This is a genomic window from Stenotrophomonas sp. Ste86, from assembly GCF_024519465.1.
Lineage (GTDB): Bacteria > Pseudomonadota > Gammaproteobacteria > Xanthomonadales > Xanthomonadaceae > Stenotrophomonas.
In genome coordinates, this window is the sequence record NZ_JALJRW010000029.1 from 1 (window position 1) to 41,308 (window position 41,308).

General features: G+C 66.7%; 32 protein-coding genes and 1 pseudogene. 11 read left to right on the top strand and 22 right to left on the bottom strand.

The window, feature by feature from the left end; all coding sequences use genetic code 11:
- Positions 1 to 385: 385 nt before the first annotated feature.
- The 7 genes from NR101_RS17665 to NR101_RS17695 form a co-directional block, all read right to left on the bottom strand.
- Positions 386 to 811 carry a hypothetical protein gene (locus tag NR101_RS17665; protein WP_256774576.1) on the bottom strand — a complete coding sequence of 142 codons (426 nt, stop codon included), beginning with the start codon at positions 809 to 811 and terminating at the stop codon, positions 386 to 388.
- Positions 812 to 903: 92 nt separating this feature from the next.
- Complete coding sequence (locus NR101_RS17670) at positions 904 to 1,497, bottom strand: DUF2884 family protein (protein WP_256774575.1); 594 nt, start codon at positions 1,495 to 1,497, stop codon at positions 904 to 906.
- Between the two features lie 38 nt (positions 1,498 to 1,535).
- Positions 1,536 to 2,420, bottom strand: coding sequence for a DUF2807 domain-containing protein (locus NR101_RS17675; protein WP_256774574.1), 885 nt, complete (start codon positions 2,418 to 2,420; stop codon positions 1,536 to 1,538).
- Between the two features lie 36 nt (positions 2,421 to 2,456).
- Complete coding sequence (locus NR101_RS17680; RefSeq protein ID WP_256774573.1) at positions 2,457 to 3,488, bottom strand: ABC-2 transporter permease; 1,032 nt, start codon at positions 3,486 to 3,488, stop codon at positions 2,457 to 2,459.
- Positions 3,485 to 4,360 (bottom strand): ABC transporter ATP-binding protein, encoded by an 876-nt coding sequence (locus NR101_RS17685; RefSeq protein WP_256774572.1) that lies wholly within the window; start codon positions 4,358 to 4,360, stop codon positions 3,485 to 3,487. Before NR101_RS17685 ends, NR101_RS17680 begins: the two co-directional genes overlap by 4 nt.
- Positions 4,357 to 4,719, bottom strand: a complete 363-nt coding sequence (locus NR101_RS17690) for a GntR family transcriptional regulator (protein WP_019185943.1) — start codon at positions 4,717 to 4,719, stop codon at positions 4,357 to 4,359. Before NR101_RS17690 ends, NR101_RS17685 begins: the two co-directional genes overlap by 4 nt.
- Positions 4,720 to 4,721: 2 nt before the next feature.
- Complete coding sequence (locus tag NR101_RS17695) at positions 4,722 to 4,976, bottom strand: hypothetical protein (protein WP_256774571.1); 255 nt, start codon at positions 4,974 to 4,976, stop codon at positions 4,722 to 4,724.
- A 477-nt stretch (positions 4,977 to 5,453) separates the two neighbouring features.
- Here NR101_RS17695 and NR101_RS17700 point away from each other — a divergent pair, with 477 nt between their 5' ends.
- From NR101_RS17700 to NR101_RS17725, 6 genes are all read left to right on the top strand, one after another.
- On the top strand, positions 5,454 to 6,062 hold the full coding sequence (locus tag NR101_RS17700) for a glutathione peroxidase (protein ID WP_256774570.1): 609 nt from the start codon (positions 5,454 to 5,456) through the stop codon (positions 6,060 to 6,062).
- 84 nt (positions 6,063 to 6,146) lie between these two features.
- A complete protein-coding gene (locus NR101_RS17705; protein ID WP_256774569.1) occupies positions 6,147 to 7,127 on the top strand; it encodes an FKBP-type peptidyl-prolyl cis-trans isomerase in 981 nt (326 codons plus the stop codon).
- 23 nt (positions 7,128 to 7,150) lie between these two features.
- On the top strand, positions 7,151 to 8,500 hold the full coding sequence (locus NR101_RS17710; protein WP_256774568.1) for a UDP-glucose/GDP-mannose dehydrogenase family protein: 1,350 nt from the start codon (positions 7,151 to 7,153) through the stop codon (positions 8,498 to 8,500).
- Positions 8,493 to 8,732, top strand: a complete 240-nt coding sequence (locus NR101_RS17715) for a SlyX family protein (RefSeq protein WP_256774567.1) — start codon at positions 8,493 to 8,495, stop codon at positions 8,730 to 8,732. The genes NR101_RS17710 and NR101_RS17715 overlap by 8 nt, the downstream gene beginning before the upstream one ends.
- A gap of 10 nt (positions 8,733 to 8,742) precedes the next feature.
- Positions 8,743 to 9,456, top strand: a complete 714-nt coding sequence (locus NR101_RS17720) for a DUF2058 family protein (protein ID WP_256774566.1) — start codon at positions 8,743 to 8,745, stop codon at positions 9,454 to 9,456.
- A gap of 54 nt (positions 9,457 to 9,510) precedes the next feature.
- On the top strand, positions 9,511 to 11,586 hold the full coding sequence (locus NR101_RS17725; protein ID WP_256774565.1) for an acyltransferase family protein: 2,076 nt from the start codon (positions 9,511 to 9,513) through the stop codon (positions 11,584 to 11,586).
- Positions 11,587 to 11,643: 57 nt separating this feature from the next.
- Here the strand turns inward: NR101_RS17725 and NR101_RS17730 are convergent, their stop codons facing one another.
- The 5 genes from NR101_RS17730 to NR101_RS17750 form a co-directional block, all read right to left on the bottom strand.
- Positions 11,644 to 12,978 (bottom strand): amidohydrolase family protein, encoded by a 1,335-nt coding sequence (locus NR101_RS17730; RefSeq protein WP_256774564.1) that lies wholly within the window; start codon positions 12,976 to 12,978, stop codon positions 11,644 to 11,646.
- 153 nt (positions 12,979 to 13,131) lie between these two features.
- Positions 13,132 to 14,316, bottom strand: a complete 1,185-nt coding sequence (locus NR101_RS17735; protein WP_256774563.1) for an MFS transporter — start codon at positions 14,314 to 14,316, stop codon at positions 13,132 to 13,134.
- Positions 14,317 to 14,408: 92 nt separating this feature from the next.
- Positions 14,409 to 17,093, bottom strand: a complete 2,685-nt coding sequence (gene metH, locus NR101_RS17740) for a methionine synthase (RefSeq protein WP_256774586.1) — start codon at positions 17,091 to 17,093, stop codon at positions 14,409 to 14,411.
- 26 nt (positions 17,094 to 17,119) lie between these two features.
- Positions 17,120 to 18,220, bottom strand: a complete 1,101-nt coding sequence (locus NR101_RS17745; protein ID WP_256774562.1) for a homocysteine S-methyltransferase family protein — start codon at positions 18,218 to 18,220, stop codon at positions 17,120 to 17,122.
- A gap of 9 nt (positions 18,221 to 18,229) precedes the next feature.
- On the bottom strand, positions 18,230 to 19,159 hold the full coding sequence (locus NR101_RS17750; protein ID WP_256774561.1) for a metalloregulator ArsR/SmtB family transcription factor: 930 nt from the start codon (positions 19,157 to 19,159) through the stop codon (positions 18,230 to 18,232).
- 147 nt (positions 19,160 to 19,306) lie between these two features.
- On the opposite strand from NR101_RS17750, the gene NR101_RS17755 reads away from it, so the two are divergent.
- Positions 19,307 to 20,455, top strand: coding sequence for an acyl-CoA dehydrogenase family protein (locus tag NR101_RS17755; protein ID WP_256774560.1), 1,149 nt, complete (start codon positions 19,307 to 19,309; stop codon positions 20,453 to 20,455).
- Positions 20,456 to 20,507: 52 nt separating this feature from the next.
- On the opposite strand, the gene NR101_RS17760 is transcribed toward NR101_RS17755, so the two are convergent.
- On the bottom strand, positions 20,508 to 21,410 hold the full coding sequence (locus tag NR101_RS17760) for a hypothetical protein (RefSeq protein WP_256774559.1): 903 nt from the start codon (positions 21,408 to 21,410) through the stop codon (positions 20,508 to 20,510).
- A 224-nt stretch (positions 21,411 to 21,634) separates the two neighbouring features.
- Between NR101_RS17760 and NR101_RS17765 the strand changes: the two genes are divergently transcribed.
- The gene (locus NR101_RS17765; protein WP_256774558.1) at positions 21,635 to 21,928 is read left to right on the top strand and encodes a hypothetical protein; all 294 of its coding nucleotides are present in this window, start codon (positions 21,635 to 21,637) and stop codon (positions 21,926 to 21,928) included.
- Between the two features lie 303 nt (positions 21,929 to 22,231).
- On the opposite strand, the gene NR101_RS17770 is transcribed toward NR101_RS17765, so the two are convergent.
- From NR101_RS17770 to NR101_RS17780, 3 genes are read right to left on the bottom strand one after another with little or no spacing between them, the layout of a single operon-like run.
- On the bottom strand, positions 22,232 to 25,405 hold the full coding sequence (locus NR101_RS17770; protein WP_256774557.1) for a multidrug efflux RND transporter permease subunit: 3,174 nt from the start codon (positions 25,403 to 25,405) through the stop codon (positions 22,232 to 22,234).
- A 15-nt stretch (positions 25,406 to 25,420) separates the two neighbouring features.
- Positions 25,421 to 26,695, bottom strand: coding sequence for an efflux RND transporter periplasmic adaptor subunit (locus NR101_RS17775; RefSeq protein WP_256774556.1), 1,275 nt, complete (start codon positions 26,693 to 26,695; stop codon positions 25,421 to 25,423).
- Positions 26,695 to 27,354 carry a TetR/AcrR family transcriptional regulator gene (locus NR101_RS17780; protein ID WP_256774555.1) on the bottom strand — a complete coding sequence of 220 codons (660 nt, stop codon included), beginning with the start codon at positions 27,352 to 27,354 and terminating at the stop codon, positions 26,695 to 26,697. Before NR101_RS17780 ends, NR101_RS17775 begins: the two co-directional genes overlap by 1 nt.
- A 359-nt stretch (positions 27,355 to 27,713) precedes the next feature.
- Between NR101_RS17780 and NR101_RS17785 the strand changes: the two are divergent.
- The 3 genes and pseudogenes from NR101_RS17785 to NR101_RS17795 form a co-directional block, all read left to right on the top strand.
- Positions 27,714 to 32,606: pseudogene (locus tag NR101_RS17785) on the top strand (NAD-glutamate dehydrogenase domain-containing protein); the annotation flags it as partial.
- Between the two features lie 189 nt (positions 32,607 to 32,795).
- On the top strand, positions 32,796 to 33,566 hold the full coding sequence (locus NR101_RS17790) for an NAD kinase (protein WP_256774553.1): 771 nt from the start codon (positions 32,796 to 32,798) through the stop codon (positions 33,564 to 33,566).
- A 79-nt stretch (positions 33,567 to 33,645) separates the two neighbouring features.
- Positions 33,646 to 34,593, top strand: coding sequence for a 5'-nucleotidase (locus NR101_RS17795; RefSeq protein ID WP_256774552.1), 948 nt, complete (start codon positions 33,646 to 33,648; stop codon positions 34,591 to 34,593).
- A 33-nt stretch (positions 34,594 to 34,626) separates the two neighbouring features.
- Here the strand turns inward: NR101_RS17795 and NR101_RS17800 are convergent, their stop codons facing one another.
- The 6 genes from NR101_RS17800 to kynU all read right to left on the bottom strand — a co-directional run bounded on the left by NR101_RS17800 (position 34,627) and on the right by kynU (position 41,061).
- A complete protein-coding gene (locus NR101_RS17800) occupies positions 34,627 to 35,205 on the bottom strand; it encodes a DUF2939 domain-containing protein (RefSeq protein ID WP_256774551.1) in 579 nt (192 codons plus the stop codon).
- Between the two features lie 65 nt (positions 35,206 to 35,270).
- On the bottom strand, positions 35,271 to 36,257 hold the full coding sequence (locus NR101_RS17805; protein WP_256774550.1) for an aldo/keto reductase: 987 nt from the start codon (positions 36,255 to 36,257) through the stop codon (positions 35,271 to 35,273).
- Between the two features lie 5 nt (positions 36,258 to 36,262).
- Positions 36,263 to 36,949, bottom strand: a complete 687-nt coding sequence (locus tag NR101_RS17810; RefSeq protein ID WP_256774549.1) for a DUF2461 domain-containing protein — start codon at positions 36,947 to 36,949, stop codon at positions 36,263 to 36,265.
- Positions 36,946 to 38,385 (bottom strand): exodeoxyribonuclease I, encoded by a 1,440-nt coding sequence (sbcB, locus tag NR101_RS17815; protein WP_256774548.1) that lies wholly within the window; start codon positions 38,383 to 38,385, stop codon positions 36,946 to 36,948. Before sbcB ends, NR101_RS17810 begins: the two co-directional genes overlap by 4 nt.
- Positions 38,385 to 39,752 (bottom strand): NAD(P)/FAD-dependent oxidoreductase, encoded by a 1,368-nt coding sequence (locus tag NR101_RS17820; RefSeq protein WP_256774547.1) that lies wholly within the window; start codon positions 39,750 to 39,752, stop codon positions 38,385 to 38,387. Before NR101_RS17820 ends, sbcB begins: the two co-directional genes overlap by 1 nt.
- A gap of 31 nt (positions 39,753 to 39,783) precedes the next feature.
- On the bottom strand, positions 39,784 to 41,061 hold the full coding sequence (gene kynU / locus NR101_RS17825) for a kynureninase (protein WP_256774546.1): 1,278 nt from the start codon (positions 41,059 to 41,061) through the stop codon (positions 39,784 to 39,786).
- Between the last annotated feature and the right edge of the window lie 247 nt (positions 41,062 to 41,308).

Consider the following 41,308-nt stretch of genomic DNA (forward strand, 5'->3'; position numbering starts at 1 on the left):
CCCCTGGCGCAAATGTCCCCCGGCCTGGCGGCCTCCTCCTTTATTTTGCCCAGGCACCTACCGGCCGCTACGGGGCTCGGCTTGCGGTGCGCAGGCGGAAGCCGCGCTTTTCTGACGGCAGTCGGTGGGTCGGGCGCTGAGGCCCATGCCCTCTTTAGTCTTGCCCAGGCGCCTACCGGCCGCCACGAGGCTCGGCTTGCGATACACAGGTGGAAGCCTGGCTTTTCTGGCGCTGGTCGGTGGGTCGGGCGCTGGGCCCCCATGCCCTTGGAGGCGAAATAAAGGGGGAGGGGGCGGCCGCAGGCCGACGCCGGAGGACATTCGCCGGAAAGGGTATGGGGGCCCAGCGCCCGACCCGCCGACCCCCGCGCCGATCCGCCAAATGTCAGTGCCGATCGGCCTGCAGGTTGTCGAACGTCTCGGTGTAATCCTTGAACTCCGGAATCCGCTTCACCAGGTCCGGCGGAATCGGCTGCATCCCGTCGGGGACCTGGATCTTGACCGAACGCTTGGCCGGGTCCGGCGGGGCGTCGGTGAGCGTGTTCTGACGCAGCACCTGCAGCTGACCGAACATGCCCTGCAACAGCGCCTGCTGGCTGGCGTCGAGCGGAATCTCGATCTCGTCGATCTTCATGTGCCCGTTGGGCAGCACGATGATGTTCGGGGCCGGCGCGCGGCGCACCGTCAGCATGCCGTCGCTGACCGTGATCTTCGGCTTGCTGCGCTCGGCGCGGTGGTTGCGGTATTCCTGATCGCAGCCGGTGGCGGCCAGACAGAACAGGGCGAACAGCAGCAGGCACAGCTTTTTCATGGCAGGCAGCGCACAGCAAAAAGGGGAGGACTAGTGTAGTCCTCCCCCGTGCGTGTAGACCCGGCTGCGACCGAACGTCGCAGCCCCGGCGCTTACTTGCCGCAGTCGTCGATGTCGCTCTGGTCCATCGTGGCATAGGGCTTGAAGGCCGGCAGCGCGGCCGCGAGTGCCTGCTGCTTGTTCATCATTTCCGGCAGCAGCGTGCACAGCTGCTTGGCCTTTTCCTCGATCTTGCTGGTTTCGGCATTCACGCGTTCCTCGATGCCGTTGGTATCCCCGGAGAAAATGCCCTTGAGCGCCTCGCCGGCCGCCTTCACGCCGAGGTTGGCGCCGGCCACGCCGATGTCCATGCCGGCGCCGGCAATCGCCTCGACCTGCTTGCGGTAATCCAGCAGCAGCGCGCGCTGGCTGGCGGTGGTGGGAACCGTCTTGCCATTGATCAGCAGCTCGCCCTGCGGGGTGATCTCGGCCTTGTCGGACTGATCGTTGGAAATCTTGATGTTGCCTTGGGCCATTTCCTTGCGCGCCTTGTCGGTGGCCTCCTGCACGGTCTTGCCCACCGTGGTGTCGGCGGTGGCCGAGGCGGTCTTGGTGGTGGCCGGAGTGGCCTTGCCGGCATCCTGGTTGCCGCAGGCAGCCAGCGGCAGGCACAGCAGCAGGGCGGGCAGCAGCAGTCGGGTCGTCATGCGCGCATTCCTTGGGATGAAGTAAGGGGAAGTCACAGTCACTTGCCGCGGGGCAGCTGCACGCGGCCGCCGACGCCGCTGTGGCGCACGTCGCCACTGCCGCTGTGCGACACGGTGAGGTCGCCGGCGACGTCGCGCACGGTGACATCGCCCGAACCATGGCGTTCGACCGCGACATTGCCGCCGACGCCGCGCAGGTCCACATCGCCCGAACCCACGTTGCCGATGCTTACATTGCCCTTGACCTGGCGCAGGTCGGCATCGCCGGAGCCGATCGTGCCCAGTTCGACGTTGCCCTGCACGGTGTCCATTTCAAGGTCACCCGAACCGATGGTGCCGACCTTCGCACTGCCGCGCACGTTGCGCGCCTTGAAATCGCCCGAACCCACCGACAGCACGTTGAGCGCACCGGCGCCATCGAGGATCACATCACCCGAGCCGATCGCGGCGGTGACCAGGCCCTTGATGTCCTGCAGCTTGATGTCGCCCGAGCCGACATCGGCGCTGAGCGAATGGGCGCCAGTGACGCTGGCATCGCCCGAGCCGACCTTCAACTGCACCAGCAGGGTGTCCGGCACGCTGCCGCGCAGGTCCAGGTAGGCATAGCTGTTGCCGCTCAGCGTGAAGCCGGGCCCGACCTCGCGCTTGAGCCGCACGATCAGCTTGCCGTCCACCTTCTGCTGGGTCACGGTCAGCTCGCGCAGCCAATCGGCGTTGGAGGCACACGCACGGCCGGCGAGCTGGGCCGGCCCCGGCCCGGCGGTAAGCACCAGGTCGTGCTGGTTGACCTCGAACACCACCGCCTTCGCGCCGGCCAGATCGAGCTTGAGGTCGCGCGGTTCGTTGAACTTGCACTGCGGCTCGGCAGCGAACGCAGACAGCGGCAGCAACAACAGGGAAGCGACAGCGAGGGTGCGGATCATGTGAGACTCCAGAAGGATGTCGGGAACGAACGTCGGTCAGATTTCGCCGGCGCGGCGACGCAGGCGGATGGCGAGGATGATGAACACCACGCCGACCGCAGCACCGATCCAGATGTCGGGCAGGCTCAGGGCGGCCAGCTGGTTGGACGGGGCCAGCGCGGCGACCAGGTTGTCGCGGTCACCGATCACCGCGCGCAGCTGGTCGGCGCGGTAGAACACATCGCTGCCCGGCAGGGTGCCCAGCAGCAGGCGACCGACGATGTTCTTCCAGAACCAGCCGCTGGTGCTGTCGAACGCACTCATCAGGTGGGTGGTGCTGACGATGATGCCGGCAAACAGCGGCAGCATCACCGCCCACAGGAACGGCTTGGTCTTGGCCCAGGCCGAGCACAGCAGCAGCCAGCCCACGCTCGGCAGCGCCCACAGCAGGTACACCGGAATCCAGGACAGGTGGCCGGCGACGATGCTCAACGGACTGGCCGGGCCCCAGATCAGGGTCATCGGGTCGCCGCCATGGGTGAGCACAACCACGCTGATGATCAGCAGGAAACCGAACATGGTCAGGATCGAGGCGATCACCGCGATCAACGGCGCCACCAGCAGTGCGCTCAGCGCCTTGGACAGCACGGTCTGGGTGTCCGACAGCGGCAGCGACTTCCAGAACAGGATGCTGCGGTCGCGGCGGTCGTCATACAGCGCGCCCAGGCAGTAGAAGAACACCACGAAGGCCAGCACGATGAATGGCCACAGCGAACTGAGGATGAGCGTCAGGTCCAGCCCGTTGGCCAGGTTGTGCAGGTCCTCGGCATCGAGCTTCTGGGTCAGCAGGCCGAGGTCGAGGCCGTTGATGTTGACGTTTTCATTGTCGATCACGATGCCGCCGCCCTTGGCCGCGCGGTTCATGGCCAGCAGACCGAACAGGATGCCGACAAGACTCATCACCAGCGAAATGGCACCGGCAATCAACGGCGCGTACAGGAACCCGCCGCGGTTCTCCCAGTATTCGCGCTTGAGCATCCACTTGAAGGTACTGGCCTTGCTGATGGGGTGGTAGTGGACGGTGTTCATGCGTAGGTTCCCTTCATGATGGCCACGAACAGGTCCGCCAGCCCCGGGCTGCGGATCTCGCCCAGGGGCGTGAGCTGGGCGCGTGGCACCCCGTCGAACAACAGCACGGTCTTGCCGAACGGCAGGGCGCGCTCATCGATCGGCTGCAACGCGCGCGCCGCCTCCAGTGCATCGGCCGACACCAGCACTTCGCTGTAGCGGTCGCCGATGTCTTCCATGTCGGTGGTGAGCACGATGCGGCCGTCGCGGATGAACATGACATCGGTGAGGATGTGCTCGATCTCTTCGACCTGGTGGGTGGTGACGATGATCGTCTTCTGCTCGTCGAAGTAATCTTCCAGCAGGCGCTGGTAGAACTCCTTGCGGTACAGGATGTCCAGGCCGAGGGTGGGCTCGTCGAGCACCAGCACCTTGGCGTCGATGGCCATCACCAATGCCAGGTGCAGCTGCACGATCATGCCCTTGGACAGTTCACGCACGCGCTGCCTGGGCTGCAGCTTGGTCGAGGCCAGGAAGCGTTCGCAACGGGCACGGTCGAAGCGCGGATGCACGCCGGCGACGAAATCGATCGCCTCGCGCACCTTCATCCAGCGCGGCAGCACGGCCACGTCGGCGATGAAGCACACATCGTTCATCAGTGCGTTGCGCTGCACGGCCGGGTCCAGCCCCAGCACCTGCAGCTCGCCTTCCACCGTGGTCAAGCCAAGCAGCGCCTTGAGCAGGGTGGTCTTGCCGGCGCCGTTGGGGCCGATCAGGCCGGTGATCCGGCCCGGGGCGATGGTGAAGCTGGTGTTGTCCAGCGCCACGGTCTGTTTATAGGCCTTGCGCAGGCCGCGGGCGGAGATGACGACATCACTTGCAACAGCATTCATGAGGATTTCCCCTGGGGCAGCAATTCGTCGAGGTTCAGGCCCAGGCGTTGGATGCGCTCCAGCACCAGCGGCCATTCTTCATTGAGGAACCGGTCGCGCTCGCTGCTGCGCAGCTGCGTGGCCGCTTCTTCGGTCATGAACATACCCAGCCCGCGGCGCTTCTCGACCAGGCCTTCGTCAGCCAGTTCCTGGTAAGCGCGCGATACGGTGATGGGGTTGAGCTGGTACTCGGCGGCAACCTGCCGGACCGAGGGCAGGGCGTCGCCAGGCTTGATGATGCCGTCAAGCATCATGGCGATCACGCGTTCCTTCAGCTGACGGTAGATCGGAGCGCCATCGCTCCATTGGATATCGCTCATGGTCAGCTCCGTGGGTTCAGCGACTGTGCGAATGAGAAGTAAGGCATGGACAGGGAGCTGTGCAGCCGGCGGGGAGGCGTGGGGGCGCCGTTGGCGGTCCCTGCCTCGATGACACCTGCGTCCTGCGGGCTTTCAAACGCACCGGAGGCGGCAATCGTGCCGACCTCGCTGGCAGGGGCACCCAGCCAGCCGAGCAGCAGCAGCGCGGAGGCGGCGGTGACGGCTTTGGCGGATTGGTGGCGGCGCATGCGGTTCATGGGCTTCCCCTGCATCAGGTGACTGGTGTTGTATGCAACTATAACACCGGCACGCCGAAGTGCAACAGGTTGCCGTCCCCAACTGATGGCAGGGGTGTGACAACGCGGGGTACGTCTACTCAAGGTATTGATTAGTAAAGAATTCAAGGGGGAGTGGATGGCGGGGTGGGGTGCGCCTTCATTCAGCCAGGTCAATGGTAGGTCAGCCCATGTGGCTATTCAGGTGAACATCGGGGGGGCGGGGGACGTGTCGACCAACACCGCCAAGGTCGGCAAGGCCGGCACCATGTTCCTGTCGAAACCACGACGCTTACTCCTATGCGGCCCGGCCTTGGGCGCCGTCGCGCGTCTGGGCGCGCAAGGTCGCCCAGACGCAAAAGTGCCGGTGATATAGTGCGAAACGGCCCGTTGACGGCGTTTTCCGCCGCCCTGTCAGGCACCTTTTCTCCCTGTTCGCCCTTTTCGTGGAGTGTTGCAATGCGCCAGATCCGTTCCGTGCCATCCCCGCGCCGCGCCAGCTTTGTTCGCGCCCGCCGCTGGGGCGCAACGCTGCTGCTGGGCGGGCTGCTGGCCACTGCCGGTGCCCACGCCGCCGACCTGCTGGACCTGAGCTACCGGCCGCTGGCGGGCAAGGCCGAGGTCAACCTGCAGAAGCAGTACGGCGGCAAGGTGCTGCTGGTGGTCAATACCGCCAGCAAGTGCGGTTTCACCCCGCAGTACGAAGGCCTGGAGGCGCTGCAGCAGAAGTATGCGGCGCGCGGTTTCTCGGTGCTGGGCTTCCCGTCCAACGACTTCAAGGGGCAGGAGCCGGGTAGCGAGGCGCAGATCCAGGAATTCTGCACGCTGACCTACGGGGTCAAGTTCCCGATGTTCCAGAAGGTGCAGGTCACCGGGCCGGACGCTACGCCGCTGTACCAGCGCCTGGCCGCCGCTACCGGTGTCGAGCCGGGCTGGAATTTCCACAAATATCTGGTGTCGCGCGATGGTCGCGTAGTCGGGCAATTCCCCAGCAAGGTCAAGCCGGACGACAAGGCGCTGGTCGCGGCGATCGAACGTGAGCTGTCCGTCACGGCTGCAAAGCGCTGACGTCCTCGACATCTCGCATGTGCGTGCGACAATGATCGCTTTCGCGCCGACGTCGGCGTCCAGTCACTTCCAGGAAAGCAGCGAATGAAGATGGGAATGCGCGGCGCCGCGGCGTCGGTTCTGATTCTGGCGATGGGTGCCACCGGTACCGTGATGTCGCAACAACCGGCCGCGCGTGCGGCCGTCAAGGAGACCTCCGCTTTGAACTCCCAACGGGAAAAGCTCGGCTACGCCATCGGCATCGATGTGGCCAACTCGTTCGCCCCGATCTCCAGCGAGATCGATCTGGTGGCACTGCGTCGCGCCATCACCAATGCCTTCGAAGGCAAGCAGCCGCTGATCAGCCAGGAAGAAGCGCAGAAGACCGACGGCGCGCTGCGCCAGGCGATGGCCGCCAAAAGTGGCCAGCCGGTGCCGGGCGTGGCCCCGGGTACCCCGGCGCCGAAGGTGGACCGTGAAAAGGTCGGCCTGATGCTGGGCAGCTACGCCGTTGGCCCGTCGCTGGCGCCGCTGAAGGACGATCTGGACCTGGATGCGCTGTTCGACGCGATCGGTACCACCTTCAACAAGGGCACCGCCAAGATGACCCCGGAGCAGGCCAAGGCCACGCTGGAAGGGTTCATGGCCGGCAAGCAGGCTGAAATGCAGGCCCAGGCGTCGGCCAAGGCCGGTACCAACCGGACCGAGGGCAATGCCTTCCTGGCCAAAAACAAGACCGTGCCGGGCGTGGTCACCACCCCGTCGGGCCTGCAGTACCAGGTGCTGCGTCCGGGTTCGGGCGAGCGTCCGATGCCGACCAGCAAGGTCCGCGTGAACTACGAAGGCAAGCTGCTGGACGGCACCGTCTTCGACAGCAGCTACGAGCGCGGCCAGCCGATCGAGTTCGGCCTGGACCAGGTCATCAAGGGCTGGTCCGAAGGCGTTTCGCTGATGCCGACCGGGTCCAAGTACCGCTTCTGGATCCCGGGCGAGCTGGCCTACGGCGAACAGGGCACGCCGGGCGGTCCGATCGGTCCGAACGCGACGCTGACCTTCGACGTCGAACTGCTCAACGTCCTGCCGTAAGCGAAACTGGAGTCACCACGGACATGCGTGTAGCGATTTTCGGTACCGGTTACGTCGGTCTGGTCACGGGTACCTGCCTGGCCGATGTCGGCCACCAGGTGGTCTGCGTCGATATCGACCAGGCCAAGGTCGATGGCCTGAACCGTGGCGTCATCCCGATCTACGAACCGGGCCTGGAGCCGATGGTCAAGGCCAATCACGCCGCATCGCGGCTGGCCTTCACCACCGATGCCGCCAGCGCGATCACGCATGGCCAGGTGATTTTCATCGCCGTGGGCACGCCACCGGACGAGGACGGCAGCGCCGACCTGCAGTACGTGCTGGCGGTGGCCCGCACGATCGGCACGCACATGGCGGTGCCGACCGTGGTGGTGAACAAGTCGACCGTGCCGGTAGGCACGGCCGACAAGGTGCGTGCCGCCATTGCCGAGGTACTGGCGGCGCGTGGGGTTGAGATCGCGTTCGACGTGGTCTCCAACCCGGAATTCCTGAAGGAGGGCGACGCGGTCGCCGACTGCATGCGGCCGGACCGCATCGTGGTGGGTGCCTCCAACCCCGATTCGGTGGCGCTGATGCGCCGCCTGTACGCGCCGTTCAACCGCAACCACGACCGCGTGGTGGAAATGGACGTGCGCTCGGCGGAGCTGACCAAGTACGCCGCCAACGCGATGCTGGCGACCAAGATTTCGTTCATGAACGAAATCGCCAACATCGCCGAGAAGGTCGGTGCCGACATCGAACAGGTCCGCCAGGGCATTGGGTCGGATCCGCGCATCGGCTGGCATTTCATCTACCCGGGCGCCGGTTATGGCGGCTCGTGTTTCCCCAAGGACGTGCAGGCGCTGGCCCGCACCGCGCAGCAGTATGGGCATGAGCCCCGGCTGCTCAACGCGGTGGAGGCGGTCAACGAGGCGCAGAAGGGGCATCTTTACGAGCTGATCCAGCGCCACTACGACCGTGGCGAGGATGAAGGCGTGCGTGGCAAGACCTTCGCGGTCTGGGGCCTGGCCTTCAAGCCCAACACCGACGACATGCGCGAGGCGTCCAGCCGGCGTCTGCTGGCGCAGTTGTGGGAAGCCGGTGCGCGCGTGCGTGCCTACGATCCGGAAGCCACCGAGGAAGCGCGCCGCATTTTCGGCGAGCGCGATGACCTGGTGTTCTGCGACAACGCCTACGACGCCCTGGACGGCGCCGATGCGCTGGTCGTGGTGACCGAATGGAAGCAGTTCCGCAGCCCGGATTTCGCCCGGTTGCGCGAGGTGCTCAACGACGCGGTGGTCTTCGACGGCCGCAATCTGTACGACCCGCAGGAGATCGAAGCCGCGGGCCTGGCCTACTACGGCATTGGCCGGGGACGTTCGCTGCATGCATGATTCCACCCCCTCATCGCGTGAACAGGCGCTGGAAGCGCGCCTGATCGAGCTGGAAATGCGCGTGTCCTTCCAGGAGCAGGCGCTTGCCGAGCTGAGCGAAGCGCTGGCCGATGCACGCATCGAAGGCAGCCGCAACGCCGACTTGACCCGCCTGCTGCTGGAGGACCTGGGCAAGGTCCGCAACGCGCTGTATTCCGATTCGGGCGAAGAACCACCGCCCCCGCATTACTGATCGACCACTCATGAGCGATACCCTCCGCGACCAGTTGCTGGGCCTCGGCTTCAAAGCCGCGCCCAAGCCCGAACGCAAACCCGAACGCAAACCCGAACGCAAGCCTGATGCCCGCCGCGATGGCCGGCCGGGCAACAAACCGCAGGGCGCCCGCCCACCGGCCAAGCCCGGCGATGCCGCGCGTCCGCCGCGCGAAGGCGACGCCGCTCGTCGTGCCCCGCACGGCAAGGGCCGTCCCGGTAGCGGCGCCCGTCCCGGCCAAGGCCAGAACCCCGGCCAGGGCAAGCCGCGCTCGCGCGAGGACATCGACCTGGCCAAGGCCTACGCGATCCGCGCGCAGAAGGAAAAGGACGACCGTATTGAAGCCGAGCGCGTGAAGCAGGAAGAGGCACGCCTGCGCCGTGAAGCCAAGGCGAAACTCGACGTGCTGCTGGAAGGCAAGGCGTTGAACGACGCCGCCGCCGAGATCGCGCGTCACTTCAATTACGGCGGCAAGATCAAGCGCATCTACGTCACCGCCGAGCAGCTCAAGGCGCTCAACGCCGGCGAGCTGGGCGTGCTGCAGCAGAACGGACGCTACCTGCTGGTGACCGCGGCCGTGCTCGACGAGGCCGAAGCGGTGTTCGCCCCGTCGGTGGCCCTGCGCGTGGATCCCAATGCCACCGCGGAAGAAGATCCGTACGCCGATCCGGCCTACCAGGTGCCCGACGACCTGGTCTGGTGATTCCACTCCGGTCGCGGTGATCACCACCGCGACCGATGCCCTGCAGGGACGCGCATGACGGCTGATCCAGTTCGCGGCTATGTGCCGCATATCGATGGCCTGCGTGCTATCGCAGTGCTGGCGGTAATCCTGTTCCACCTGGATCCGTCCTGGTTGCCCGGTGGGTTCACCGGCGTGGATGTGTTCTTCGTCATCTCCGGGTTCGTGGTCAGCGCGTCGGTACACCGGCTGCCGCCGCTGCCATTGCGGGATTCGCTGCTGCGTTTCTACGCCCGGCGGCTGCGTCGCATCGCTCCGGCGCTGGTGACCTGCCTGCTGCTGACCAGTCTGGCCAGCGTGCTGCTCATTCCCCAGTCCTGGCTCAGTGAAGCCAGCGACATGACCGGCCTGATGGCCTTCTTCGGCCTGAGCAACTGGGTGCTGGTGGGGGTCGGCAGCGATTACTTTGCACCACGTGCCGAGTTCAATCCGTTTACCCACACCTGGTCGTTGGGCGTGGAAGAGCAGTTCTACCTGCTGTTTCCGCTGCTGTTCCTGGCCTGGAGTCGCGGTGGGCGCAGCCGCTGGACCAGCGTGGGCCTGTTCGCGCTGGCCAGTGCGGCCTCCATCGGTCATGCGGTTTACGCAGGTAGCCATCCGGAACAGGCGGTGCGCGCTTTCTACGCCACGACCACGCGCTTCTGGCAGCTGGGTGCGGGCGTGCTGCTGTTCCAGCTGCTGCATCTTCGCGCCACCGGGGCGGATGCAGCGGTCCCATCGCGGCCCCTGCGCGTGGCGTGCTCGCTGTTGGCGGTCATCGCGCTGGCGATGCTGGGCTGGACCCTGTGGTCCGCGCGCGCCGGACACTCGCCCTGGCCGGACGGACTGTGGGCGGTGCTGGCCAGCGTGGGCCTGCTGCTGGCGCTGCACGTGCATCCGCGCGCGCTGGTGGGTCGCGTGCTGTCCAGTGCGCCGCTGCGGCGGATCGGACTGCTCTCTTACTCGCTGTATCTGTGGCACTGGCCGGTGTTCGTGCTGATGCGCTGGACGGTTGGCCTGGACACCACCGGCCAACGCGTGTTCGCCATGGCGCTGGTGGCGTTGCTGTCCTGGGCCTCCCTGCGCTGGGTGGAGCGGCCGTTCCGCGGGCCGTTGGCCAAGCGGCTGTCCACCGGCCGATGGGTGGCCGTGGGGGTGGTGGCGCTGCTGCTTGCTGCGGGCCTGCAGGCGTTGATGTACCGGCAGGCGGCGCATCTTTCATTGAGCACGGTCAGTCGTCACCCGTTGGACTGGTATCCGGACGGCGACGCGGTGGCGGCCGATTACCCGGGCTGCGAGCTGCGGGTCGGCAAGGAGCGTTTCGAGGCCGGTCGTGCGCGGACGTTCTCGCGTGGCGAATGCGCTCGTCCGCTGCCCCCAGGCATGCCGCGCAACGTGTTCGTTGCCGGCGATTCGCATGCGATGGCCTACAACGAGCTGCTGCGCAGGCTGGCCCTGGAGACCGGCGCCACGGTGTGGCAGTACGGTCGTGGCGGCTGCCCGCAGCTGGGCCTGCAGGAATGGCGTTGGGTCGCGCAGGAGTGCGTGGGCTACGACGCGGCGGTGCGCGCCGACATCGCGCGGCGCGCGCAGCCCGGTGACGTGGTGTTGCTGGTGTCGCTGCGGGTGCCGCGTCTGTCCGACCAGTTCATCCTGTTCGACGCGCGCGAGCAGCGCGACAGCGAACACAGTGCGCAGGCCCGTGCCGGCCATACCGCCGAGGCCGAGCGTGCGATTGCCGCCTGGCGACCGCTCGCCGAGGCCGGCGTGCGCGTGGTGCTGGAGGCGCCCAAGCCGGTGTTGCCGGCGCCGCCGTACCGCTGCTCGGACCGGTTCAACGCGGCCAATGCGGTGTGCCGCAATGGCCTGCAGGTGCAGCGGGCGTGGATGGACGACTATCGCGCGCCGGCGCTGGTCGCGCTGCAGCAGGTGGCCGCGGGCCTACCCGGCGCAGTGATCTGGGATCCGTTGCCGATCCTCTGCGACACCGATGCCTGCCGCGCACAGCGCGACGGGCATCCCCTGTTCTTCGATGGCGATCATCTCAGTGGCTACGGCAACCGGTTGCTGCTGCCCTCGCTGCAGGCCACGCTGGCAACCCACCCGCGATAACGGAGTGAGGTAGGTGGGGATGATGTTCCCTGCGGTATGGCACCGGGAAGGCATCCATCAATCCGTGATCGGTCCGGCCACCTGCTGACCGGCCTGCCAGACCGCGCCGATGCGCTGGCTGTGGGTGATATCGGCCAGCGGATCGGCGTCCAGCACGAGCAGGTCGGCACGTTTGCCGGCCGCGATACGACCACGGTCGCTCAGGCCGAGCAGGTCGGCAGCCTGGGCGGTGGCAGTCTGTAGCGCCTGGGTCGGGGTCAGCCCGGCCTGGACCAGCAGCTGCAGTTCGCGATGTTCGGCAAACCCGATCACCCGCTGTGGCATGGCCCCGGCATCGGTACCGAACCCGAGCTTGACCCCGACCGCATGCAGCCGCCGCAGGTTGTCCAGGTTGGTCGCCACGGCCTGGCGTGCGGCCGGTATGCCACTGCCGGCCAACTGCGCGCGTTGCCAGTCCGGCTGCGACCAGCGCGCCAGAACATCGGCCGGCAACGCCGTGCGCAGGAATGGCTGCTGCAGTTGCCGCGGGTTTTCGGCATACCAGTAGTTGGCCTCGTCGATGGCTATGGTGGCGATATACCAGGTGCCTTGGTCGCGCATTTTCCGCGCCAGCATCGGATCCACCGCGCGGTCGCGGATGCCATGGGCGAGGATGTCGACCTTGGCATCGACCAGATCGCGCGCCTGTGCCAGATCATGGATGTGCGCGGCGACCTTGAGACCGCGCGCGTGCGCCTCGGCAATGGCGGCGCGATACACCTCCGGCGTCATCATCGGCCGTTTGCCGCCCATGTCATCCACCCACAGTTTGATCAGGTCCACGCCATCGGCCTGCTGGGTGGCTACGGCCGCACGCGCCTCTTCGGCGTTGCGCGGACGCGCCACGGGATCATGGCTCAGGCCCATGCTGTCGGCCGGGGGCGCGCCGTCCGGGGCACCGATGCCACCGCCAGCGCCATACAGCTGTGCGCCCAGCCCGGGGTCGGCGTTGACCGCCTTGCGGATGGCGAAGAAGTCCGCTCCGTTCATGCCCAGCGCGGTCACCGTGGTGATGCCGTAGCGCTGGAACTGGCGCAGGTCGCGCACTACGTTGTCGCGGGTGTAGAAACGGTCGCCGTGCTCCAATCCCTGGGTGTTGCCGACGTGCGCGTGGTCGCTGACCAGACCCGGCAGCAGGGTTTTGCCGGTGTAGTCGATACGGCGCGCGCCGGTGGCGGCGGCTGGCAGCGGCGTGCCGACATGCACGATGCGGGGGCCATCGATCAGCACCGGGGTGATCCCAAGATCGCGCTGGCCGTCGAAGACGCGGGCGTTTTCGAGCAGGATCGGCTCGGCGGCGGCAGGCAGGGCAATGGCGGCAAGCAGCAATGCCCACAGGCGGGTCGGTCGCATCGGCGGCTCCAGTTGGGGGAGGTTTGAGCCTACCCCATCGAGGGGGGCGCATTGCCGGCCAGCGGCCGGCATTACCGGTTGGGGGGGGCGCGTTGCCGGCCAGCGGCCGGCATTACCGGTTGGGAGGGTCGTGTTGCCGGCCCGCGGCCGGCATTACCGGGCGCGCAGCAATGGCAGGCTGATCGCGAAGAAGCACAGGAGCGCACCGGCGAACGCAAAGCCGCTGCCGGCCAGGAATGCGGTGCGGCCCTGGTCGATGTTCCACAACTGCCCGGCGATCAGCGCGCCGAGTACGCCGCCCACACCGGACGAAAAACCATACAGCAGGCCTTGGCCGTGCCCGTTGAGACGTCCCGGAAAATAGGTCGCCAGCATCTGCATCGCGGCGGCAAAGAAGGCGGCAAAGCCGAGCGCATGCGCGGTCTGTGCCACCAGCATCACCGGCAGGTTTTCCGGGAACAGGGCGGTGACGGCCCAGCGCACGGTGGAACTGAGCAGGGCGATCAGCAGCATCCAGCTGGCGTCATAGCGGCGGAAGAAGCGGCCGATGGTGAAGAACACGCCCACCTCGAACACGACCCCGACCGTCCACAACACGCCCAGCGTGGAGGTGGCATAGCCGTGATGGTCCATGTACACCGAGAAGAAGGTGTAATACGGGCCGAAGGAGAGCTGTTCCATGAACGCGGCGAGGAAGAACGCCAGCACCTGCGGCTTGCGCACGATCTGCCAGAAGCCGCTGGCATCGCCGTCGTTGCGCTGCAGGTTGCGCGCGTAGTGGTTGGCAAACCCGGAGGCGGTGAGCAGGCCGAACAACGGCAGCATCAGCCACGGCAGCAGGTGCGCGTTGCCGGCCCCGTCCTTGCCTTCGATGATCCAGCCAAACAGCATCACCACGGCGATGAAGCCCAGCGAGCCCCAGACCCGGATCAGGCCATAGCGGTGGCTGTCGCTGCCCAGGTGGGTGAGGGTGATCGATTCGAACTGCGGCATCACCGCGTTGTAGAAGAAGCAGAATGCGATCATCGCCGGGTACAGCCACGGCTGCGGCAGGGGCAGCAGGAACGCGCAGAAGGTCAGCAGGGTGAGCACGCAACCCAGGCGCAACCAGAAGATCGGGCGCGGCGAGGCGGCGGCGATGGAGGTCCAGGTGGTGGGCGCGACGATGCGCGTGGCATACCACAATCCCATCATCACGCTGATCGCGGTGACGCTCATACCGCGCGAGGTGAGGAACAGGCTCCAGTAAGGCGTGAACGCGCCCAACGCGGCGTAGTAGAACAGGTAGAAGGACGACAGGCGGACGGCCGGAACGGCGTCGCGGGTGGGGGCGGTCATGCGGGGTCTCGGTGGCGGCGCGCACCCACCAATGGTGGGCGCCTACCGCGGCATTATGACGGCAGCACCCGACCGTGGGTCGGGTGACCGACTCACTCCGGATCGTAATCCAGGTTCGAGGCCAGCCAGCGCTCGGCCTGCACGCGGTCCACGCCCTTGCGCTTGGCGTAGTCGCTGACCTGCTCGCGGGTGACCCGGCCGACCACGAAATACTGGCTCTGCGGATGGCTGAAGTAGTAACCCGATACCGCTGCGGTCGGCAGCATGGCGAAGCTTTCGGTCAGCTGCATGTCGGCGTTGCGCTCGGCGTCGAGCAGGCGGAACAGCGTGGCTTTTTCGCTGTGTTCCGGACAGGCCGGATAGCCCGGGGCAGGGCGGATACCAGTGTACTTTTCGGCGATCAGCGACTCGTTGTCCAGCTGTTCTTCGGGCTGGTAGCCCCAGTAATCGGTCCGCACGTGCTGGTGCAGGCGTTCGGCCAGCGCTTCGGCAAGGCGATCGGCCAGGGCCTTGAGCAGGATGGCGTTGTAATCGTCGTGATCGGCTTCGAAGCGCGCCACGTGCGGATCGATGCCGATGCCGGCGGTGACCGCGAAGGCGCCGATCCAGTCCTGTTTGCCGCTGTCGGCCGGGGCGATGAAATCGGCCAGACAGAAGTCCGGGCGCTCGACCGGCTTGTCGACCTGCTGGCGCAGGAAGTGCAGCACGCTCGGGCCGGCATCGGTGCGCAGGTGCACGTCATCGCCGACGCTGTTGGCCGGCCACAGCCCGAATACGGCCTTGGCGGTCAACCACTTCTCCTCGACGATCCGCGCCAGCATCGCGCGGGCGTCCTTGTACAGGTCGCTGGCCTGGGCACCGACGATCTCATCGGTGAGGATCGCCGGATACTTGCCGGCCAGTTCCCAGGCCTGGAAGAACGGGGTCCAGTCGATCACCTCGACAAGGTCGTCCAGCGGATAGTCGTGCAGCACATGCAGGCCGGGCTTGCGCGGGGCGGGCGGGGTGTACTGGGCCCAGTCGCCGTCGAAACGCTGCGCGCGTGCCTTGGTCAGGGTCACCAGTCGCTTGGCGTCGCCACGGTTGCGATGGCGCTGGCGGATGTCGGCGTAGTCGGCCTCGTTGGCGGCCACGAATGCCTCGCGCAGCTCGCTGGAAATCAGCGACTGGGCCACGCCCACCGCACGGGAGGCGTCCTTCACCCACACCGTGGGCGCCTTGTAGTGCGGGTCGATCTTCAGCGCGGTGTGCGCGCGCGAGGTGGTCGCACCGCCGATCATCAGCGGCAAGGTAAAACCCTGGCGCTCCATCTCGCGGGCGACGTGGCTCATCTCTTCCAGCGACGGGGTGATCAGGCCGGACAGGCCGATGATGTCGGCGTTCTCGGCGCGCGCGGCGTCGAGGATCTTCTGCGCCGGCACCATCACGCCCAGGTCGATGACCTCGAAGTTGTTGCAGGCCAGAACCACGCCGACGATGTTCTTGCCGATGTCGTGCACATCACCCTTGACCGTGGCCATGATGATCTTGCCGTTGCTCTTGGCGGTGTCGCCGCTGCGGGCCTTCTCCGCTTCGATGTACGGCAGCAGATAGGCCACCGCCTTCTTCATCACGCGTGCGGACTTGACCACCTGCGGCAGGAACATCTTGCCGGCCCCGAACAGGTCGCCGACGATGTTCATGCCGTCCATCAGCGGCCCTTCGATGACGTCCAGGGGGCGGGTCGAGCGGGCGCGGGCCTCCTCGGTATCGGTCTCCACCCAGGCGTCCAGGCCGTGCACCAGCGCATGCGCCAGGCGCGCGTCGATCGGCTTCTCGCGCCAGGCCAGGTCTTCGCCCTTGACCTCGCCCTTCTTGCCTTTGTAACGCTCGGCGATTTCCAGCAGGCGCTCGGTGCCGTCGCGGCGGCGGTTGAGGATCACGTCTTCCACGCGTTCACGCAGTTCCGGATCGAGCTCGTCGTAGATCGGCATCGCGCCGGCGTTGACGATGCCCATGTCCATGCCGGCGGCGATGGCGTGGTACAGGAAGACCGAATGGATCGCCTGGCGCACGCTTTCGTTGCCACGGAACGAGAACGACACGTTGGAGACGCCGCCGGAGATATGGCAGTGCGGCAGCGTGCGCTTGATGATGCGCGTGGCTTCGATGAAGTCCACCGCGTAGTTGTCGTGTTCCTCGATGCCGGTTGCGACGGCAAAGATGTTGGGGTCGAAGATGATGTCCTGCGGCGGGAAGCCAACCTGGTCGACCAGGATCCGGTAGGCGCGGGTGCAGATCTCCACCTTGCGCGCGCAGGTGTCGGCCTGGCCATCCTCGTCGAAGGCCATCACCACCGCGGCCGCGCCATAGCGCAGCACCTTGCGGGCGTGCTCGATGAACTGCGCCTCGCCTTCCTTGAGCGAGATCGAATTGACCACGCTCTTGCCCTGCAGGCACTTCAGTCCGGCCTCGATCACGCTCCACTTGGAGGAGTCGACCATCACCGGGATGCGCGCGATGTCCGGCTCGGACATGATCAGGTTGAGGTAGCGCGTCATCGCCTTTTCGGAATCGATCAGGCCCTCGTCCATGTTCACGTCGAGGATCTGCGCCCCGTTGGCGACCTGCTGGCGGGCCACGTCCACCGCTTCCTCGTAGCGCTCTTCCTTGACCAGCTTGCGGAACTGCGCGCTGCCGGTGACGTTGGTGCGCTCGCCGATGTTGACGAACAGCAGGTCCGGGGTGATCACCAGCGGCTCAAGGCCGGACAGGCGGGTGTAGCGGGGCGGCGTCACCGACGGGCTGTTATCGGCGGGTACGCTCACGCGGCATCCTCCAGCGCCGGGCCGGGCAGGGCACGTGGCGGCAGGTCGGCCACGGCCTCGGCGATCGCGCGGATGTGCGCCGGGGTGGTGCCGCAACAGCCGCCAACGAGGTTGAGCAGGCCGGCGCTGGCGAACTCGCGCAGGGTGCCGGCCATTTCCTCGGGGGTTTCGTCGTACTCGCCAAACGCGTTGGGCAGACCGGCGTTGGGATGCGCGCTGACCAGGCAGTCGGCCACGATCGACAGGGTTTCCACGTGCGGGCGCATGTCGTTGGCGCCCAGCGCGCAGTTCAGGCCCACCGACAGCGGCCGGCTGTGTGCGACCGAGGCATAGAACGCCTCGGCGGTCTGGCCCGACAGGGTGCGCCCGGAGGCGTCGGTGATGGTGCCGGAGATCATGATCGGCAGGCGTGCGCCACGGTCGTCGAAGGCTTCTTCGATGGCGAACAGCGCGGCCTTGGCGTTGAGGGTGTCGAAGATGGTTTCCACCATCAGGGTATCCGCGCCGCCGTCGATCAGGCCATCGATCGCTTCGCGGTAGGTCTGGCGCAGTGCGTCGAAGCTGGTGTTGCGGAACCCCGGGTCGTTGACGTCCGGGCTGATAGACGCGGTGCGGCTGGTGGGCCCGAGAACACCGATCACGAAGCGCGGCTTGCCCGGCGTGGTGGCCGCCACGGCATCGCAGCAGGCGCGCGCGACGGCGGCGCCGGCCTTGTTGAGTTCATAGACCAGGTGTTCCAGGTGGTAATCGGCCTGGCTGACCGAGGTGGCGTTGAAAGTGTTGGTCTCCACCAGGTCTGCGCCGGCCTCCAGGTAGGCGGTGTGGATCTGCGCGATCACCTCCGGCTTGCTCAGCAGCAGCAGGTCGTTGTTGCCTTTCAGGTCGTGGCCTTCCGGCGTGCCGTGGTCGCAGCCGGGGCCATGCGCGTGCGCGCTGTCGTAGCCTTCGGCGAAGCGTTCACCGCGATAGTCCGCTTCCTGCAGCCCATGGCGCTGGATCATCGTGCCCATCGCGCCATCGATGATCAGGATGCGCCGGGCGAGCGCGTCCTGCAGGGCGTGCACGCGGTCGGGATGGAGCCAGGGCAGCGACGACATGGGTGGACCTCAGGGCTTGCTGGCGATCAGCGAAATGACTTCGAAATGCGGCGGGCGTTTTTCGCGGGTCACCGTTTCCAGGCTGGACACGACCAACCCGGCTTTCTCGGCGAACTTGCGCAGTTCCTTGTCCGAGAAGCCCAGGTTGACGTGACCGTAGGCATCCACTGCCGCCTTGTGTTCGTGGCGGGCCAGGCTGCACAGCAGCAGGCGACCGCCCGAGCGCAGCACGCGCGCGCCTTCGGCCACGGCCTGGGCCGGCTTGGCGGCGTAGGTCAGGGCATGCATCAGCACCACCAGGTCGAAGCTGCGGTCCTTGAACGGCAGCGCATGCATGTCGCCTTCGCGCACTTCCACGTTGGCCAGCCGGCGCAGTCGCTCGCTGGCGGCAGCGACCACGCGCGCGCTGGTGTCGATGCAGACATAGCGCTTGGCATGCGGGGCCACCAGTTCAGCCAGCACGCCGTCGCCGGAGGCGATATCCAGCACATCCCCGGTTTCCAGCAGCGGCAGCGCGGTGCGTGCCAGCGCTTCCCAGGTGCGGCCGGGGGAGTAGTGGCGCTCCATGTCGCCGGCCACGCTGTCGGCCCAGTTCTGGTCGGCGGCGCGGCTGGCCAGTACGGCGGCGACGCGTTCAGCATCCTGGCGCAGCAGCGGATCGTCGCTGCCGGTGCTCAGTGCATGCCACAATGCACGCTGCGCCGGGTCCAGCGCGGCGTCGTCGAAGCGGTAATACGCCGACACGCCGGCACGCCGGTCGCGCACCAGGCCGGCTTCCTTGAGCCGGGCCAGGTGGGTGGACACGCGTGGCTGCGCCAGCGTGGTGATGGCCGACAGCTCGGCCACGGTCAATTCTTCCTGCTCCAGCAGCGTGAGCAGGCGTACGCGGGTGGCGTCGGCGAACACTTTCAGCCGGACCGACCAGTCCTCGAGATCCATTGAATATCTACCTATCGCGATATAGAGATATTTTCGCCCCGGGCCGGTGCCGGGTCAAGTCAGCCGACATTGACCGGCCCCCGGTACAATCGCCGCACCTGGACGCGCGCTGCGCGGCCAAAATCACCATGTTCCCGGGAGGGTGTTGTGGATTTCAGTTTTACCGAAGAGCAGTTGATGCTGCAGGACGTTGCGCGCCGCATCGCCCAGGAAAAGATCGCGCCCAGCGCCGAGCACCATGACCGGACCGGCGAGTTTCCGCTGGAGAACATCCGCCTGCTGGGAGAAAACGGGCTGATGGGCATTGAAGTGCCGGCCGAATACGGCGGCGCGGGCATGGACCCGATCGCCTACGTGCTGGCGATGGTGGAGGTCGCCGCCGGCGACGCGGCGCATTCGACCATCATGTCGGTCAACAACTCGCTGTTCTGCAACGGCATCCTCACCCACGGCAGCGAAGCGCAGAAGCAGACCTACGTGCGCGCCATCGCCGAGGGCGAGGCCATCGGTGCGTTCGCGCTGACCGAGCCGCAGTCCGGTTCGGACGCCACGGCGATGCGTTGCCGCGCGGTCAAGCAGGCCGACGGCAGCTTCGTGATCAACGGCAAGAAGAGCTGGATCACCTCCGGCCCGGTCGCCAAGTACATCGTGCTGTTTGCGATGACCGACCCGGACCAGGGCGCGCGCGGGATCAGCGCGTTCATGATCGACACCGACAAGGCCGGCTTCCACCGCGGCAAGACCGAGCCGAAGCTGGGCATCCGGGCCTCGGCCACCTGCGAAATCGAGTTCCAGGATTACGTGGCCAGCGCCGACGACGTGCTGGGCAAGGAGGGCGAGGGCTTCAAGATCGCAATGGGCGTCCTCGACGCCGGTCGCATCGGCATCGCCTCGCAGGCCATCGGCATCGCCCGCGCCGCCTATGAAGCCACGGTCGAGTACGTGAAGGACCGCAAGGCCTTCGGGGCGGCCATCGGCACGTTCCAGATGACCCAAGCCAAGATCGCCGACATGAAGTGCAAGCTGGACGCAGCCTTGCTGCTGACCCTGCGCGCGGCATGGGTGAAGGGCCAGGGCAAGCGTTTCAGCAACGAAGCGGCCATCGCCAAGCTGACCGCCTCCGAAGCGGCGATGTGGATCACCCACCAGGCCGTGCAGATCCACGGCGGCATGGGGTACTCCAAGGAAATGCCGCTGGAGCGTTACTTCCGTGATGCCAAGATCACCGAGATCTATGAGGGCACCTCGGAGATCCAGCGGCTGGTGATTGCGCGCAACGAGACCGGGCTGCGCTGAGCAGGCCAAGGGCGGCGCCGCAATGGCGCCGCCTGATTACCGTGGGCGCACGCTACCAGCTTGAGCAGGCGATCGTTTCGCCGTTCCACGTGCAGCGCAGCCTCAACGTCTCGATCCCGGAATCGTCCAACTGCATGCCGTACAGTTTGGCGGCCTGCATCCACTCACGCATCGTGAGGGGATCGGGGAAGTAATGGTCCCCGGCAAAAATATCGCCGGCCTCCGGCCCGGTAGCGGATGCGTCAGGAATCGGATTGCCCTGGGCGTCCCGGCTCTTTCCTTTCACGTAACGTGCTTGATCCACTGAGTTCGGCTCAATCACGAGGTGGGTCTGCGATCCGTCGCGCCATGTGATCTTGTAGGTCACAGAATCGACGCCAAAGAGGCGGCTGACGAAGCTCAAGCCAACCGATGACAACGTGGTGGAGATCGAATTCCATGCGGTGCTGCCTGTCGTGGCGCCAGAGAACGCGGCGCCGATGCGGCTCTCAAGCCTTGCGCGGCCCGTGGCGGACTGGACGACATCGTAGGCGCTGTAGTCCTTGAGCTCCTCCGGAAAGACAATGCCATTGGCCGCGCCCGGGTCGTCAGGGTGGACCGGGATCACCGCCCCGTTGCCTGCTGCCTGCGGCGCGCCCAACGAACTGGCAGATGCATCCTGATTGGCAAGCCCCATGATGCGCTGGAAGGCGCTGGATACCGGCGACGGAACTGCCGTAGTGATGGCCCTGTAGCGCTTTAGCTCACGGTCGTACTCGACCTCGAAGCCATGGAGCTTTACTTGGGCCAGATCGACCACGAGCGTGGTTCCGGTGCCTGAGCTTGCGGCAATCTGGCGTGGATTGACGCAGTTGTCGCAGACGACAAGTCCACCGGCGTGCGCGTCGCCTGACAGGAACAGTCCGGCTTCCAGCAGCAGCGACAGTGACGTGGTAGCGAAAACACGGTGCTTCATGGTGTTTCTCCCCCGTTGAGCGCGACGGGCCGGTCATCCGGCGTGGATCGCGTGAGGGTCTTTTGTATCCCTACGGGTCACCGAAGACCGTGGCGCCGTCTACAGATGGATAACGATGTGTCGATCACGACATGGTGAGGCGTGGACGTCAGGGGTAGGTGCCGACCGTTGGTCGGCACGCCGATTGAGGCAGAATGTGCACTCGTTTTTTTGCCGGACATCCCATGCTGATTTACCGAGGCGCAGGTTTCCTGACCCTGCTCACCCCCATCGCCACGTTGCTGCTGCTGATGTGGCTGTGGCCCGACCCTGCCGTTGCCAAGGGCAATACCTCACTGACGCAGCTGCTGGTCGGATTCGGGATTGGTGCGGCGATCAATGTGCTGCTGGGTCTGGTGCTCAATCGCGGCCCACGTGCGCCGGGTGAGCGTGCCCGCCATCATTTCTTCTTCGTGCCGATGCAGTGGCCGTCGCTGGTGATCGTGGTCGTCTGCGCGGCGGTGGCGCTGCTGCGCTGACGCACGGTAGTGCCAGCCGCTGGCCGGCAACCAGGCGGTGCATGCAGGACAGGGCAGTGCCGGCCGCGGGCCGGCAACCAGGCGGTGCATGCAGGACAGGGTAGTGCCGGCCGCTGGCCGGCAACCAGGCGGTCCGTGCATGGCACGTATCTGGAGGAGCCGGCCAGCGGCCGGCACTACCGGAGCGAGGCATGCATCCGAACATGCGCCCGCCGATGAAAGGCTACCACCTGGCAATGCACCGCCCACAAAAAAGCCCCGGCTCGCGCCGGGGCTTTTCCGTTTCAGGGCGTTACCGCCGGATCAACGATCCGGACGGTGCGCCGTGTTCGCTTCGCCCTGGCGCTCCAGGAACTCCTTGGACGGTTCGTCCAGCTTGTCGCCCAGCATGCGGCGGACCACCACGAAGAACACCGGAATCATCAGCAGACCCAGGAAGGTGGCGAACACCATGCCGCCGATCACGCCGGTACCGATTGCATGACGCGCATTGGCGCCGGCACCGGTGGAGATGGCCATCGGCACCACGCCCATGATGAAGGCGAACGAGGTCATCAGGATGGGACGGAAACGCAGGCGCGAGGCTTCGATGGTCGCTTCGCGCAGGTTCTTGCCCGCCGCCCGCTGTTCCACCGCGAACTCCACGATCAGGATCGCGTTCTTGGCCGCCAGGCCGATCACCGTGATCAGGCCGATCTTGAAGTACAGATCGTTGGGCAGGCCGCGTGCCAGCGAGAACGCCAGCGCACCGAGCACGCCCAGCGGCACCACCAACAGCACCGCCACCGGGATCGACCAGCTCTCATACAGCGCGGCCAGGCACAGGAACACCACCACGATGGACAGCACCAGCAGCAGGGTGGCCGCATTGCCCGCCAGGATTTCCTGGTAGGACATACCCGACCAGTCGTAACCGAAGCCGGCCGGCAGGTCGTCGCTGACGATCCGTTCCATCGCCTGCATCGCTTCACCCGAGCTGCGCCCGGCGGCCTGCGAACCGACGATGTTCACCGCCGAATAGCCGTTGTAGCGGCTCAGCGACGGCGGTGCGGACACCCACTCGGACTTCACCACGGTGCTCAGCGGGATCATCGCCTGCGTGCCGTCGGGATTGGTCTGCAGGGTGCTGGGCGTGTAGAAGCTGTTCAACGACTCCGCGCCCGTGCGGTACGGGCCATCGGCCTGCAGGGTCACGCGCTTGATGCGGCCTTCATAGAAGAAGTCGTTGACGTACACCGGGGCCAGCATCAGCTGGATCGTGCTGTACACGTCCGACACCGACAGGCCCATGGTCTGCGCCTGCACGCGGTCCACGTGCAACTGCAGCTGCGGCGCGTTTTCCAGGCCGTTGGGGCGCACGCCGGTCAGCAGGTCGCTTTCCTGTGCGGCCTTGCCGAGCAGGATGTTGCGCGCCTGCGTCAGCTGGTCGTAGCCGGCACCGCCACGGTCCTGCAGCCACATGTCGAAGCCGCCGAACTGGCCCAGGCCCTGCACGGTGGGCAGGTTGACCACGAAGATCTGCGCTTCCTTGATGCCGTAGAACGCGCCGTTCATGTTGTTGATGAACTCGGGCACGGTGACGTCGCGGTCGGCCCACGGCTTGAGCCGGATGAAGCCCATGCCGACGTTTTCGCCGGAACCGACGAAGCTGAAACCGGCCACCTGCAGCATGCCCTCGAAGCCATCCTGCTTCTCCAGCACGCCACGCATCTGCGCGAACGCCGCGTTGGTCTGCGACTTGGTCGAGCCCGGCGGCAGCTGCACGATCGCCAGCGCATAGCCCTGGTCTTCCTCGGGCAGGAAGCTGCCCGGCATGCGCGTGAACAGGAAACCGCACAGCGCGGTGAGCACCACGAACAGGATCATCCAGCGCGGGGCATGCTTCACCGCCGAGGTGATATGGCCGACGTAGGTGTTGCTGACCTTGTCGTAGTACTTGTTGAAGGTGCGGTAGACGACGTTCGGATTGTCGTTGTGCGTGGGCTTGAGGAAGGTCGCGCACAGCGCCGGGGTGAAGCCCAGCGCCAGGAACGCCGAGAACGCCATGGCGATGGCGATGGTCAGCGCGAACTGCTTGTAGATTTCGCCGGCCGCACCGCCCTGCAGGGCCGAGGGAATGAACACCGCCGCCAGCACCACAGTGATGGCCACCACCGCGCCGGTGATCTGGGTCATGGCCTTCTGGGTGGCGGCCTTGGGCGGCAGCTTCTCCTCGGTCATGATGCGTTCGACGTTCTCGATGACCACGATGGCGTCATCGACCACGATGCCGATCGCCAGCACCATCGCAAACAGGGTCAGCTGGTTGATGGTGAAACCGATGATGCTCATGCCCAGGAACGTGCCGAGCAGGGCCACCGGGATGACCAGGGTCGGGATCAGGGTGGCGCGGAAGTTCTGCAGGAAGATCAGCATCACCAGGAACACCAGCACGACCGCTTCGATCAGGGTCTTGACCACTTCCTCGATCGAGATCTTGACGAAAGTGGTGCTGTCGTACGGCGAGAACCAGCTGACACCGGCCGGGAAGCTCGGGGACAGTTCGTCCATCTTGGCGGTGACCGAATTGGCCACGTTCAAGGCGTTGGCGCCCGGCAGCAGCTGGATCGCGAAGGCACCGGTGGGCTTGCCGTTGTACTGGGTGTCAAAGCCGTAGTTGTTCGCACCGAAGGCAATACGGGCGATGTCCTTGAGCAACACGCGCGAGCCGTCGGCATTGGCGCGCAGGATGATGTTCTCGAACTCCTGCGGCGAGCTGAAGCGGCCTTCGGCCGAGACCGTGGCGGTGAAGTAGTGGCCTTCCGGGGACGGATCCGAGCCCAGCGAACCGGCCGCGAACTGCACGTTCTGGTCCTTGATCGCGGCCAACACCTGGCTGGCCGACAGGCCGTAGCCCTGCATCTTTTCCGGGTTGAGCCAGATGTTCATGGCGTACTCGGAACCGAACTGCTGGGTGCTGCCGACGCCGGGAATACGCGAGATCTGGTCGAGCACGCGCGAACCGACGATGTCGTTGAGCGCATCCCGGTTGATGGAGGCATTGTCGGACTGCAGCGCCACCACCATCAGGAAGCCGGCGTTGGCCTTGGCCACCACCACGCCCTGCTGGGTCACCTCGGTGGGCAGGCGGGGGGTCGCCAGCGACACTTTGTTCTGCACCTGGACCTGGGCGATGTCCGCATCGGTGCCGGTCTCGAAGGTCAGGGTGATGGTGACGCGGCCGTTGGAGGCCGAGGAAGAGCTGAAGTACAGCAGGTGATCGATACCGGTCAGCTGCTGCTCGATGACCTGGGTGACCGACTTTTCGGCGGTGTCGGCGCTGGCGCCGGGGTAGGTGGCGCTCACCGTCACCTGGGGCGGTGCGATGCTTGGATAGGACTCCACGCCCAGGCCAAGGATCGAGATCACGCCCGCAAGCGAGATCAGGATCGCGACCACCCAGGCGAAGACCGGGTGTTCAATGAAAAATTTAGGCATGACGGATGATTCCCGTTATTGCTTGTTCGGTTCGGCAGCCGGAGCGGCGCCGGACGTTTCGGCAGCGGCGTCGGCTGGGGCGGCGGCGTCAGGCTTGGCGGCAGCCGCCGGAGCGGCTCCTGCCGGCGCAGCACCTGCCGGGGCCTGGCCATTGGCGTTGGCGGCGTTGGGGTTCCACGGGGCCGCCTTGGCCGGCGCGCCTTCCTTGACCTTCTGCACACCGGCCACGATCACCTGGTCGCCCGGTTCAAGGCCACCGCTGACCAGCCAGCTGCTGCCCTGCTGGCCTTCGCTCTTGACGTTCTTGCGGGCGACCTTGCCATCCTTGCCGACCACCAGCACGTAGCCGCCGGTGGTGTCGCGCTGCAGTGCCTGCAGCGGGACCAGGTAAGCGTTGTTGCGCTCGCCCAGGGTCGCCTGGAAGCTGACGAAGGCACCCGGCAGCAGGATCTGCTGCGGATTGGGCAGCACCGCGCGCAGCGACACCGCGCCGGTGGCCGGGTCGACCGTGGTCGAGGAGAAGTCCAGCGTACCCGGCTGGTCGTAGACGGTGCCGTCGGACAGCTTGACCTGCACGGTCGACTTGCCGTCACCGCTCAGCGCCACCTGGCCCTTGGCCTGCGCCGCGCGCATCTGGGTCAGCTCGTCCACGCTCATCGAGAAGTTCACGTACAGCGGATCGAGCTGGTCCACGGTGGTGAGCAGGGTCACATCGCCCTGGCCAACCAGCGCGCCTTCGGTGACCTGCTGCTTGCCGGCGCGGCCGCTGATCGGCGCGGTGACTTCGGCATAGCCGAGGTTGATCTTCGCGCTGGTCAGGGCGGCCTGGGCCTGCTGCACGGCCGCTGAGGCGGTGCGTTCGGTGGCCTCGGCGGCGTCCAGGTCAGACTTGGATACGTACTGCTGCGGGGCCAGCGATCGGGCGCGGTTGGCGGCGGCCTTGGCGTTGGCATAGCTGGCCTGGGCCGAGGCCAGCTCGGCCTGGGAGGCGTTCAACGAGGCCTGCAGTGGCGCCGGGTCGATCAGGAACAGGACCTGGCCCTGCTTGACGTCGGCGCCTTCCTGATAGACGCGCTTGAGCAGCACGCCCGGCACGCGGGCGCGCACGTCGGCGCTGCGGAACGGCGACAGACGGCCGACCAGCTCACGCTGCAGCGGCAGGGTCTGCGGCTTGGCTTCGATAACGCCCACTTCCGGCGGCGGGGGCGTCTGCTGCTCTGGCTTCTTGCAGGCGGTCAGTGCAACAGCAACTGCGCACGTCAGGGCAAGGGTGCGGAGTGGGGCGATCATCAGGAAAAACTCCGGTGTTGGTTTGAATGCGGAGCCGCGGCGGATTCCGGCGTGGCGAACGCGCGCAGGAAGCTGTCAACGGAGAATTCTGCCCAGCGGTGGCGCATGGCGGCGTCCTCCCGGTGGGGGGTATGGAAGCGCTGTTTCTCGAAATCCAAGCCGGCGATCATGCTCAATAGCAGTTCGGCCATGAAGTGCGGGTCGTCATGCCCGAGCTGGCCCAGGGCCATGCGGCTCTCAAGCCATTCAGCGACGTGAAGGACCAGCGCCCCGGCGCCGTCGCGGTACAGCGCGCGGGCTTCCTGGGGGAACTGGCCGGAGTCGGCTGCGATCAGGCGCCGGGCCTGGGCCACGTGGGGCTGGTTGCAGTGTTCGAGGTAGTCGGTGGCGAACTGCAGCAGGCTGCCGCGCAGGTCGCCCTCGTCCAGGCTGTGCAGCCCGGCAGTGGCCCGGCTGACGTGCCGCTGCATCACCCGGCGCAACAGTTCCTGCTTGCTGCCATAGCGGCTGTAGAGCGTCTGCTTGGAACACCCGGCCTGCTGCGCCACCGCCTCCATGCTGATCTGCATGCCCTGGGTGGCGAACAGGTCACGCACAGCATCGAACACGCGCTGGTCGCGCGCATCCAGGCAACTGGCGGCGGGGTGGGGGGGATTCACGCGGTGGACTATACCGTCCAGTTCAGAATTGGAGAAGTCTTGTGTTTTGACCGCTTTTGATACCCATCGTCAAGTTGCCACAGATTCGGCCGATGCTGCGTTGCGTAGAACTCTCACGCTGCTATCCGTACTCGTGCGAATTGACGAGCATGCCGATGCGCGTGATGTAAACGCCACCCAACCCGAATTGCCTTATTCCGTCCTGCAGCAAGGTATTTTTGTGCGGTAGGCCTACAATTTCATTTTCCCAACTGAGCAACACGCACCGCTCTGCCATGAAACCGCAAAAACCAGCAGCCAAGACCGTGAAAAACAAATCCAAACCAGCCGATACGCAGACTGTTTCGCCAGTGGGCTTCTCGCTGGAGCCGGTGTACACGGCCTTGCGCAAGCGCTACCCGTCCGCCGGGCAGGCCGAGGCAGTGGCGTTCGCCGCCGACTTCTACAAGCGCATGGAGGCGGACGAGTTCCCGCACCACACCGCCGAAGAGTGGGCTGCGCTTGCCGCCGACACGCTGGAGTTCGCGCGTGCCCGCAAGCCTGGCAAGGCCAACGTGCGCGTGTTCAACCCGAGCCTGAAGGGCAATGGGTGGGAATCGCCGCATACCGTGCTGCAGATCGTCAATGACGACATGCCGTTCCTGGTCGACACGGTCACCATGTCGCTGGCCGAGCATGGCATCGGCGTGCATGTCCTGGGCCACCCGGTGATCCGCTTCGGCCGTGACAAGGCCGGCAAGCTGGCCGGCGTGGGCGAGGGCAATCCCGAATCGGTGATGTTGCTGGAGATCGACCGCCAGCCGGCCGACGCCATGGCCGACGTCGAGCAGGCGATCACCAAGGCGCTCGATGAGGTGCGTGCCATCGTCGGCGATTGGGATGCCATGCGCAGCAAGGCCAAGAGCCTGGCCGACGACCTGGGCACCCGCCAGTTGCCGATCGACGCCGCCTCGCGCGACGAGGCACAGGAGTTCCTGCGCTGGGCTGCCGACAACCACTTCACCTTCTTCGGCTATCGCGAGTACCGCGTGGAGAAGCAGGGCAAGGAAGACGTGCTGGCCCCGCTCAATGCGACCGGGCTGGGGCTGATGCGCGGCAAGGACACCTCCGCTGCCCGTCCGGTCAAGACGCTGGCCGCGCAGGGCCTCAACGCCACCACCGGGTTGAAGGACGCGCTGATCCTGACCAAGACCAATGCCCGTTCGCGCGTGCATCGCGCCGGTTACATGGATTACATCGGCGTGCTGGAATTCGACGCCAAGGGCAAGATCATCGGCGAGCAGCGCTTCCTGGGCCTGTTCACCTCCAGCGCCTACAACCGCCGCCCGTGGGAAATCCCGCTGGTGCGCCAGCGCCACGAATACGTGATGAGCCAGTCGGGCCTGGCCCCGAGCAGCCACAGCGGCAAGGCCCTGCGCCACATCCTGGAAACGCTGCCGCGCGAAGAGCTGTTCCAGTCCAGTGAAGACGAGCTGTTCCGCACCGCGATGGGCGTGCTGGGTCTGCAGGAGCGCGTGCGCAGCCGCCTGTTCCTGCGCCGCGACAAGTACAGCCGCTTCATCTCCGCGCTGGTCTACCTGCCGCGCGAACGCTTCAACACCGATGTGCGCCTGCGCATCGAAGCGATGCTCAAGGACGCCCTGCAGGGCGAGTACGTGGACAGCTCGGTGGTCCTCGGCGAATCGCCGCTGGCCCAGGTGCACCTGATCGTGCGGCCGAAGGCTGGCCAGACCCTGGAAGTGGACACCAGCGAACTGGAGCAGAAGCTGGCCCAGGTGCTGCGCAACTGGCAGGACGACCTGCGTGAAGCACTGGTGGCCCGCCACGGTGAAAGCGAAGGCCTGCGCATTGCCGCCCGCATCGGCAAGGCACTGCCGGCCGGCTACATCGAAGACTCCAGCACCGAGATCGCCGCCAACGACGTCAGCCAGCTCGACGCGCTGACCGGCCCGGACGACCTGCGCCTGAGCCTGCAGGCCGTGCAACGCGAAGGCGGCGAAGGCCTGCGCCTGAAGCTGTATCGCCAGCTGGACGACATTCCGTTGTCGGACGCGCTGCCGATGATGGAAAACATGGGCCTGCGCGTGATCGCCGAGCGTCCGTACCGCCTGACGGTCGACAACGCACCGGTCTACGTGCAGGACTTCGAAGTGGAATCGGTGGCCGGTGCGATCGATGCACCGAGCGTGGATGCCGCCTTCGGCGAGACCTTCGCCCGGGTGTGGCATGGCGATGCCGAAAACGACGGCTTCAATCGCCTCGTGCTCGCCGCTGGCCTGCACTGGCGCCAGGTCGCGATGCTGCGCGGCTACTGCAAGTACCTGCTGCAGACTGGCGTGCCGTTCTCGCAGGCCTATGTGGAAGGCACCTTCACCCGTTACCCGCTGCTGGCGCGCCTGCTGGTGGAACTGTTCGAAGCCCGCTTCGATCCGGCCACCGGCCACGAGAGCAAGGACGCCATCGCCGAGGGCCAGGCCGAGCTGCGCGCGCACCTGACCGTGCTTGCCGGCGGCGACGAGGCTACGCTGAAGGTGCTCAAGACCGTGGTCGATGCGCGCAAGGGCGACCGCACCGTGCAGATGGATGCCGCGCGCGACGCGCTGCTGAAGCTGATGGACCGCGTGTCCAGCCTGGATGAAGACCGCATCCTGCGCAGCTTCATGGGCGTGATCGACGCGACCCTGCGTACCAGCTACTACCAGACCGATGCGGAAGGCCGTCCGGGCCACGTCATCAGCTTCAAGTTCGATTCGGCGCTGGTGCCGGACCTGCCCAAGCCGCGCCCGTACCGCGAAATCTTCGTATATGGCCCGCGCGTGGAAGGCACCCACCTGCGCTTCGGTGCCGTGGCCCGTGGTGGCCTGCGCTGGTCGGACCGTCGTGAAGACTTCCGGACCGAAGTGCTGGGCCTGGTCAAGGCGCAGATGGTCAAGAACACGGTCATCGTGCCGGTCGGCGCGAAGGGCGGTTTCTTCGCCAAGATGCCGCCGGTGAACGGCGACCGCGATGCCGTGTTCGCCAACGGCGTGGCCTGCTACAAGCTGTTCATCCAGGGCCTGCTGGACATCACCGACAACATCGTCAACAACAAGATCGTGCCGCCGGTGGACGTGGTCCGCCACGACATGGACGACCCGTACCTGGTGGTGGCCGCCGACAAGGGCACTGCGACCTTCTCCGACATCGCCAACGGCCTGGCCATCGCGCACGGCTTCTGGATGGGCGATGCGTTCGCCTCCGGTGGTTCGGTGGGTTACGACCACAAGGGCATGGGCATCACCGCACGCGGTGCGTGGGAGTCGGTCAAGCGCCACTTCCGTGCGCTGGGCCGTGACAGCCAGAGTCAGGATTTCACCACGGTGGGCGTCGGCGACATGTCCGGCGACGTGTTCGGCAACGGCATGCTGCTGTCCCGCCACATCCGCCTGGTGGCCGCGTTCGATCACCGCCACATCTTCCTGGACCCGAATCCGGATGCGGCCAGCACGTTCGTCGAACGCGAACGTCTGTTCACCGTGCCGCGCTCGAGCTGGGCCGACTACGACGCCAAGCTGATCAGCAAGGGCGGTGGCATCTTCCCGCGCTCGCTGAAGTCCATCGAGATCACCCCGCAGGTGCGTGAGGCGCTGGGCCTGGAGGACACCGTCAAGGCGATGTCGCCCAACGATCTGATGAGCGCCATCCTCAAGGCGCCGGTGGACCTGCTGTGGAACGGCGGCATCGGCACCTACGTCAAGGCGTCGACCGAGCAGCACAGCGATGTCGGCGACCGCGCCAACAACGCACTGCGCGTCAACGGTGGCGAGCTGCGCTGCAAGGTGGTGGGCGAGGGCGGCAACCTGGGCATGACTCAGCTGGGCCGCATCGAAGCGGCGCAGGCCGGCGTGCTGCTCAACACCGACTTCATCGACAACTCGGCCGGTGTGGATACGTCCGACCACGAAGTCAACATCAAAATCCTGCTCAATGATGTGGTGCGGGCCAAGAAGTTGACCGTTGAACAGCGCAACAAGCTGCTGGCGTCGATGACCGACGAAGTGGCCGCGCTGGTGCTCAACGACAACTACCGCCAGAACCAGGCCCTGAGCCTGATGGAGCGGATGGCGGTCAAGCGCCTGGGCTCCAAGCAGCACTTCATCCGCACGCTGGAGCAGCAGGGCCTGCTCGATCGCCAGATCGAGTTCCTGCCCTCCGATGCCGAGCTGTCCGCGCGCAAGGCACGTGGCCAGGGGCTGACCCGTCCGGAACTGTCGGTGCTGCTGTCCTATTCCAAGCTGGTGGCCTTCCAGCAGCTGCTGGAATCGGACATCCCGGAAGATCCGTACCTGTCCAAGGAACTGCAGCGCTACTTCCCCACGCCGCTGCAGAAGAAGTACGCCGATGCGATGGAGCGTCACCGCCTGAAGCGCGAAATCATCGCCACGGCCGTGACCAACCAGACCATCAACCGGATGGGCGCCACCTTCCTGATGCGCATGCAGGAAGACACCGGCCGCACCGTGGCCGAGGTCGCCAAGGCGTACACGATCAGCCGTGAAACGCTGGACGCGCGCGCGCTGTGGGCACAGATCGACGCCCTCGACGGCACGCTGCCGGAGTCGGTGCAGATCGACGCGCTGGAAGTGATCTGGAAGCTGCAGCGTTCGTTCGTGCGCTGGCTGCTGTCGCGCCCGGGCGCCATGCCCGGCATCACCGAGGCGGTCAACCGCTACCAGGCGGCCTTCAACGACATCCGCGTCGCCTCCGGCGTGCTGCCCGATTCGCAGCGTCCGTCCTACGAGGCCAGCGTGGCCGAGTGGAAGGAGAAGGGCCTGCCGCCGGCCCTGGCGCAGCAGTTGTCCGAGCTGCAGTTCCTGGAACCGGCGTTCGACATCATCGAGCTGGCCCGGACCCGCAAGCTCAAGCCGGTGGACGTTTCCAAGGTCCACTTCCGCCTGGGCGACGCGTTGCAGCTGCCGTGGCTGTTCGAGCAGATCGACGCGCTGGAGGTCAACGGCCGCTGGCACGCCGTGGCCCGTGGCGTGCTGCGCGACGAGCTGGCTGCCCATCACCGCAACCTGGCTGCCCAGGTGCTGTCGATGAAGGGTGCCAGCGCCGAAGCCAAGGTCGCTGCCTGGATCGGCCGCGACGACAGCAGCCTGCGCTTCACGCTGTCGATGCTGGCCGAACTGGCCGAGCAGAAGACGCTGGACTACCCGACCGTGTCGGTCGCCGTCCAGCGTCTGGGCCAATTGGCCGCACACGGCGCGTAAGCGATAGCGCCGGGGGCTGCCCGGTGGCATGAAAAGGAAACGGCCCCGCAATCGCGGGGCCGTTTTCGTTTCCGGTCGTGCCAGCGTCTGGGCGGTAGTCGCATGGACCTGTCGGCGCGGACGCGTATCCGGTCAGTGGCCGGCACGACCGGGTATGCTCTTGCTGGCATACCCCACCCGGATCCACCGATGAGCGACACCCCCCGTATCGCCTTCCTGGCCAGCAACACCGAGGCCGCGCAGCAGGCCCTGGCCGCGATGCTGGCCCGTTATGGCGCGTGCACGCCCGAGCAGGCCGACGTGCTGTGCCCGCTGGGCGGCGATGGCTTCATGCTGCAGACCCTGCATCGCTACGCGGCGCTGGGCAAGCCGGTGTTCGGCATGAAGCTGGGCACGGTGGGATTCCTGATGAACCAGTTCCGTGACGACGACCTGCCGGCGCGGCTGGACGCGGCCGAGCCGGCGCACCTGCGGCCGCTGGAGATGCTGGCGCTGACCGAATCAGGCACCAGCACCGGATCGCTGGCCTACAACGACGTCTCGCTGCTGCGCCAGACCCGCCAGGCCGCGCATATCGGCGTGGACCTCAACGGCCAGGAGCGCGTGGCCGAGCTGATCGGCGACGGTGTGCTGGTGGCCACGCCGGCGGGCAGCACCGCCTACAACTATTCCGCGCATGGCCCGATCCTGCCGCTGGGCTCGCACACCATCGCGCTGACGCCGCTGGCCCCGTATCGCCCACGTCGCTGGCGCGGTGCGATCCTCAAGGCCGATACCGAAGTGCGCTTCCGCGTGCTGGATCCCTACAAGCGCCCGGTCAGCGTCACTGCCGATTCGCACGAGACCCGCGACGTGGTCGAGGTGACCATCCGCGAGTCGCGCGAGCGCCGGGTGACCTTGTTGTTCGACCAGGAGCACAACCTGGAAGACCGTATCCTCAGCGAACAGTTCATGTTCTGAGCCGGCCTGGCCGTGGCGGCCGCGCACTGTGGGACAATGGCTGGCCGGCCGCTGCGGCCGCATTGGATTGCTGAGTGCCATGGGCGACAACACCCCCCGTCTGCTGACCGTCGCGGTGACCTCGCGCGCGCTGTTCGACCTGGAAGAAGGCCACGCGCTGTTCGAGGCCGAGGGCGTGGATGCCTACGCCGAGTACCAGCGCAAGCACGAGGATGACGTGCTGCGCCCGGGCGTGGCGTTCCCGGTGGTGCGCAAGCTGCTGGCCCTCAACCAGGGCCAGTCGCCGGAGTCGCCGCGGGTGGAAGTGATCCTGCTCTCGCGCAATTCGGCCGATACCGGGCTGCGCATCTTCAACTCGATCCAGCATTACGGCCTGGGCATCATCCGCGCCACGTTCACCGCCGGCGAACCGACCTGGCCGTACGTGAAGCCGTTCGGCACCGATCTGTTCCTGTCGGCCAATCCCGAATCGGTGCGCCGCGCGCTGCTGCACGGCATCGCTGCCGCCACCATCCTGCCCAAGCCACCGGGCGAGACGATCGCCGCGGCCGAGCAGGTGGACATGGGGCGTCCGCTGGGTCAGCTGCGCATCGCCTTCGATGGCGATGCGGTGATCTTTGGCGATGAGAGCGAGCGCATCTCGCGCGAGCAGGGCGTGGAAGCTTTCGGCCGGCACGAGCGCGAGAACGCGCGCGAGCCGCTCAGTGGCGGCCCGTTCCGCAATTTCCTTTCGGCGCTGCACACGCTGCAGGCGGTGTTCCCGTCCGGCGAGGACGCGCCGATCCGTACCGCGCTGGTCACCGCGCGTTCGGCGCCGGCGCATGAGCGGGTGATCCGCACCCTGCGCGAGTGGGGCGTGCGCCTGGATGAGGCCCTGTTCCTGGGCGGCCGCCACAAGGGGCCGTTCCTGGAAGCGTTCGGGGCGGATATCTTCTTCGACGACTCGCAGCACAACATCGACAGCGCCCGTCAGCACCAGAGCGTGGCGGCCGGGCACGTGCCGCATGGCGTGGCCAACGACGGCTGATCGGCGCGTGGTCTTCCCACCCACGGTGGGGGGCTAACGGACCGGCAACACCATCGGCGGGGTGGCTTCTTCGTTGCCCAGCGGCAGGCGGATATCCACCAGCTTCCAGCGCAGGCCCGACCGCTGCAGCACGAACACCACCGGCTCGCCCTGCGCGGTACGGGTGGTGGCGGTGAAGCGCGACAGCGACTCGAAATGGTGCTCGGCCCCCTGCAGCGGCCGCGGCTTGCGCGGCGCGGCGTAGGTGTCGTTGCTTTCCAGGTCGTTGCTGGCGCGTTTCCACAGGGTGTGGCCTTCCATCAGCGCGCCGATCCCGGTCGGGGTCACCATCGCATCCACCGCGGTGCCGGTGAGCGTCTCGCTCGCCGAGAGCAGCAGCGCGCCCAGCAGGTTGGACTGCACGTCCGGCCCGGCGCGACGGACCACATAGTCGTTGAGCTGCGCGCGCAGGTTGGCGCGCAGCATCGGGAAGTCGACGTAGCGGTCGAGTTTGGCGGTATCGCGCGCCTCGATGGCCTGGGCCAGTCCGCGCACGGTCAGGTACGGGCCGCTGAACAGGATGCCTGCCAGCAACAGCAGCAGGGCCAGCAACAACCAGGGCAGTTTCTTCATTCGTCACGCATCGTCGAAAGGCACTGCGCCGAGCTTGCCGCAGTGCGTGTCAGCCGGTGTGAACACTACTGGCTGGGCGAACCGCCGCCACGCTGGAACGCGGCGACCAGGCGTGCGCGTTCGTCCGGCTGCAGCGCATCCACCCGGGTGTCCAGGATCTGCTCTAGGTTCCCCACGCGGGTGGTCCCGAGTACGCCGCTGGCGATGCCAGGATGCTGCAGGACATAGGCGAACGCGGTCTGCGCGGGGGTCTGTGAATGTATCGCGGCCACAGCGCGCTGCATGTCGCGTGCACTACGCATCAACTGGCGGCTGGACGGTTTCAGCCAGGCGCGCGCCAGGTACCAGGCATCGGCCAGACGCGGCACGCGGGGCCGTGCCGGGAGCAGATGGCCCTGTGCCAATACGGTGCCGGCCAGCACGCCGATGCCGGCATCGTGCATGGCCGTGATCAGCGGCTCGCGGTCCTGCTGCAGCGCGTTGTAGTCGATCAGCGCGACATCGAACAGCGCCGGGTGGTCGACCAGATGCTGCATGGTCGCGCCGGTGTGGGTATTGATGCCGAGCAGGCGGAACATGCCGTTGCGACGCATGCGGGCCAGTGCGCTGAGCAGTTCATCGTTGATCTGCGCCAGGCCGATGCCGTGCAGCTGGAAGATGTCCAGATGATCGCAGTGCAGGTTGCGCAGTGAGGCGGCGCAGCTGCGCTCGATCGCCTCCGGGGAGAAATCGCGTTGTTCGGCGCCGCTCACCCCGGCCTGGCCGGTCAGCGTGCCGCCCTTGCTGGAGATCACCAGGCCATCGCGCGGATGGTTGGCGAAGGCGCGTTGCAGGATCCGGCCCAGCCGCGGTTCGGCGTTGAAGGCCGAGTAATTGTGGCCGGTGTCGAACAGGTTGACCCCGCGTTCCAGCGCACGCCGCACGATGCGTTCGGCCTCGGCCTCGGCGAAACGGCGGTTGCCCCAGAACCCGGAGCAGCCCAGGGCGATCTGCGATACCTGCAGGCCGCTGCGGCCCAGTGGCCGCCGCGGGAGGGGGTAGGGGGTTGCCATCGTGCTCAGAATTCAAGGTCCAGCGCGGCGCACAGGTAGTCCACGAACGGACCCAGGGTGACTAGGTCGGCGGCGATGGTCTGGCGCAGGCGCGGCCCGGTCATGGTGGCGTCGTCCAGCGAACGCCAGAACACCCAGTTGCGGTGCTTGAGGTCGTCGATGAACTCGAAGTCCGGCTCGAAGCCACGCGGCGGGCGCACCAGCTTCTCGCTTTGCTCGAAGTCGAACTTCTTCCGCAGCACCGGCGAGTGCGCGGCGGCCTTCCAGCTGCCCGGGTTGTCGACGATGAAATGCCGCACCTTGCGCTGCGTGGCCGGCTCGGGATGCCACAGGCCGGCACCGACAAAACTCTCGCCCGGCTGCAGGTGGATGTAGAACGACGGCGCGGGTACCTGCTTGCGGCGCTCATGGAACAGGCGCGCGCCCTGCCAGCTCTTGTAGGGTGACTTGTCGTTGGAGAAGCGCGCGTCGCGATAGATGCGGAACAGCGAGCCACCCACGCCACGGGGATCGGCGCGGAAGTGTTCGCTCACCGCCGCCAGGTCCGGCTGCAGGTCGGCGATCAGGCGCAGGAACGGCTGGCGCACATGCTCTTCGTACTGCGGCTTGTGCTCGTTGAACCAGGTCTTGTCGTTGTGGCGGGCCAGGCCGCGCAGGAAGGTGAAGCTCTTCGGACTGAAATAGGTGCTCACAGGCTCTGCTCCAGGTCGGTGCCCCAATCGCGCAGCTGCTGCAGCAGGGCGAGTTTGACGGGGTCGGTGGCATGTTCGGTGGTCAGCGCGTCCAGCTGTTGCCGGAACTGCGGCAGGTTCTGCTCGCCCAGTGCGGCATCCCCGAGCAGGCGCTGGCGACGGTAGTCGTTCCAGCGGGTGCGCTCGGCCGCATCCAGGGTCGGCAGATGATTGCGCGCCCGGTAGCGGAACAGCAGTTCAGGCATGCGCGGATCGCGCAGGCGCTCGGCGAAGCTGGCCAGTTCCGTCGGGGGACTGGTGCGGATGCGGGTCATCAGCGCCTTGTCGCCATCGGCAAGGAAGCCGTCGTACAGGGAGGCATCGACATCGCTCGGCGGCAACACGCGTTCGCCACCGAATACCTGCCGCACCTTCTCGGCCAATGCCGGGGCAAGTTCGCGCAGGCGTGCGGCCTTGGCCTCGATCGCGGCCACGTCCAGGCCGAGGCGGGCATGGTCGGCGGCGCGCAGGTGGTTCCAGGCGACCAGCGCCGGCACCTTGTTGACGTGCACTTCTTTGAGCGGTACGCGCTGTTCGCCCTCGGCCAGGTCCGCCGCGCGGGTGTACAGGCGCGCGGCGATGGTTTCGGCCGGCAGCGCGAGCAGTGCATCGATGTCGCCCTCCAGGTCGAACACGATGATGCGGTTGTTGATGTACGGGTGCCGCGCCAGCGGCAGCACCGGTGCGGCGCACATGCGCTGGGCGGGATAGCGCATCGAGATGTGCAGCACCGGCTGCAACGCATCGACGTCGAGCAGGCTGCCGACGAAGCGCTTGTCGCGCAGCTTCAGCGCGTAGTCCCACAGGCGCGGCTGGGCCTGCTTGAACAGGCGTGCCATGCCGATGGTGGCGTGCACGTCCGACAGGGCCTCGTGTGCGTCGCCCTGACGCACGTTGTTGGCGGTGGCCAGGTGTTCAAGCTTGAACGAGGTGGCACCATCCTCGCGTTGCGGCCAGACCACGCCTTCGGGGCGCAGCGCGTGCAGCAGGCGCATCATGTCCAGCAGGTCCCAGCGCGAGTTGCCGTTGCGCCACTCGCGCTCGTAGGGATCGAAGAAATTGCGGAACAGCCCGTGGCGCACGAACTCATCATCGAAGCGCAGCGTGTTGTAGCCCAGCGAGCAGGTGCCCGGTCGCGCCATCAGGTCGTTGATGCGCGAGAACGCCTCGGCCTCGCTGACGCCGGTGGCAAGCGCGTGCTGCGGGGTGATGCCGGTGATCAGCGTGGCCACCGGCGAGGGCAGCAGATCGTCGGCCGGCTTGACGTAGAAGCTGACCGGCGTCTCGATGATGTTCAGCTCGGCATCGGTGCGGATCGAAGCGAACTGCGCCACGCGGGTGCGCCGCGGGTCCTGGCCGAAGGTTTCCAGGTCGTAGAACAGGAAGCTGTCTGCCATCAGTGTGCGCCCTCCAGTACGGGCAGCTGCGTGTGCACGATGCGCTCCAGTGCAGGCCAGTCGATGTGGTCCAGGCTGTCGTGCCCGGCGGTGGCCTCTTCCAGGATGCGCCGCTGCAGTTCGGTGCGCTCCAGCGCTACCGCGTAGGGCGTGTGCAGGAAGGTCACCATCGTGTAATGCGGCACGAAACGGGTCGGCCAGCGCGCCTGCAGCGCCTGTTCCAGCTCACGCTGCAGCAGGAACGCCGGGTCGGCGACACGGTCGCGCATCTCCAGATAGTTTTCCAGCGCCATCTGCTGGATGGCTTCGGCATTCGGCTTGCGATCCGCTTCGAACGCGGCGAAGGCGTCGCCCAGCGAGTCCTGTTCCAGCAGGTGGCCAGCCAGCGCCACGCAGTCTTCGAACGCGCAGTTCATGCCCTGGCCGTGGAAGGGCACCATCGCATGGGCGGCGTCGCCGAGCAGCACGGCGCGTCCCTGCAGGTGCCAGTGGGTGAGGTGCAGCGTGCCGAGCAGGCCCGGCGGATGTTCTTCCCAGTCGCGGCGCAGGTTGGGGATCAGCGCCAGCGCATCGGGGAAATCACGTGCGAACAGTGCTTCGGCTTCGGCCCCGGTGGTGGTGGTGGCAAAGCTGGGATCGCCCTTGTTGGGCAGGAACAGCGTGACGGTGAACGTACCTTCGTCGTTGGGCAGCGCGATGCACATGTAGTGGCCACGGGGCCAGATATGCAGGGCGTTGGCCTCGATGCGGAAGCCGCCATCGGCGGTGGGCGGGATCTCCAGCTCCTTGTAGGAGTGGTCGAGGAAGTCGATGCGTTCGTCCAGCGGCTGCTTGCGGTTCATCGCCGCGCGCAGTGCCGAGCCGGCACCGTCGGCGCCGATCAGGGTATCGAAGCGGATGTCGTGCGGCTGGTCGTCGCGGTCGTCGATGAAGCGTGCGTAGCCGGCGTCGAAATCGACCGTGTGCAGACGGCGATGGAAGTGCACGCTGGCTCCGGCATCTTCGGCCAGCTGCAGCAGGGTGGTGTTGAGGTCCTTGCGGTGGATGGACCAGATCACTTCGCTGTCGTCGCGCCCATAGCGCTGCAGCTGCGGCTCGCCATGGCGCGGGTGGATCATGCGCCCGCGCATCATCACCGCCTTGGCCATGACCGCGTCTTCGACACCGGCCTGGCGCAACGCGTTGCGGCCGCGCTCGGCCAGGGCCAGGTTGATCGAGCGGCCGGACTCGTAATCGCTGATGCGCGGGTCGCCGCGGCGTTCGTACAGGGTGATCCGCCAGCCCTGGCGGGACAGCAGGATGGCGAGCAGGGAGCCGGCCAGGCCAGCGCCGATGATGCTCAACGAGCGGGAGGGGGTAGCGATCAAGTCGGTGTCCGCAAGGGGGAGGGGGCGCGGCTTAGTGGCCGGCCCAGGCGTCCACTTCGTCGATGAAGTGGTGCAGGTCCTGGTAACGGTTGTACGCCGGGGTGGGCGAGATGCGGATGACGTCCGGTTCGCGCCAGTCGCCGAGTACGCCGACGGTCTGCAGGTACTCGAACAGGCTGCGGCCGCGCTCGCGCCCGCCGATGACGCGCAGCGAGAGCTGGCAGCCGCGGCGTTCGGGTTCGCTTGGGGTCAGCACTTCGAGCACCCGCGGCAGGCGGGCGCGCACGAGGGCATCGAGCAGGCCGGTCAGGCGCAACGATTTCTCGCGCAGGGCGGCGATGCCGCCGGCCTTGTCGACCACGTCCAGGGCAGCGCGCAGCGGTGCCAGGCCGAGCACCGGCGGGTTGCTGAGCTGCCAGCCTTCGGCGCCGGCGGTGGGCACGAACTGCGGGGCCATCTTGAAGCGGGTGGCTTCCTCATGGCCCCACCAGCCGGCGAAGCGGGGCAGGGTGGTGTCGCGGTGATGGCGTTCGTGGACGAAGCAGCCGGCGACGGCGCCGGGGCCGGCGTTGAGGTACTTGTAATGGCACCAGATGGCGAAATCCGGGGCGATGTCGTGCAGTTGCAGCGGCACGTTGCCGACGGAGTGGGCCAGGTCGAAGCCGATGCGGGCGCCCTGCAGGCGCGCCATGCGGGTGATGGCGTCGAGGTCGAACACCTGGCCGCTGCGGTATTGCACGCCGGGCCACAGCACCAGCGCCAGGCGCGGGCCGTGTTCGGTGATGGCGCGTTCGATGGCCTTCAGGGAAATGGTGCCGTTGGGTTCGTCAGGCTGGACTTCGATGAGGTCGGTGGCCGGGTCGAAGCCGTGGAAGCGGATCTGCGATTCGACCGCGTGGCGATCGGTGGGGAACGCGCCGGCTTCGATGAGGATGGCCGGTCGCTGTGCGGTGGGCCGGTAGAAGCTGACCATCATCAGGTGCAGGTTGACGCTGAGGGTGTTCATGGCAACCACTTCGCTGGGCAGGGCGCCGACGATGCGGGCGAGCTGTTCGCTGACCAGGCGGTGGTAGCGCAGCCACTGGGTGTCACCGGTGAAGTGGCCTTCGACGGCCAGGCTGGCCCATTTGTCCATGACGTCCTGGACGGCGGCACGGGCGCCACGCGGTTGCAGGCCGAGGGAGTTGCCGACGAAGTAGGTCTGGTCGCGATGGTTGTGCTGGGGGAAGATGAATTCGCTGCGGATGGCGCGCAGGGGATCGGCGGCGTCCAGGGCAACGGCATGGGTGCGGCTGAGAATGTCGGACATGGTGCAACCCGCGTGACAGTGGCTGACAGTTTATCCGGTGGTGGGGGTGTGGGGTGTTGTGGGGTGTGTGTTGGTAAAGGCAAAAGGCAACGTCAACCGCCAACCGCCAACGTCAACCGCCAACGTCAACGTCAATGTCAACCGCAACGGCGTCCTGTGTGGGCGGTGGCTGGGCTGGCGCGGTGCGGGTGGGTTGCCGGGACACGCCGTAAACCCGTCCTTGGGGGCTCGGTGTTGCCATCCATGG

Excerpts from the sequence above, each read along its gene's own strand:
- NR101_RS17665 (WP_256774576.1), bottom strand. The coding sequence starts at position 811 with ATGAAAAAGCTGTGCCTGCTGCTGTTCGCCCTGTTCTGTCTGGCCGCC.
- NR101_RS17670 (WP_256774575.1), bottom strand. The coding sequence starts at position 1,497 with ATGACGACCCGACTGCTGCTGCCCGCCCTGCTGCTGTGCCTGCCGCTG.
- NR101_RS17675 (WP_256774574.1), bottom strand. The coding sequence starts at position 2,420 with ATGATCCGCACCCTCGCTGTCGCTTCCCTGTTGTTGCTGCCGCTGTCT.
- NR101_RS17680 (WP_256774573.1), bottom strand. The coding sequence starts at position 3,488 with ATGAACACCGTCCACTACCACCCCATCAGCAAGGCCAGTACCTTCAAG.
- NR101_RS17685 (WP_256774572.1), bottom strand. The coding sequence starts at position 4,360 with ATGAATGCTGTTGCAAGTGATGTCGTCATCTCCGCCCGCGGCCTGCGC.
- NR101_RS17690 (WP_019185943.1), bottom strand. The coding sequence starts at position 4,719 with ATGAGCGATATCCAATGGAGCGATGGCGCTCCGATCTACCGTCAGCTG.
- NR101_RS17695 (WP_256774571.1), bottom strand. The coding sequence starts at position 4,976 with ATGAACCGCATGCGCCGCCACCAATCCGCCAAAGCCGTCACCGCCGCC.
- NR101_RS17700 (WP_256774570.1), top strand. The coding sequence starts at position 5,454 with ATGCGCCAGATCCGTTCCGTGCCATCCCCGCGCCGCGCCAGCTTTGTT.
- NR101_RS17705 (WP_256774569.1), top strand. The coding sequence starts at position 6,147 with ATGAAGATGGGAATGCGCGGCGCCGCGGCGTCGGTTCTGATTCTGGCG.
- NR101_RS17710 (WP_256774568.1), top strand. The coding sequence starts at position 7,151 with ATGCGTGTAGCGATTTTCGGTACCGGTTACGTCGGTCTGGTCACGGGT.
- NR101_RS17715 (WP_256774567.1), top strand. The coding sequence starts at position 8,493 with ATGCATGATTCCACCCCCTCATCGCGTGAACAGGCGCTGGAAGCGCGC.
- NR101_RS17720 (WP_256774566.1), top strand. The coding sequence starts at position 8,743 with ATGAGCGATACCCTCCGCGACCAGTTGCTGGGCCTCGGCTTCAAAGCC.
- NR101_RS17725 (WP_256774565.1), top strand. The coding sequence starts at position 9,511 with ATGACGGCTGATCCAGTTCGCGGCTATGTGCCGCATATCGATGGCCTG.
- NR101_RS17730 (WP_256774564.1), bottom strand. The coding sequence starts at position 12,978 with ATGCGACCGACCCGCCTGTGGGCATTGCTGCTTGCCGCCATTGCCCTG.
- NR101_RS17735 (WP_256774563.1), bottom strand. The coding sequence starts at position 14,316 with ATGACCGCCCCCACCCGCGACGCCGTTCCGGCCGTCCGCCTGTCGTCC.
- NR101_RS17745 (WP_256774562.1), bottom strand. The coding sequence starts at position 18,220 with ATGTCGTCGCTGCCCTGGCTCCATCCCGACCGCGTGCACGCCCTGCAG.
- NR101_RS17750 (WP_256774561.1), bottom strand. The coding sequence starts at position 19,159 with ATGGATCTCGAGGACTGGTCGGTCCGGCTGAAAGTGTTCGCCGACGCC.
- NR101_RS17760 (WP_256774559.1), bottom strand. The coding sequence starts at position 21,410 with ATGAAGCACCGTGTTTTCGCTACCACGTCACTGTCGCTGCTGCTGGAA.
- NR101_RS17765 (WP_256774558.1), top strand. The coding sequence starts at position 21,635 with ATGCTGATTTACCGAGGCGCAGGTTTCCTGACCCTGCTCACCCCCATC.
- NR101_RS17770 (WP_256774557.1), bottom strand. The coding sequence starts at position 25,405 with ATGCCTAAATTTTTCATTGAACACCCGGTCTTCGCCTGGGTGGTCGCG.
- NR101_RS17775 (WP_256774556.1), bottom strand. The coding sequence starts at position 26,695 with ATGATCGCCCCACTCCGCACCCTTGCCCTGACGTGCGCAGTTGCTGTT.
- NR101_RS17790 (WP_256774553.1), top strand. The coding sequence starts at position 32,796 with ATGAGCGACACCCCCCGTATCGCCTTCCTGGCCAGCAACACCGAGGCC.
- NR101_RS17795 (WP_256774552.1), top strand. The coding sequence starts at position 33,646 with ATGGGCGACAACACCCCCCGTCTGCTGACCGTCGCGGTGACCTCGCGC.
- NR101_RS17800 (WP_256774551.1), bottom strand. The coding sequence starts at position 35,205 with ATGAAGAAACTGCCCTGGTTGTTGCTGGCCCTGCTGCTGTTGCTGGCA.
- NR101_RS17805 (WP_256774550.1), bottom strand. The coding sequence starts at position 36,257 with ATGGCAACCCCCTACCCCCTCCCGCGGCGGCCACTGGGCCGCAGCGGC.
- sbcB (WP_256774548.1), bottom strand. The coding sequence starts at position 38,385 with ATGGCAGACAGCTTCCTGTTCTACGACCTGGAAACCTTCGGCCAGGAC.
- kynU (WP_256774546.1), bottom strand. The coding sequence starts at position 41,061 with ATGTCCGACATTCTCAGCCGCACCCATGCCGTTGCCCTGGACGCCGCC.